The following is a 57671-nucleotide window of genomic DNA, read 5'->3' as shown; positions in this document are numbered from 1 at the left end:
TGTCGAGGAGGCCGGCGATCTCCAGGCACATGGGGGCGAGGGCGCCCACGGAGACCAGGAGCACGTCCGGGGTGTCGGTACCGGGCTCGCGCAGGACGTCCATGCCGCCGACCCTGCCGACGGCGGCCACGGCGGGGCCGACCGCGCCCTTCGAGAAGCGGACCACCGTCGGGGCGTCGTCGACCTCGACGGCCTCGCGGAGCTGGGCGCGGACCTGGTCGGCGTCGCGCGGGGCGGCGAGCCTGAGGCCGGGGACGACCTGGAGGATCGACATGTCCCACATGCCGTTGTGGGAGGCGCCGTCGGTGCCGGTGACGCCCGCCCGGTCCAGGACGAAGGTCACCCCGCACTTGTGCAGGGCCACGTCCATCAGCACCTGGTCGAAGGCGCGGTTGAGGAAGGTGGCGTACACGGCGAAGACAGGGTGCAGGCCGGCCGTGGCGAGGCCCGCCGCGGAGACGGCGCCGTGCTGCTCGGCGATGCCGACGTCGTAGATGCGGTCCGGGAAGGTGTCCGCGAACTTCTTCAGGCCGACCGGCTGGAGCATGGCCGCCGTGATGGCGACGATGTCCTCGCGCTCCTTGCCGAGCTCGACCATCTCGTCGCCGAAGACCGAGGTCCAGTCGGCGCCGGAGGCCTTGACCGGCAGGCCGGTGTCGGGGTGGATGGGGCCGATGCCGTGGAAGCGGTCGGCCTCGTCCTGGAGGGCGGGCTGGTAGCCGCGGCCCTTCTCGGTGAGGCAGTGCACGATCACCGGGCCGCCGAACCGTTTGGCCCGGGCCAGCGCCGACTCCAGGGCCTCCATGTCGTGGCCGTCGATCGGGCCGACGTACTTCAGGCCCAGGTCCTCGAACATGCCCTGCGGGGCGATGAAGTCCTTCAGCCCCTTCTTGGCGCCGTGCAGCGTGTCGTAGAGCGGCCGGCCGACGACCGGGGTGCGCTCCAGCAGGTCCTTGCCGCGGGCCAGGAACCGCTCGTACCCGTCCGTCGTACGCAGGGTCGCCAGGTGATTGGCGAGGCCGCCGATGGTCGGGGCGTACGAGCGCTCGTTGTCGTTGACGACGATGACGAGCGGGCGGTCCTTGGCGTCGGCGATGTTGTTCAGCGCCTCCCAGGCCATGCCGCCGGTCAGGGCGCCGTCACCGATCACGGCGACGACGTGGCTGTCGCGTTCGAGCAGCTGGTTGCCCTTGGCGATGCCGTCGGCCCAGCCGAGCACGGTGGAGGCGTGGCTGTTCTCGATGACGTCGTGCTCGGACTCGGCCTGCGAGGGGTAGCCGGACAGGCCGCCCTTCTGCTTCAGCTTCGAGAAGTCCTGCCGGCCGGTCAGCAGCTTGTGCACGTAGGACTGGTGGCCGGTGTCCCACAGCACCTTGTCCTTCGGGGAGTCGAAGACGCGGTGCAGGGCGATGGTGAGCTCGACCACGCCCAGGTTGGGACCGAGGTGTCCGCCGGTCTTGGAGACCGCTTCCACGAGGAAGCTCCGGATCTCCTCTGCCAGCTGGACCAGCTCCTCGGGGCTGAGCCGGTCCAGATCGCGCGGTCCCCTGATACGGGTCAGCAGCGGCACCCGTGCCTCCTTGCAGTAGAGCTGATCGAGCTGTTGCCGGGCTCGTCGAGTCTAATGTTCCGCCCGGGCGGAACGACTCCGGCCCTTGGGTCATGGGTCACGCGATCGGCTGTACCCATGATGAGCCCCACCTATGACACGACTGTGCCCGGTGCCTTTTCAGACACCGGGCACTTGACTTACCTGGGGGCGCGGGGAACTGCGCGATCAACCACGACGGCGGTGAAGCCGCCCGCGCACCGCACCCCCCACGGCGCTAGCCGCGCCCCGCCGCCTTCTGGCTCTTGCGGGAGACGGAGTCGATGACGACCGCACCCAGCAGAACACCACCGGTGATCATGTACTGGATCGACGTGTTCATGTTCAGCAGGTCGAGACCGGTCTGGATGGACTGGATGACCAGCATGCCCAGGAGGGCGGACCAGACGGTACCGCGGCCACCGAACAGCGACGTACCACCGATGACGGCCGCCGCGATGGCGAGCATCAGCGTGTTGCCGCCACCGGCGTTGAGCGTCGCGCTCGCCGTCTGGCCGGCGAAGAACATGCCGCCGATCGCCGCGAAACCGCCGGAGATCGCGAACACGGTGATCCGGACCATCGGCACGCTGATACCCGCACGGCGGGCCGCCTCGATGCCGCCGCCGACCGCGAAGACCTTGCGGCCGTACGTGGTACGGCGCAGTACGAAGTCGACGATGACGAGCGACGCGAGGAAGATCACCAGCGCGTTGGAGACACCGGCCGCGTTGTTCAGCACGGCCGCCGCGGCGAAGGACGCCACCGCGAGGAGGCCGACGCGGATCAGGATCTCGCTGGTGGGACGGAACGGCACGCCCGCCGCCCGGCGCCGGCGCTGCTCGTTCAGCTGGCCCACGGCCGAGAGCACGACACCGAGGCCGGCCAGCAGGTAGGCGCCGATGATGGCCTGGTCCATGAAGAAGGAGCTCTGGCCGAGGAGGTTCACCGGGCCGCTGTCGGCCGGGATGTTGATCGTGCCGCTGGAGCCCAGCAGCCACAGCATCAGACCGTTCCAGCCGAGGAAGCCGGCCAGGGTGACCACGAACGCGGGTACGCCGATCTTCGCGAAGAACCAGCCGTGCAGCGCACCGATGCCGATGCCCGTGATGATCGTGAGGATCAGGGCCAGCCATTGGTTCATGCCGTGGTTGACCACGAAGACGGCGAACACCGTGGAGGCCAGACCGCTCACCGAGCCGACGGACAGGTCGATCTCGCCGAGCAGCAGCACGAACACCAGGCCGATGGCGAGCATGCCGGTGGCCGCGAGGAAGTAGCTGATGTTGGAGAGGTTGTCCGCGCTGAGGAACAGGCTGTTCTTCACCTGGAAGATGGTCCAGATGATGATCAGGCCGACGACCACCGGCAGCGAGCCCAGCTCGCCGCCCTTCACCCGGCGCGAGAACTCCGTGAGGTAGCCCTTGAAGCCCTCTTCACGGACCAGCAGCCGCGGGTCGACGACGGTGACCGGCGCGGCCGTCGGGTCGTCGGCGGGAGCGACCGTGGTCGGGGTCCCGGCCGCCTCGGTCTTGTCGAGCTGGGGCGACTCGTCGCCCTGCACGGTCTTGTTCGACGTCTCGCTCACTTTGCCGCCTCCGTGGTGCGTCGCTCGGAACGACGGGTCACGGCGTTGTCCGTGGCACCCGTGATCGCGGCGATGATCTCTTCCTGGCTGGTGCTCTTCACGGGGAAGAAACCGTTGTTCTTGCCCAGACGCAGCACGGCGACGGTGTCCGCGACCGCCTTGACGTCGGCCATGTTGTGGCTGATGAGGATGACGGCGAGGTTGCGCTCGCGCAGCCGCTCGACCAGGTCGAGGACCTGCGCGGTCTGCTCGACACCGAGGGCTGCGGTGGGCTCGTCGAGGATGACGACCTTGGGGTCGCCGATCAGGGCGCGGGCGATGGCCACGACCTGACGCTGGCCGCCGGAGAGGCTGGCGATCGGGATGCGCACGCTCGGGATGCGGATGGAGAGCGTGCTCAGCAGCTCGCGCGCCTGCTTCTCCATCGTCACCTCGTCGATGACGCCGCGGTGCAGCAGCTCACGGCCGAGGAAGAGGTTCCCCACCACGTCGAGGTTGTCGCAGAGCGCGAGGTCCTGGTAGACCGTCGCGACACCCAGCCCCTGGGCGTCGTGCGGCTTGTTGATGCTGACGGAGTTGCCCTCCCACTCGATGACGCCCTCATCGATGGGATGCACACCCGCGATCGTCTTGACCAGGGTCGACTTTCCTGCGCCGTTGTCGCCCACCAGGGCGACCACTTCTCCGGCGTGGACCTCCAGATCGACGTCGGTGAGTGCCTGGACCGCACCGAATCGCTTGGAGACTCCGCGCAACGCCAGCACGGGCGTAGCGGACACGTGAACCATCTCCTTCGCCGCCTGACCGGCGGGGATGCCGCGCTTGGTGATCAGGCGCGGAGGGTCGTGCGGTACCTCGGACTGTCGTCGGGGTACGCACGCGGTTTACAAGATGAACATGCGCGAATCCGCTGCGCTTGGCAACGGGTCCGTCCGACGCCCGCTCCGGCAGCGGGGTATGAAGGCCGGAGCGGGCGTCGGAGGGGTTTCGCGAGACCGCCGGACGGCCGGGGCACCTTGCGGAAGGGCCGGCGCGTCGGGCGGCCGGGGCCCGGGTGTCGTACTGCGACCACCCAGGCGCTGACGGCCGGAGCCTCACGGCTCCAGAGCGGGACTACTGGAGACCGGCGGCCTTGCAGGCCTTGGCGAACTCGCTGGTGCAGATGTCCGAGACGGTGTACAGACCGTCCTTGATCACCGTGTCCTTGATGTTGGCCTTGGTGACCGACACCGGGGTCAGCAGCTGCGAGGGCACCTTGTCGCCGGAACCGCTGGTCTGCGTGCCGGTGGCGAGCGAGGAGATGCTCTTGCCCTGCAGCAGGTCCACGGCGATGGTGGCGGCGGCGTCGGCCTCCGGCTTGAACGCCTTGTAGACGGTGGAGGACTGGGTGCCCGCGACGATGCGCTGGATGCCCGCGAGCTCCGCGTCCTGACCGGTCAGCGGGATGCCGCTGATGCCGGAGCCCTTGAGGGTGGTGGCGATGCCACCGGCCATGCCGTCGTTGGCGGAGTAGACGCCCGCGATGTTCTTGGCACCGAGCTGGGTGATGGCCGCCTTCATCTTCTGCGCGGCGACGGTGTCCTTCCACAGGCCGGACTGCTCGTAGGCGATGTCGACCTTGCCGTCGAGGGCCTTGTGCGCGCCCTGCTTGAACTGGCCGGCGTTCGGGTCGGCGTCGTCACCGTTGATCATGACGACCTTGGACTTGGTGGTCGCCTTGGAGCCGAGGGCGTCGAGCAGGGCCTGGCCCTGGAGCTCGCCGACCTTGACGTTGTCGAAGGAGACGTAGGCCGAGACCTTGCCCTGGGCGAGGCGGTCGTACGCGACGACCTTGACGCCCTTGGCCACGGCGGCGTCGATGGAGGACTTGATGGCCGCAGAGTCCTGGGCCGAGATCACGATGACCTTGACGCCCTTGGTCACCATGGTGCTGACCTGCTGGGCCTGCTTGGCAGCGTCACCGGCGGCGTTCGCGTAGTCGACCGTGCAGTCGGCACACAGCGACTTGACCTGCGCCTCGAAGTACGGGTGGTCGAACTTCTCGTAGCGCGCGGTCACGCTGTCGGGGAGCAGCAGGCCGATGGTCTTGCCACCGGAGGAGCTGCTGCTGCTCGAGTCGCTCTTCTTGTCGTCGCCGGCCTTGCCACAGGCGGCGACGGACAGCGCCATGGAAACCGCGGCGGTGCCGATCACGACTCTACGCATCGTTGCGTTCATTTGGGGGTGCCTCCCTGACAGGGCCGCAACGCTGCGGCCGAGGTGGCTCGAAGTCAACTCGGCCGCAAGTTCGACGTCAAGAAGTAAATACTTAACGAGATGGCAACGGCGCCATGCGTTCTCTAAGTGAAGACAGGTGCAACGGCGGGTACAGAACCGTCCAAAAGGGTCGAGTCGCCCATCTCGCTGAGTGCGAGAGCGAGCGCTCCGAGCACCTCGGCGCGGCCGCCGAGGGCCCCTGGAAGCACCGAGAGCTGGCGCGCCGCGCTGGGGATCGCATAGCGCCCCACGGACTCCCTGATGGGCCCCAGGACCAGCTCTCCGGCCTCGGCGAGGTCGCCGCCGAGGACCACCCGGCTCGGGTTCAGCAGGTTGCAGAGGTTGGCCACTCCGCTGCCGATGTGACGGCCGACGTCGCCGATCACGCGACGGCAGCCCGGGTCGCCGTCCCGGGCCAGCCGTACGACGCCCTCCATGGTCAGGTCGGGGCCGTGGCCGGGCTGGAGCAGTGGCAGCACGTAGCGGGCCGCCGCGAAGGTCTCCAGGCAGCCGCGGTTGCCGCAGCGGCAGACCGGGCCGGACTCGTCGAGTGTAATATGTCCTATTTCGCCGGCCGTGCCGCCGGGGCCCCGGTAGATCTTCCCGTTGATCACCAGACCGGCGCCGACACCGCTCGCGACCTTGATGTACGCGAGATCGCGGACGCCCTTGCCGCTGCCCCAGACCAGCTCGCCGAGGGCACCGAGGTTGGCGTCGTTGTCGACGTGCACGGGGACGCCGAGGCGGAGCCGGAGCTCCTCGGCGGGTCTCGCGCCGATCCAGCCGGGCAGGATGGCGCTGGAGCCGAGGGTGCCGGACTCGACGTCGATCGGGCCGGGGACGCCGACGCCCACGCCGGCGATCTTCGAGCGGTCCACGCCGGTCGCCGCGATCAGGCGGTTGACCAGCTCTTCCGCCCTGTCGAAGCCCTGGCTGGACGAGGCGTCCACGTCAAGGGGCTCGGACTCCTCGGCCAGCACCTGGTGGGCGAGGTTCCCGATCGCGACGCGCAGGTGGGTGTGGCCGAAGTCGACGCCGATGACGATGCCGGCGTCACCGCTCAGACTCACGCTGCGGGCCCTGCGGCCGCCCGCCGACGTGGGCGTGACCTCGACGGTTCCGCCGTCCTTGAGCTCGCGCACGATGTTGGAGACCGTCGCAGCCGACAGGCCGGTCGTGCGCGCGATCTCCGCCTGCGTGAGCGATCCGGCCAGACGTACGGCCCGTACGACACGTTCCAGGTTGGCTCGGTGCAGCGACGACTGCGACCCCGGAGTCTCCATCGACCCATCCACTCCCGCCATCGGAGGCGGCCACGGTGCCGCCAACGTGACCCAGGTCACCTCACTGAGACCGGGTCACTTACAAGTTATGAACTCCAAGCTCTGCTGAACGGGTTACCGCCGTCAAGTCCTTGACAGAAATCGTTGGCGGTTCGGGGGTCGCCTGAGGGACATGCGATGGACATGTCTAGGCCACTGGTCAGCAGGTTGGAGGGGGCGTGTGGAGTGTGGGGCGCGGCGCCGTCGTGGCTGGTCGCGCAGTTCGCCGCGCCCCTTGGGGCGCGGTCGTGGGCGCCCGATACAAGGGCGCCCTCTTTCGGGTTGCGAACGTTCGGGTTACTTCAGGGCGCCCGCCGTCAGACCCGCCACCACCTGGCGCTGGAAGATGATGTACGCCGCCAGGACCGGGAGCATCGCCATCACCAGGCCGGCGAAGAGGCCGGACCAGTCGCCCTTGTAGCCCTGGCTGACCGCCAGCTGGACCAGGCCCTGGGTGAGGACGTGTTTGTCCGGGTCCGTGTTGAGGACCGTCGGGAGCATGTACTGGTTCCACTGGCCGAGGAAGTTGAAGATCCCGACGCTGATCAGGCCGGGCTTGGCCATCGGCAGCATGATCTGGAAGAACGTGCGGGTGTGCGAGGCGCCGTCGACGAAGGCCGCCTCGGCCACGGACGTGGGCAGCGTGCGGAAGAACGCCGTGAGGAAGAAGACCGTGAACGGCAGCGAGTACGCGATGTAGACCAGGATCAGGCCGTGGATCGTGTTCAGCAGGCCCAGGTTGTTGACGACATAGAAGAGCGGGACCAGCGCGAGCATGATCGGGAAGCTCATGCCGCCGATGAAGAGGTAGTAGATGAAGCGGTTGCCCGGGAAGTCGAAGCGGGCCAGGACGTAGGCGGCCATCGAGCCGAGGACCAGGGTGCCGATGAGCGAGCCGCCGACCACCAGGACGGTGTTCAGGAAGTAGTCGCTCATGTTGGCGTCGGTCCAGGCCCGCGCCCAGTTCTCGAAGTGGAGCCGGTCGGGGAGCGCCCAGGGCGAGGTGAAGATGGACCGGTCGTCCTTGAAGGACGTCATCACCGCCCACAGCAGCGGTGTGACCACCATGACGGCCCAGATGACCAGGATGCCGTGCGAGAAGGCGTTGAGGACCCCGCCCTCGCGCTTCGGCCGGGGCTGCTTCGCCGCGGGGGGCTCGGCCTTGGTGACAGTGACGTCGGTCTCGGTCGTCGTCATCGCTTCAGTACTCCAGCCGCTCGCGACGGCCCAGCCGCATCACGACCGCCGCGAAGGCGAGCGTGACGACCAGCAGGGCGACGCCGATGGTGGTGGCGTAGGCGGCCTGACCGTCCCGGAACGCCTTCTGGTACACGTACAGGACCATGACGGTCGTCGAGTAGTCGGGGCCGCCCGGTCCCGTCGTCATGATCTGTACGACTGCGAACGACTCGGCGCCGAGCGCGAGGATGCCCATGTACACCCAGCCGGACTGCACGGTGTCCCACAGCAGCGGCAGGGTGAGGCGGAAGAAGGTGGTGGCGCGGCCGGCGCCGTCGAGCAGGGCGGCCTCGTAGAGATCCGCGGGGATGGACGCCATGCCCGCCGAGAAGAGGACCACGAAGAAACCGACCGTGGACCAGACCAGTACGGCCATCACGCACCACAGGGCGAGGCTCGGGTCGCCCAGCCAGAGCGGCTGGATATTGTCCAGACCAATTCCGCGGAGCAGTGAATTGATCGCACCGCTGTCGGGGTTGTAGGCGAAGGCGAACAGCAGCGAGACGATCGCGATCGACAGCACCTGCGGGAAGAAGTAGACGATCTTGTAGAAGGAAGAGCCCCGGACCCCGGAGATGACCGGGCCGCCCTTCCTTCTCCGGCCGCCCACATTGATCATGAAGGCGAAGAACAGCGCCAGGCTGATCGTCACCAGCGGCAGCACGATCGCGAACATCAAGCTGTGCTGCAAGGACTTCCAGAAGACGTCGTCGTGCAGCATCCTCCGGTAATTGTCCAGGCCGACCATCTTGAATTCGGGGCTCAGGCCGGTCCAGTCCGTGAACGAGTAGTAGATGGACTGGATGAACGGCCACACCACGAAGAGCGCGTACAGTCCGAGGGGCAACGCGAGAAACCCCACGATGAACCGGTACTTGCCGTGCTGCATCGCCACTCCGGTGCCGAGACGGTTTCTGGTTACTGGTGCTTGTAGTGCTTGATCGAGGTGTCCTTGGCGGCCTCGTCGGCGAAGCCCTGGATCTTCTTGACAGCCTCCGCCGGGGTGAGCCGGCCGGCCATCATCTCGCCGAGGCCGGCGACCCCGATCTTCTCCTTCTGGAGCTGCACGTACCAGTCCTGGAGCCGCGGGTTGACCACGTTCGACCCGGCCAGCTTGAGCGCCGCCACACCGGAGGTGAGGCCCGGGGTGAGGCTGATGCCGTCGGTGCCGCCGTTGTACGCCGTCAGCGACTTCACCTTCGTCGTGAAGTTCTTCGAGGACGCCTCGCTGAGCATGATGCGCAGCTGCTCCATGCCGCCCTGGGCGTTCGCCGCCTTGGCCGGGACGACGAAGGGCTCGCCGCCCGAGGCCCAGATGGTGCCGAACGGCATCTTGTCGTTCTTGTCGATGCCGGTGGGCGCGGAGACGGCGAGGTTGAAGTCGGAGGGGATGACGTTCGCCGACTCGTTCTCCACCCAGGAGCCGTTCGGGATGAACAGCGCCTTGCCCTGCGCCCAGGCGGTCTGCGACTGGATGTGGTCGAGGCCGGGGGTGCCCTTGAGGATGTAGCCCTTCTTGTAGAGCTCGTAGTAGGCCTCGAAACACGCCTTGACGGCCGGGTGCTTCCAGGCGTTGGGCTCCAGGTTGTCGATCGCGTCCAGGACCTCGACGCCGCCGACCTTGCCGATCATCGGGTAGAGCGAGAAGGGGATGTAGTACGGGTACTTGCCGGCGTACGTCCAGCCGGCCATGCCCTTCTTCTTGGCCTTCTCGCAGACGGCGATCATCTGGTCCCAGGTCTGCGGGTACTCCGCGTCGAGCGAGTCCAGGGCCTTCTGCGAGTACCAGACGCCGTAGACCGTGTAGGCGTAGTACATGATCCAGACCGGGTCGCCGTCGAACTGGCCCATCTCGACGATGCCGGGGCGCAGCGTGTCGCGGACCTTCTTGTTCGGGTCGTCGTACGACGGGGCGTCGAGGAGCGGGGTGAGGTCGGCCAGCTGGTTCTTGCCGACGAGCACACCCATGTCCATCTGCTCGGCGCCGGAGTTGTCGATGAGGTCCGGCGGGGTGCCCTGGTTGAAGCGCGGCTGGAGGGTGGACTGGATCTTCTGGGTGGCGGAGAACTTGACCTTGGCCTTCGGGAAGTCCTTCTCGTAGATCTTCACCGCGTCCTCGGCGTACTCCTTGCCGAAACCGCCGTCGAAGAGGACGAATTCCATCTGCGCGGTGTCGTTGACACCCAGCGGGTTCTTGGCCGTCTTCTTGCCGGCCTTGTCCTTGGACTGGCCGCCGCCACCACTGCTGGCGCAGGCGGAGAGGAATCCGACGGTGGGGACCGAAATCAGGCCGAGTGCGGCCGAACGCTTGATCAGATCGCGACGGCCGACACCCTCGGAACCGTGGGCTGCTGCGGAATCGGAACCGGGGTTCGCTGCGGAAGTGGATCCCATGCTCAAGTCCTCGCCTTCTCCAGGACTCAGGCGGTGAACCGGATCCTCCCCGGCACCGCGGTCGGGTAGTGCTGGGTCGTGCAGGAAGTCATGCGGGAAACGCCGACAGGTATAGTCCACTTCCCGTCAGCGGGGCAAGATCGAATGCAAGGTTGGCCACGGGTCTTTTCCTAGTTGAGACCTGTCGGAAATATGAGCGATCTCTGTACGCCTTGCCGGAAAAAGAGCCGACATACACCCCTGAATGCCGCACCCAACACCCTTGACATCACGGGCCACTTGACCACCTACTGGTTCCTGCGCCACGCAGCTGACAACGTTGTCTCATGTGGCAGGGAGGGTACCCGTTGTGATGCAGCGGAGAACGCAGCGAAGAACAGGACACGGATCTGGTACGGCGGTCGTGATCGCGGCCGCCGTAGTCATGACCCTGGGCTCCCAGGGGGCCGCGGTCGCTCTGCCGGTCAAGGCACCGGCCGCCGCGACGCAGTTCGCATCCTCGTTCGAGTCTGGCGATCCGTCACCGGACTGGACCGACACCGTGGATACCGACCCGAGCGGCGCCCCGCGCGCCTCCGGGGTGGACGGCGGCTACAGCACCGGCATCCCCGGCAACGTCACCGACCACGTGACCGACGTACGGGCGAGCGGCGAGAACACCGGCGCGGGCGAGGTCAAGGAGAACCTCGTCGACGGGGAGTCGGGCACCAAGTGGCTCACCTTCGAGCCCACCGGCTGGGTCGAGTTCGACTTCGACAAGCCCATCAAGCTGGTGACCTACGCCCTCACCTCGGCGAACGACTACGGCGAGCGCGACCCCAAGGACTGGACCCTGCAGGGCTCGACGGACGGCAAGGACTGGAAGACCGTCGACACCCGGACCGACGAGGCCTTCACGGAGCGGTTCCAGACCAAGTCGTACGACCTCGCCGCGCCCGCCGAGTACCAGCACTTCCGGCTCGACGTCACGAAGAACAACGGCGCCCCGGACATCCTCCAGATCGCCGACCTGCAGTTCTCCACGGGCGGCAGCGGCGGTCCGGTGCCCCAGGACATGCTCTCGCTGGTCGACAAGGGCCCGAGCGGCTCGCCGACCGCGAAGGCACGGGCCGGGTTCACCGGAACGCACGCCCTGCGCTACGCCGGACGGCACACGGCGGCCGGCCGGGCGTACTCGTACAACAAGGTCTTCGACGTGAACGTGAAGGTCGGCCGCGACACACAGCTCGCGTACCGGATCTTCCCCTCGATGGCCGACGGCGACCTCGACTACGACGCCACCAACGTGGCGGTGGACCTGGCCTTCACGGACGGCACCTATCTGAGCGACCTCGGGGCCGTCGACCAGCACGGGTTCGCGCTCTCGCCGCGCGGACAGGGCACGTCGAAGGCGCTGTACGTCAACCAGTGGAACAACATCTCGTCGGTGATCGGTTCGGTCGCGGCCGGCAAGACGGTCGACCGGATCCTGGTGGGCTACGACTCCCCCGCCGGGCCGGCCAAGTTCCGCGGCTGGATCGACGACGTGTCCCTGAAGCCGGTGGCCCCCGGGAAGCCCAAGGCGCATCTGTCCGACTACGCGCTGACCACCCGCGGCACCAACTCCAGCGGCAGCTTCTCGCGCGGCAACAACTTCCCGGCGACGGCCCTGCCGCACGGCTTCAACTTCTGGACACCGGTGACCAACGCGTCCTCGGAGAGCTGGCTGTACGAGTACGCCCGTGCGAACAACGACGCCAACCTGCCGACGATCCAGGCATTCAGCGCGAGCCATGAGCCGAGCCCCTGGATGGGCGACCGGCAGACCTTCCAGCTGATGCCGTCCGCCGCCTCCGGCACCCCGGACACCGGCCGGGAGGCCCGCGAGCTGGCCTTCCGGCACGAGAACGAGACCGCGCGGCCGTACTACTACGGGGTCAGGTTCGAGAACGGCCTCAAGGCCGAGATAACGCCGACCGACCACGCGGCCGCGCTGCGCTTCACCTACCCGGGCGACGACGCGAGCGTCATCTTCGACAACGTGACCGAGCAGGCGGGCCTGACCCTCGACAAGGAGCACGGGATCGTCACCGGCTACTCGGATGTGAAGTCCGGGCTGTCGACGGGCGCGACCCGCCTCTTCGTCTACGGCGTCTTCGACAAGCCCGTGACGGGCGGCGACTCCAGCGGGGTCAAGGGCTACCTGCGCTTCGACGCCGGCTCCGACCACACCGTCACGCTCCGCCTGGCCACCTCCCTGATCAGCGTCGACCAGGCCAAGGACAACCTGCGTCAGGAGATCCCCGACGGCACCTCCTTCGACACGGTGAAGGCGCAGGCCCGGAAGGTCTGGGACAAGCTGCTCGGCAAGGTGGAGGTGGAGGGTGCCACGGCCGACCAGCTGACCACCCTCTACTCCAGCATGTACCGGCTGTACCTGTACCCCAACTCCGGTTTCGAGAAGGTCGGTTCCACGTACCAGTACGCCTCCCCGTTCTCGCCGATGACCAGCCAGGACACCCCGACGCACACCGGCGCGAAGATCGTGGACGGCAAGGTGTATGTCAACAACGGCTTCTGGGACACGTACCGCACGACCTGGCCCGCGTACTCCCTCCTGACACCCGGTCAGGCCGGTGAGATGGTCGACGGGTTCGTGCAGCAGTACAAGGACGGCGGCTGGACCTCGCGCTGGTCCTCCCCCGGGTACGCCGACCTGATGACCGGCACCTCCTCGGACGTGGCGTTCGCGGACGCCTACGTCAAGGGCGTGACGTTCGACGCGAAGGCGGCGTACGAGGCGGCCCTGAAGAACGCGACCGTCGTACCGCCCTCCTCGGGCGTCGGCCGCAAGGGCATGTCCACCTCCCCCTTCCTCGGCTACACCAGCGACGACACCCGCGAGGGCCTGTCCTGGGCGATGGAGGGGTACGTCAACGACTACGGCATCGCCGAGATGGGCAAGGCGCTCTACAAGAAGACGGGCGAGAAGCGCTACAAGGAGGAGTCGGACTACTTCCTCAACCGCGCCCAGGACTACGTGGACCTCTTCGACTCCAAGGCCGGCTTCTTCCAGGGCAAGGACGCCCAGGGCGACTGGCGGGTGGACTCGTCGTCGTACGACCCGCGCGTGTGGGGCTACGACTACACCGAGACCAACGGCTGGGGTTACGCCTTCACCGCCCCGCAGGACAGCCGGGGCCTCGCCAACCTGTACGGCGGCCGGTCCGGCCTCGCCGACAAGCTGGACGAGTTCTTCGCGACGCCCGAGACGGCCTCTCCCGACTTCGTCGGCTCCTACGGCGGGGTCATCCACGAGATGACCGAGGCCCGGGACGTCCGGATGGGCATGTACGGCCACTCCAACCAGGTCGCCCACCACGTCATCTACATGTACGACGCGGCCGGCGAGCCCTGGAAGGCGCAGGCCTACGTCCGTCAGGCACTCTCCCGCCTCTACCTCGGCAGCGAGATCGGCCAGGGCTACCACGGCGACGAGGACAACGGCGAGCAGTCGGCCTGGTACCTCTTCTCCGCCCTCGGCTTCTACCCGCTGGTGATGGGCAGCGGCGACTACACGATCGGCTCCCCGCTGTTCAAGAAGGCGACGGTCCACCTGGAGAACGGCCACGACCTGGTGATCAAGGCCCCGCAGAACAGCGCGAAGAACGTCTACGTGCAGAGTGTCCGCGTCAACGGCCGCACCTGGACGTCGACTTCACTCCCCCACTCCCTCATCTCCAAGGGCGGCGTCATCGACTTCACGATGGGCCCGAAGCCGTCGAACTGGGGCACCGGCAAGGACGCCGCCCCGGTCTCGATCACCAAGGACGACAAGGTCCCGACCCCGCGCGCGGACGTCCTGCAGGCCGACGGCTCCCTGTTCGACAACACCTCGGCGACCGAGGAGACGGTGACGTCGGTGGACCTGCCGGTGACCAGGTCGGCCAAGGGCATCCAGTACACCCTCACCTCACCGTCGGACCACACGAAGGCCCCGACGGGCTGGACCCTCCAGGCGTCGACGGACGGCACGAACTGGCAGACCGTGGACAAGCGTGCCGGTGAGTCCTTCGACTGGGACCTGCAGACACGGGCATTCACGATCCAGAAGCCCGGCGCGTACACGCACTACCGGCTCGTCCTGGACAGTGAATCGACCCTGGCGGAGGTGGAGTTGCTGGCCTGAGGCCGCGGCACGGAGAGGGGGGCGGGCCCGTTCGGGGCCGCCCCCCTCTGGTATTCAGCGGTCAGCCGGTGGCGAGGGTGAACACGTGCAGATCGCTGTTCTCGGGCAGCCGGACGCTCCTGACGGTCCTGCCGGCCGGCGCCGTGAACGGCTTGGTCGCGAAGACGTAGGTGGCCACCGGGTCCTTGTCCGCGCCGGCCACGTTCCGGTACGCGGTTCTCGCCACGATCCCGTTGCCGTACTGGACGGTGCCGCCTCCGCCGCCGATGGTCCAGTCGGTGAAGGAGAGGTCGACGGTGCCGGTGGTGCCGTCGGTGTAGATGACGGTCGCCTGGGCGGACTGGTTGCCGTTGGTGGCGCTGCCGAGGAAGGACAGCGCGGTGGCGGGGGTGGGGAGTTCGATGGTCTGGGCGGTGGCCGTCGCGTTGTCGGGGCGGCCTGCCGGGGCGTTCGGCCAGGTGTAGGCGAGGCCGTCCACCGTGCCCTCGGTGCCCGCGGTGAGGCCCGCCGCCGCGAGGGCCTGGCGGGAGTAGCTCCAGCCGCCGCCGTCGAAGTCGGCCTCGTCGTGGTCGCCGGAGTCGTCCGAGATGCCGGTGTTGGAGTAGGACGCGAGGAGGGTGCCGGGTGCGGCGACGGTGAGGGCGACGGGCTGGACGTAGGAGGAGTCGGCCGAGGTGACGGTGACCTTCGCGTCGTAGTAGCCCTGCGGGGTGCCCACCGTGGTGGCGAGGGTGATCTGCCGGGAACCACCGGTGATCGTTCCCTCCGCGGGGGTGGCCGTGACGCCGTCCGGTGTCTCGACGCGGAAGCGCACCTCGGGGCCGCTGCCGCCGGACAGGGACAGGGCGCGGACGGTGAGCGTCGTACTGTCGCCGGGGGCGATCGTCGCCGTCGTCGGACCGACCCCGATCTGGTACGGCTGCTCGCCCTCCCGGAAGGACGGGGGCGGGGTGCTGGTACCCCAGGTGCGGTTCGGGGTCGCGGCGAGGGTGTAGTCGAGGCGGCCGCCGTCGCGGACGACGGAGCTGTCGAGCCAAGGGCGGTCGCTGGTGCGGCCGTCGACTTTCAGGGACTGGATGTACGGGGCGTCGGCGGCCGCTCCCGGCGCGTGGATCGAGATGTCGTTTCCGTTCGGACGGTCGATCTCCACGCGCTCGAACAGGGGTGAGGCGAGGACGAGTTCGGCGCGGGACGGGACCTGCGGGTACATGCCGAGCGCCGAGAAGACGTACCAGGAGGACATCGCGCCCAGGTCGTCGTTGCCGGGGATGCCGCCGGGCTGTGTCGACCAGAGCTGTGTCATCGCCGCGCGGACGGTCTCCTGTGTCTTGTAGGGCGCGCCGGCGTAGTCGTACAGGTAGGGCACGTTGAGCGAGGGCTCGTTGTCCAGCTCGGACTTGTCGCCGCCGCTGCCGGTGAAGGCCCAGCTGCCGTCGCTGTTGTGGAAGAAGGTGTCAAGGCGGGCGAGAGCCTTGTCGGTGCCGCCCATCGCGGCGAAGAGCCCGGCCGGGTTGTGCTGGACCATCCAGGTGTACTGGGCGGCGGTGCCCTCCACGAACCCGTTGCCGGTGCTTGGGGTGAAGCCGGTGACCCAGCTGCCGTCGGCCTTGCGGTTGGCGATGTAGCCGCCGGTCGCGTCGGCGGCGACGTCGAAGTTGTTCTGCCACCACTGGGAACGGTCGGCGAAGGCGGCCGCGGTCTCCTTCTTCCCCGCCGCCGCGGCGAGTTGGGAGAGGGAGAAGTCGGCCGTGGACATCTCCAGGGTCTCGGCGGCGCCGCCCCAGGCGTTCGACACGGACGGCATGTAGTGGTTGGTCACGTACTTGTCGAGGGAGGGCCGTTGGCCGACCGACAGGACCGGCTTTCCGGCCGCGGACAGGTCCTGTGCCGTCGGGACCGTCGCCGCCTTCACCAGCGAGTCCAGCGCGCCCTTCAGGTCGAAGTCGGTGCCGCCGAAGGCACGGATGCCGGCGAGGGCGGTCGGTGACGGGTCGCCGTTCATGACGTGGGTGCCGCTCGCGCCGTGCAGCCAGCGGTCCCAGACCCCGCCGTTCTGCCGGGCGAGTTCGTAGAGCGACTGGGCGATGTCCGAGCCGGTCCGCGGGTCCAGGAGGGTGAGCAGCTGGACCTGGTCGCGGTAGACGTCCCAGCCGGAGAAGGTGCCGTACTGCGCCCGGTGGCCGCGCGCGACCCGGTGTACCTTGCCGTCGCTGCCCCGGTAGCGGCCGTCGGCGTCGCTGATGACGTTCGGGTGGAAGAGCGAGTGGTAGAGCGCGGTGTAGAAGGTGGTGCGGTCGGTGTCCGTGCCGCCGCCGACGCGGATGGCGTCGAGGCGGTCCCGCCAGGCGCGGTGGGCCGCGTCGCGGACGGCGTCGAAGGAGCGCCGCGGCGGGTTCTCCGCCCGCAGGTTCGCCTCGGCGGCGTCCTGACTGACGTACGAGATACCGACCTTGACGTTCACCGGGCCCGAGCCGGGCGCGAACTGGACGTATCCACCGGCCCCCTTGCCGGTGACGGGCCGCCCGCCGTTCGCCGAGAAGCCGCCGGTGCCACCGGACGCGGTGGTCGAACCCGGGCTCAGCCTGTCGTCCTGCCAGGTGCCGGTGGCGGTGAAGGCACGGTCGAAGTGCGCGGTGAAGTAGACGGTGTAGTAGGAGCGTTGGCCCTCGGGGTCGAGGTAGCCGCAGAAGTCGCCGGAGGTGACCGAGCCGGAAACGGTGCGCGTGTCCGGGTCGATGGTCACCGTCGAATCGGCCGACCCCACCTCGGAGTTGGCGGTGCGGATCAGCAGGGAGGCCGGTTTGCCGGCCGGGTAGGTGAAGCGGGCCGAGCCGGTGCGGGTGGTCGCGGTGAGGTCGGCGGTGACGCCGGAGGCGAGGCCCACCTGGTAGTGGCCGGGCTCGGCGGTCTCGTCGGCGTGGCTGAAGTCCGAGGCGTAGACGGCGTCCTTGGTGTCGCTCGCAGGGGATGAGGTGACCTCGCCCGCGTACGGGAAGAACGGGATGTCGCCGCTGCCGCCCGCGCAGCCGGTGCCGGACATGTGGGTCAGGCTGAAGCCGCGGATGCGGGTGGCGTCGTACTGGTAGCCGCCCGGTGCCGCCGTTCTCGTCGCGTCGCCTCTGGTGTTCTCCGGACTCCAGGAGAGCATGCCGAACGGCACGACGGCGCCCGGGAAGGTGTTGCCGCCGTTCCTGCTGCCGATCAGCGGATCGACGTACGCCGTGGGGTCCTTGACCAGTTCGGGTGGTGCGCTCGCGGTGGCCGCGAGGGCGGGGGTGGCGCCGCCGGCCGCGAGTACCGCGGCCAGCAGCAGGGACATGGGTCGGAAACGCATGACGCGGCCCTTCCTCCTCCGGACGGGTCGCGCACCACAGGTCGCACAAGCCGCAGGGACAGTAACGTGCGCCACCGCTACCACGGAAGACCGCGCATGCCTCGGACGGCACGGCCCCGGTTCACCCGGTCGGGCGATCCGAAGTGGGTTGACATCGTTGTCGGTTGGGGCGGTAGAGTCATGTACAGACCATGAGACAACGTTGTCGCCCGTCACGGCGTCGACACAAGCCGCACAGCAGACACGCGAGAACCACCACGAGCAACTCCCACCCGGACAGGCCCACCCACCCCCCTCGCCTGCCCGGCTCGCGGACCCGGTGCGCACCGACACCGGGTCCGCCCAGAGCGGAGCGCGTACGTCAACCGACCTGACAGGGCAGGCCGGTTGCGCTGTCCCCGCCGTCGCCCTGGACGACGTATCCGAACGTCGTGCTCTGTCCGGGACTGAGCGAGCCGTTCCAGTCGGCGTTGTGGACCATCACGTCCTGTCCGCTGTAGGTGGCGTTGCCGTTCCAGAGGCCGGCCACCGACTGGCCCCCGGGGAGCGTCCAGTCGACCATCCAGCCGAGCATCGGGACGTCACCGCTGTTGGTGACGGTGACCTCGGACTGGTAGCCGCCGGGCCAGCTGTTGGTCGTGGTCCGGGTGGCGGTGCAGGTGCCGGGCGGGGGCTGGCTCGGGTTGCCCGGGTCGTGGATGCCGGTGACCTCGCCGTTGCCGCCGTCGAAGACGACGTCCGAGCAGGAGTAGAAGGTCTCCGTGCTGTCCGAGCGCTGCCAGACCATGTAGATGATGTGCCGCCCGGTCTTGTTCGCCGGAAGCTGCCCGGTCCAGGAGTAGTTGGCCTCGACCGTGCCCGGGGTGCCGTCGAGCGGCGGGTGGTCGACGGTCAGGAACGGCTGGTCCTCGATGTCGTCCCAGGTGAGCGGCCGGGTCGGGTCGTAGCCGTCCTTGGTGATGTAGACGTAGAACCAACCGGGGTGCGCCGCCCACGCGTTGTAGGAGAAGTCGACGGTCGCGCCGGAGGTGAGGTGGGTGACCGGCCAGTCGTCGCGCGGCAGGTCGAAACCGGTGAAGTTGGGGTTGCCGCCACTGCACAGCGAGCCGTCCGGCACGAAGCCGCGGGTGCGGCCGGCGCCGTCCGAGCGCAGCACCGAGAACCAGTTGTAGAACGGCGTGGTCCCGCTGACCTGCTGGGCCGCCTTGCAGGCCGGGTTGACGGGCTTGATCTCCCCGGTGTCGGTGAGCGCGTCCTGCCAGCACAGCAAGGTACGGCTGCCGGGCTTCATGGGGGTGCCGTGCGCCTGGGCCGGGGCTCCGGCGGCCAGGATCAGGGCGAGGGCGGGGACGGTGGTCAGGAGGGCGAGCAGGGTGAGGAAGAGGGCCCGGCCCCTGGTGGGGAGGGGTAATCGGGGGAGGCGGTACGGAGAGCGTGTTCTTGTCATAGGCATGACATATTCACCTCTGTGTGGGATGAACGGTCGCGCGCGGGTCATGGCGACGAACGCGGGGTGGAAGCGGGCCCGACGCGCCGACGGGTTCCGGTCCGCCGGTGCGCATGGGAGCGCTCCCACCCCACTCTCCTGTGAAGCTAGCGCGGACGGGGGCGGCTGTAAACGCCCGACGGCACTCAGTTCGAGTGACAGTGCGCCGCCAGCCAGGGCCCAGACGGGCGCCGGTGGCCATACTCCGCTCATGGAAACGGTGCCCGGCTCGCACGGACCTCAGGCCGACACGGAGAACTGGATGCGCCCGCCCGCCCACGGCTGGACCGCCAGCCAGGTCAGGGATCTCGTACTGCCATTCGACTGGGAACTCACGGACGGAGTGGTTACGGCCGTCGGAGAAACCCCTGTCTGGCACAACCACGTAAGAGGTGGACTGCGGACGGCCTTGAAGTCCGTGGCCGAAGCCGGACGATACGACGTCGTGACCAGCCAGTGCGTCTTGGTCGACGACCGCAACGCCCCTGCGCCCGACGTGATCGTCTTCGACCCGCACACACTGGATTACTTCGACCTCACATGCGTCCCGGTGGAGAGGCTGGCGCTGGTCATCGAGGTCGTCTCGCCCTGCTCCCGCCAGCACGACCGGGTGCGCAAGCCGGCGCTCTTCGCAACCGCCAAGGTCCCGTGCTACTGGCGCGTCGAGCTCGACCGGGACAACAAGCTGACGGTGCACGAGCACTGGCTCAACGCGGACACTCGGTCGTACATCCCCGCCCCCCTGCACCCGGTCCACCAGGGCAAGCTCGTCACCGAGCTGCCGTTTCCCGTCCAGATCGACCTCGACGCCCTCGTCGGATTCTGATCACGCCCATACGATCGGGACATGATCGCAGCCGCCGTCACGGTCGCCCTGGCGTTCCTCGGATACATCGCCACCTACCTCAACGGCCTGCGGCTGGCCCAGCGGCAGGAGCGGCTCGCCCGGGTAAATCGGCAACTCAGTGAGTTCTACGGGCCGTTGTTCGCGCTGACGGAGGCCAACAGCCGTACCTTCGCCGCGTTCGTGGCACGGCACGCCCGGCCCGGGGGCACCTCGCCCTTCAGCGACACGACTCCGCCCAGCGAGGAGGAACTGGCCGACTGGCAGCTCTGGGTGACGACCGTGTTCCTGCCTGTCCTGCGGGAGATGCGCGGGCTGGTGGTCGGGCGGGCCGATCTGCTCCGGGAACCGGAGATGCCGTCGCTGCTGCTGGAGCTGTGCGCACACACGGCGGGATACGAGATCACTGTGGCGCGCTGGGCGCAGGGCGACTTCTCGGACCATCTGTCGCTCGTGCCGTTCCCCAGCGAGGAACTGGCCGCATACGCCCGCCGGGGCTTCGGCGAACTGAAGCGGGAGCAGGCGCGGCTGCTGGGCAGTCAGCGGCCATAGCGGGCCCACAGGCTTGACTCATTTTTGGCCAACCGTGCTATGTGGTGACTGGCGTTCGGTCATGTTCACTTGACGCGGCCATGGGGTTGGTTCTTGACGGTTTCTGAGTCATCGGCCTTCCGATACCGACCGTCGCGCTGTCAGGGCGCTGCGATGGAGGAAGAACTCATGAGAAGACAGATACGCGGCGTACTGGCCGCGTTCACCGGAGCCATGCTGCTCACGTTGGGAATCACCGCGGGCGGGGGACAGTCCGCGCAAGCCGATGACAACGGTGTCGGACTCAAGCCCGTCCTCGGGTGGAGCAGTTGGAGCTTCGTCCGCCGCAATCCGACCGCACAGACCATCGAGGCGCAGGCGAAGGCGCTCAAGGACAGCGGACTGGCGAAAAACGGGTTCGTCTACGCCAACGTCGACGACTTCTGGTACCAGTGCCCGGGCAGCCAGGGGCCGGACGTCGACCAGTACGGCCGCTGGGTCACCGACCCCGCCAAGTTCCCGCCGCGCGGCGCCGAGAACGGCATCCAGGTCGTGGCCGATTATGTCCACTCCCTCGGCCTGAAGTTCGGGCTCTACGTCACTCCGGGCATCTCCCAGCAGGCGGTCGCGCAGAACACCGCGATCCAGGGAACCGCGTACCACGCCCGGGACATCGCCACCACGACGTCGGAGAACAACTACAACTGCGGCGGCATGGTGGGCATCGACTACACCAAGCCCGGCGCGCAGTCCTTCATCGACTCCTGGGCCGGTCAGTTCGCCGGCTGGGGCATCGACTATCTGAAGATCGACGGCGTCGGCACCCCCGACCAGCAGGACGTGCAGGCCTGGTCGGACGCTCTGAAGCACACCGGGCGGCCCATCCATCTGGAACTGTCCAACAACCTGGACATCAACAACGCGGCCACCTGGTCCAAGCTGTCCAACGGCTGGCGCACCGGCGGTGACGTCGAGTGCTACTGCGGGCCGGACGGCAGCAGTTACCCGCTCACCACCTGGGCCTCGGTCGCCTCGCGGTTCGACCAGGTCGCCGCGTGGGCGCCGTACGGCGGTCCCGGCGGGTACAACGACTACGACTCCCTGGAGATCGGCAACGGCGACGACAACGGGCTGACGCCCGACGAGCGCAGGACGCAGATGAGCCTGTGGTCGCTGGCCGCCTCCCCGCTGATCCTCGGCACCGACCTCACCCACCTCGACCCCGCCGACCTCGCCCTGCTGAAGAACACCGACGTGCTCGCGGTCGACCAGGACGGCATCGACGCCCAGCGGATCTCCTCGGACACCGACTCCCAGGTGTTCGCCAAGACCGAGCCCGACGGGGACGCCGTGGTCGGCCTGTTCAACACCGGTTCGGCGCCCCGGGAGGTGGCCACCACCGCGGCCGCGCTGGGCCTGCCCAAGGCGCGCGACTACGCCCTGCGGGACCTGTGGAACCACGGGCTGACCGAGTCCGCGGGCCGGATCGCCGCGAACGTCCCGCCGCACGGGGTGGTCCTGTACCGGGTGCACGGCACCCGCCACCCGGTGGCCGACGCGGCGCCGGACGTCTCCCTGGCGCTGAACTGGGCCCCCGCCCCGAGCGACAGCACCACGCGTACCGTGACCGCGGTCCTGTCCGACAACGGCTCGCGGCCGGTCACCGACGCCGCCCTGACACTCACCGGGCCGTCCGGCACGAAGATCACCACGCATCAGGCGACGCGGGCCCGGACGATCCGCGGCGGCCGTGCGCTGAAGGCCACCTACTCCGTCTCCATCCCGCCCTCGGCGAAGCTCTTCGCCTCCAGCGACTTCCGGGGGACGGCGGCCTACCGCTTCCGGTCGGCCGGGAAGACGCACCTCACCGCCGGTGACACGATCACCGTGAACCATCAAGTGACCGCCCCGTACCGGACGTTCGCGTCCACCACGGCGAGCTTCAGCGAGTCCGGCACCCAGCTCGGTATCCGGGCCCAGGGCGCCGACCTCTACAACGGCACCAACGAGTACGGCACGGTCTATCTGCCCGGAGCCGAGCACGACGGTTCCGTGACCACGGTGAAGCTCGACTCCCAGTCGGACACGGACGTCTGGGCGAAGGCCGGGATCATGGTCCGCAACGACATCACCCAGCCCAACACCTCGCCCGGCTATCTGGCGCTGGTCGCCACCCCCGCCAACGGCTACCTCCTCGACTGGGACAGCGACGGCAACGGAACACTGGACTCCCAGGACTCCACCGGCACCGCCACCTACCCGTCGTGGCTGAAGCTGGTCCGCGACGGCACCACCTACAGCGGCTACTACTCCACCGACGACGCCACCTGGAACCTGGTCGGCACCGTCACCGTCCCGACCGCCGCGGCCACCCAGGACGTCGGCCTCACCCAGACCTCGCACGCCTCGGGCACCACCGGCGAGGCCGACTTCGACACCTTCACGACCACTCCCTAGCAATCCCGGTGTCCGCCCGCACGGTGCTCGGTCAGACGGGTGCCGTGCGGGCGACGGTCGCCGTTCCGGCCGGCGGGAGATCGGTGACCGGGAGTTCGAGGGTGAACTCCGTACGGCCCGGGGTGCTCTGCACGTCGATGCGGCCGCCGTGGGCCGTGGTGATGGCCGAGGCGATCGCCAGGCCCAGGCCCGAGCCGCCCTCCAGGACACCGGCGCGGGTGCGGGAGGTGTCGGCCCGGGTGAAGCGTTCGAAGACGGTCGGCAGGAGGGCGGGCGGGATGCCGGGTCCGTCGTCCCGGACCCGGATCACGCAGGTGGTGCGGGTGGACTCGACGGTCGCGGTCACCGTCGTACCCGCGGGGGTGTGCACCCGTGCGTTGGCCATCAGGTTGGCCACCACCTGGTGCAGGCGGGCCTCGTCGCCCAGCACCAGCGCCGGGGCGTCGTCGAGATCGAGTTCCAGCTGCCAGACATGACCGGCCCCGGCCGCCCGCGCGTCCCACACCGCCTCCGCGACCAGCGCGGCCATGTCCACCTCGGCGGACTGCAGCGGGCGGCCCTCGTCGAGGCGGGCCAGGAGCAGCAGGTCCTCCACCAGGCTGCGCATCCGGGCCGACTCGGCGTTGACCCGGCGCCAGGCCAGGCCCGGCTCGATGCGGTCCGTGCCACGGTTCATCAGCTCGGCGTACCCGGCGATCGAGGCGAGGGGGGTGCGCAGTTCGTGGCTGGCGTCGGCGAGGAAGCGGCGCATCCGCTCCTCGCTCCGGCGCACCTGTTCCTCGCTGCGCTGGCGCTCCGCCAGGGACGCCTCGACGTGGTCGATCATCCGGTTGAGCGCGGCGCCGACCTGGCCGGCCTCGCTGCCGGGGTCGGTGTCCTGTTCGGGCACCCGGGTCAGACCGGTCACCTGGCCCCGGCCGAGCGGCGCGTGGGAGACCTCGACGGCGGTGGCGGCGACCCGGCCGAGAGGGCGCAGCTGCCGTCGTATCACCACCGCGCAGACGCAGCCGGCGGCCGTGAGGCCGACCGCGGCGACGGCGATCTCGACCTCGACCAGGCCGCTGATGGTGTCCAGTACGTCGTCCATGGGGAGGCCGGCCAGGACCCGGACACCGCTCGCGTTCAGGGCGGTGACCCGGTAGGTGCCGAGGCCGGGGACCTGGCGGGTGTGGGTGGAACCGTCCTGTGCGAGGCCCTTGAGGGCGCCGGTCTGGGCTGTGTCGAGGGAGCGCGGGGGTGCGTCCTGGCTGACGACGGCCGCGTTGAGGATGTTGCCCTTGGCGTCCAGGCGGGCGGCGAGCATGCCGGCCGGGTGGCCGCTCTCGTTGAGGAAGGTCAGGTCGCGGGTGAGTTCCGGGTGCAGGGCGGCGCCGCCGACGCCGCGCTCCGCCGCGTCGCTCACCTGGTTGTCCAGATTGCCCATCAGATAGGCGCGTTGGGCGAACACCGTGGTCAGGGCCATCGCGGCGCACACGCAGACCAGGACGGCGGTGATGAAGACGAGCAGTCGCGTGCGCAGCGACCGGCTCCGCAGCCGGGCGGTCATCTGCCGTCCTCCACGGGCCGTACGACGTAGCCCATGCCGCGCACGGTGTGGATCATCGGCGCCCGCCCCCGGTCGATCTTGCGGCGCAGGCTGGAGATGTAGACCTCGACGAGGTTGCCGCCGCCGTCGAAGGAGGTGCTCCAGACGTGGTCGAGGATCTGGGCCTTGCTGAGCACCTGGCGCGGATGGTCCAGGAGCAGGCTGAGCAGGTCGAACTCCTTGGCGGTGAGCCTGATCGGGGTGTCGGCCCGCTGCACCTCGCGGGACTCGCGGCTCAGCACCAGGTCGCCGAGGACGCGTACCGAGTCGTCGGCGGGGGGCTGTTCGGTGCCGGCCCGGCGCAGCAGTCCGCGCAGCCGCAGCACGACCTCCTCCAGGGAGAAGGGCTTGGTGACGTAGTCGTCGGCCCCGGCCTCCAGGCCGTCGATGCGGTGTTCGATGGCGTCGCGGGCGGTGAGCATCAGGACGGGCAGCCTCGGCATCTCGTAGCGGAGTCTGCGCAGCACCTGGAGGCCGTCGAGGTCGGGCAGCATCCCGTCGAGCACCACCGCGTGCGGGGCGCAGCCGCGGGCCAGCCGCAGGGCGGTCTGTCCGTCGAGCGCGGGGTAGGGGCGCCAGCCCGCGTCGGCGACGGCGGCGGCGAGCAACTCGGTGAGACCGGGCTCGTCGTCGACGATCAGGACGCGGACTCGGCCGGTTCGGGCCCCTGCGGTGGCAGACATGTAGCAAGTCTGTGCCGGTCTCCTGGGGGAATGCTGTGTTCCCGCTGAGCCGAAGCCGTGGGACAGGACGGGCGCGGGGGCCGGAATGCGGACGCGAGGACCGGGGGCGACCGGCCGCGGCCGGGTCCGCCAGGCGGGGCGTTTGCGCCAACTCTCTTGACCGAAGCGGGCATTGGCACGCTCCGGCCACCGTGTTCCCTTGAGCCGCCGCCGACCCGGCGCCCACTCTGATCTCTGGCTTCCGCTTACCGGGCGGAAGCGTTTCCACGTTCAGGGGAGGACGTCCACCCATGCGAAGACTCCACGCCCTGTGGGCCGTGGCAGGAGCGGCCGGACTGCTCGCGGGGGCTGTCACGCCCGCGACAGCCGCTCCGGGGTCCCCGGTCACCACACCCGTCACATCCCTCACGGGTCCGAGCACCACCGCCCCACCGCAGACCGTCACCCTCATCACCGGCGACACCGTGACCCTCACCGTCGGACCGGACGGCAAGAACGCCGTCGACGTCCGGCGCGGCAAGGGCCGTGAGGCCGCCACCTTCCTGTCGAGCGAGAAGGACGGCGAGATCAGCGTCCTGCCGGCGGACGCCATCCCGCTGATCAAGGCGGGCCGTCTCGACCCTGCTCTGTTCAACGTCTCCCAGCTGGTCGAACAGGGGTACACGGACGCGAAGACCGGCAGCACGCCGGTCATCGCGACGTACGGCAAGGGCGCCGAGACCCCCGAGGGCGCACGCCGGACGCTGGCACTGCCCGGGATCGACGGCGCGGCGCTCAGCGCGCGGAAGTCGACCGCGTTCTGGTCGGACATCGCCCCGCCGCTGGGCACCGCGCCGACCGCGAAGGCCGCGAGGCAGCTCGGTGACGGCATCGACAAGATCTGGCTGGATGCCAGGGTGAAGGCGTCCCTCGACGTGAGCGTGCCGCAGATCGGCGCGCCCGAGGTGTGGCAGGCGGGCTACGACGGCACGGGCGTCAAGGTCGCGGTCCTGGACACCGGCGTGGACCTCGGGCACCCGGACCTGGCCGGGAAGATCGCCGGCTCGGAGAGCTTCGTACCGGACGAGACCGTGCAGGACGGCTTCGGTCACGGCACCCATGTGGCGTCCACGATCGTCGGCTCGGGTGCGGCCTCGGGCGGCCGGTACAAGGGGGTCGCGCCGGGCGCCCAGCTGCTGGTCGGCAAGGTGCTGGACAACACGGGCAGTGGCCAGTCCTCCTGGATCATCGCGGGCATGGAGTGGGCGGCGCACTCCGGCGCGAAGATCGTCTCGATGTCCTTGGGCGGTACGGCGTACGGCCCCTCGGACGTGCTCAGCCAGACCGTCGACGAGCTGTCCGCGGACACCGGCACCCTCTTCGTGATCGCGGCGGGCAATGCGGGGCCGGGCGAGCAGACCGTGGGCACCCCGGGCATCGCCGACTCCGCGCTGACGGTGGGCGCGGTCGACAAGTCGGACAAGCTGGCCTCGTTCTCCAGCCGGGGTCCGCGCATCGGCGACTACGCGGTCAAGCCGGAGATCACCGCGCCGGGCGTGAACATCACGGCGGCCCGCGCCGCGGGCACCAGCATGCCTGGTGGTACGCCGGTCAACGACTACTACACAACGGCGAGCGGTACGTCGATGGCCACCCCGCATGTCGCGGGCACGGCGGCGCTGGTCGCCGAGGCGCATCCGGACTGGACGGGCGAGCAGATCAAGGAGGCCCTCGCCAGTACCGCGAAGACGAATCCCGACGACTCCGTGTTCGAGCAGGGCGACGGCCGCGTCGACGCGGTACGGGCCGTCGAGCAGGACGTCTTCGCGACCCCGACACTGAGCTTCGGCAGGTTCGAGGACGGTGACACCGAGGTCGTCAGCAAGGACATCACGTACACCAACACCACTGACAGTGCGGTGGAGTTGAAACTCTCGTCGTCGCTCGCCGACCTCACTCTGGGCGCGGACACCCTGACCGTGCCCGCGCACGGCACCGCCTCGGTTCCGGTCGGCGTCGACCCCGCGCAGGAAGCCCAGGGCCGGTACTCGGGCCATGTCACGGCGACCGCCGACGGCATCCAGGTCACCACGGGCGTCGGCTTCGAGAAGGCGCCGAAGACGTACAACCTCAAGGTCTCCCTCGTGGACCGCGAGGGGAACCCGTCCACCGGAGCGTCGATCTACACGCTCCAGGAGCTGAACGGCGCCTACCCCGACGAGTACGGCTTCATCGGCACCGGCTGGACCTGGCAGGTACCGGCCGGCACCTACTCCATCGCGACCTGGATCCCGGACCGGGACGCGGGCGGCCTGGCCGTCGGCACCTCGGTCGTCGGCAACCCCGAGATCAAGGTCGACGGGGACACCGCGGTCGTCCTCGACGCCCGCAAGGCGGTGGAGATCAAACCGAAGACCAAGCAGGACTCCGAGTTCCGGGGCTTCAGCACCAGCTGGCACCGCGCGGGGCCGGGCAGCGCCTGGGGGCTCACCTACAGCCAGGGCTTCTGGACCACGCACGTCTATGTGGCGCCGACCCAGCAGGTCACCGTGGGCACCCTGGACTTCTACGCCAAGTTCCGCCTGTACGCGAAGGAGCTGACGGCGAGCGTCACCAGCCCGGAGAAGACCGCGCTGTCCTCGCTCTACTACTCGCAGACGTACAACGACTTCCCGTTGAAGATCAGCGGTGATCACAAGGTCCAGGCGGTGGACGCGGGCGGCGGTACCGAGGCCGACTTCGCGGGGCTCGACGTCAAGGGCAAGGTGGCGGTCGTCGGGCTCGGCGCCACGGAGCGGGCACAGACGGCCCTGGACAACGCGACCAAGGCCGGGGCGGGTTACCTCATCGCGTACCGCAAGACACCCGGATTCTGGATCGAGGCCGTGGACCGCGCGACCAGCGTCCCGCTGATGATCGCCACCGGCGAGGAGGGCGCCGAGCTGGCCGGCCTGCTGAAGACCGGCAAGAAGGTCACCCTGAAGCTGAGCGGTACGCCGGTCAGCCCGTACGTCTACAACCTGCTCGCCGCGCAGAGCGGCGCCATCACCGCGGACCAGACCTACACCCTGGACAAGTCCGACACGGTGCAGCGGAAAGCCCGTTACTACGGGGCCACGGCCGGCGAGATGGGCGCGGACACCCTGTACACCTTCCGCCCCTGGCAGCTCTTCGGCGTCGAGACGAGTGTGCCCACGCAGTTGGGCACGGAGCGCGACGAGTACTACTACGTCGACCCGGACACCCGTACCTGGCACGTCGTCTATCCGAAGTGGGACACGCTCAAGGGCGAGTGGAGCCCGCTGCACACCTTCACCGAGCCGGGAACCGAGCCCGCCGAGGACTGGCTGCGCCAGGTCGTCCGGCCGGGAAGCAGCGAGGAGTACGGGCTCTCCGTGCGCGACGGAGACAAACTCACCCTCCGGGTCCCGGAATTGACCGACTCCACACCGGGCCACTACGGAGTCGTCGACGGCACCGACAACACCGCGAAGGGCAAGCTCTACGCGGACGGGCAGCTGGTCGGCGACTCGACGCTCGGCGGGTACGGCACCTTCGACGTGGCGGCGGACCGGGCCGCGTACCGCTTCGAACTGGACGTGCAGCGCCGGGCGGAGTGGGCCAGGTACTCGACGAGCACGCACACCGAGTGGACCTTCTCCTCGGCGCACACCGATACGAAGACGGCGCTGCCGCTGCTCACGGTCGGTATCGCCCCGAAGCGTCTCGACCTCCTCAATCGGGCCGACAGCGGGCGTGAGGTGGAGGTCCGGCTGCCGGTCGCGAACCAGCTGGGGAGTGTGAAGGCGAGCAGTCTGAAGGCCTGGGTCTCCTACGACGACGGCACCTCATGGAAGGAAGAGGAAGTCAAGGGCGGCAAGGTGCGGTTCAAGCCCGCGAAGGGTGCCGAGACGGTGTCACTGCGGGTGCTGGCCACCGACCGCGACGGCAACCGGATCGACCAGACCGTGCTGCGGGCCTTCGGCCTGAAGTGAACGACGGCCCGAGCCACTGTAAGGATTCTTAACAAAGCACCTCTACCGTGGCGAGCCATGGTGAACACGGCACAAGATCCTGCAAGACAGACCCCTGCCGCGAGCCCCTGGGCCGCGGTGGGGGTCTCCGCCTTCGAGGAGATGGTGTACCGGTCGATTCTGCATCAGCCCGACGCCGGCGCGGCCGGCTGGGCGCTGATGACCAGGGCGACCCCGGCCCAGCTGCGCGAGGCCTGCAACCGGCTGCTCACCCTTGGTCTGCTCCAACCGCCGGACTCCATGGGCGGGTTACGAGCTGTCGACCCGCGGGTGGCGATCCGTGCACTGATCCGGCGGCGCGAGACGGAGTCCGAACTGCTCGCCGCCACCGCCGAGGAGATGGCCACGGCGTACGAGGCCGGACTGCTGCGCGAGGAGCCGACCCGGCTGATCGAGGTCGCCTCCGGCGAGGGTGCGATCGCGGCCCGTCTGGAGGAGATGTACGCCCGCGCCGAGCACGAGGTGTGCCTTTTCGACACTCCGCCGTACCTCGCCCCGCCCGCACCGCAGGTGGACCTCCAGGCCGATCTGCTCAAGCGCGGGATCGTCTCACGCGGCGTCTACGCGGCGAGCGGCCTGGAGGATCCGAACACGCTGTCCCGCGCCTGGAAGATGGTCGAACTCGGCGAGCAGGCAAGGGTGTTGCCGTCCGTGCCGCTCAAGCTGCTGGTGGTCGACGGACGCCGGGCGATGCTCCCGCTGACCTCGTCCGCGGCGGGCGGCTACTGCGCCGTCGTCGTATGGCACTCGGCGGTCACCGAGGCGCTGCAGAAGCTCTTCGAGCTGGCCTGGCAGCAGGCGACTCCGCTCGGCCGGCCCGAAGGGAACGGCGAACTCTCCGAGGACGAGCAGACGTTGACACGGCTGCTGGCGGCCGGGATGAAGGACGAGGCGGTGGCCCGTCATCTGGGGGTGAGTCTGCGAACGCTGCGGCGGCGGGTGAGCGACCTGCAGGAACGGCTCGGGGCTGCGAGCCGTTTCCAGCTCGGGCTGCGGGCCGCTCAGCGCGGCTGGCTGTAGCGGAGTGGCGGAACAGTGCGGGGCCGCGCTCCCTCCACCAGGAGCGCGGCCCCGACTGCCGTACCGGATCGGCTACTTGCGGATCAGGCTGCGCAGCACGTACTGCATGATGCCGCCGTTGCGGTAGTAGTCGGCCTCACCGGGGGTGTCGATCCGGACGACCGCGTCGAACTCGACGCCCGTGTCGGTGATGACCTTGACCGTGCGCGGGGTGGTGCCGTTGTTGAGCTCCTCGACACCGGTGAAGGAGAAGGTCTCCTCGCCGGTCAGGCCGAGGGACTCGGCGGTGGCGCCCTCCGGGAACTGGAGCGGCAGCACGCCCATGCCGATCAGGTTCGAGCGGTGGATGCGCTCGTACGACTCGGCGATGACGGCCTTGACGCCGAGCAGCGCGGTGCCCTTGGCGGCCCAGTCGCGGGACGAGCCGGAGCCGTACTCCTTGCCGGCCAGGACGACCAGCGGGATGCCCTGCTCGATGTAGTTGCGGGAGGCGTCGTAGATGAACGCCACCGGCGCGTCGGCCTGGGTGAAGTCGCGGGTGTAGCCGCCCTCGGTGCCCGGCGCGATCTGGTTGCGCAGGCGGATGTTGGCGAACGTGCCGCGGATCATGACCTCGTGGTTGCCTCGGCGGGAGCCGTAGGAGTTGAAGTCACGACGCTCCACACCGTGCTCGGTGAGGTACTTGCCGGCCGGGGTGTCGGCCTTGATGGCGCCGGCGGGCGAGATGTGGTCGGTGGTGACCGAGTCGCCGAGCTTGGCGAGGACGCGGGCGCCGGCGATGTCGGTGACCGGCGACGGCTCGTGCTGCATGCCCTCGAAGTACGGGGGCTTGCGGACGTAGGTCGACTGCGGGTCCCAGTCGAAGGTGTTGCCGGTCGGGATCGGCAGCGACTGCCACTGGGCGTCACCGGCGAAGACGTCGGCGTAGGACTTGTTGAACATGTCCTCGCCGATCGCGTTGGCGACGACCTCGTTGACCTCGGCCTCGGTCGGCCAGATGTCGGCCAGGTAGACCGGCTTGCCGTCCTGGTCGGTGCCGAGGGCGTCCTTGGTGATGTCCACCTTCATGGAGCCCGCGAGCGCGTACGCGACGACCAGCGGCGGGGAGGCCAGGTAGTTCATCTTGACGTCGGGGTTGATCCGGCCCTCGAAGTTCCGGTTGCCGGAAAGGACCGAGGTGACCGCGAGGTCGTGGTCGTTGACCGCCTTGGAGACCTCCTCCGGCAGCGGGCCGGAGTTGCCGATGCAGGTGGTGCAGCCGTAACCGACCAGGTTGAAGCCGACCTTGTCGAGGTACGGGGTCAGGCCCGCCTTCTCGAAGTAGTCGGTGACGACCTTGGAACCCGGGGCGAGGGTGGTCTTGACCCAGGGCTTGCGGGTCAGGCCCTTCTCGACCGCCTTCTTGGCCACCAGGGCGGCGGCGACCATGACGTACGGGTTCGAGGTGTTGGTGCACGAGGTGATGGCCGCGACGGTGACCGCGCCGTGGTCGATCTCGTACGAGGTGCCGTCGGGGGCGGTGACGGTGACCGGGTTGGTCGGCACGCCGTTGGCGGTGGCCGGGGAGTCGGAGGCGGGGAAGGACTCCTTGCCCGCCTCGTCGTCGTCGGCGACGTAGTTGCGGACGTCGCTCTTGAACTGCTCGGCGGCGTTCGCGAGGACGATACGGTCCTGCGGGCGCTTCGGGCCGGCGATGGAGGGGACGACCGTGGCGAGGTCCAGCTCCAGCTTCTCGGAGAAGTCGGGCTCGGCCTTCGGGTCCAGCCAGAGGCCCTGCTCCTTGGCGTACGCCTCGACGAGCGCGACCTGCTGGGCGTCACGGCCGGTCAGGCGCAGGTAGTTCAGGGTCTCGTCGTCGATCGGGAAGATCGCGGCGGTGGAGCCGAACTCCGGCGACATGTTGCCGATGGTGGCGCGGTTGGCGAGGGAGGTGGCGGCCACGCCCTCGCCGTAGAACTCGACGAACTTGCCGACGACGCCGTGCTTGCGCAGCATCTCGGTGATGGTGAGGACGAGGTCCGTGGCGGTCGTGCCCGGCTTCAGCTCACCGGTCAGCTTGAAGCCGACGACGCGCGGGATGAGCATGGAGACCGGCTGGCCGAGCATGGCGGCCTCGGCCTCGATGCCGCCGACGCCCCAGCCGAGGACGCCGAGGCCGTTGACCATGGTGGTGTGCGAGTCGGTGCCGACGAGGGTGTCGGGGTAGGCCTGCCCGTTGCGCACCATCACGGTGCGGGCCAGGTGCTCGATGTTCACCTGGTGGACGATGCCGGTGCCCGGGGGTACGACCTTGAACTCGTCGAAGGCGGTCTGGCCCCAGCGCAGGAACTGGTAGCGCTCCTTGTTGCGGCCGTACTCCAGCTCGACGTTCTGCTTGAAGGCGTCGTTGGTGCCGAACTTGTCGGCGATGACGGAGTGGTCGATGACCAGCTCGGCCGGGGCCAGCGGGTTGATCTTCGCCGGGTCGCCGCCGAGCTCCTTGACGGCCTCACGCATGGTGGCGAGGTCCACGACACAGGGAACGCCGGTGAAGTCCTGCATGATCACGCGGGCCGGCGTGAACTGGATCTCCTGGCTGGGCTGGGCCTGCGAGTCCCACCCGCCGACGGCGCGGATGTGGTCGGCGGTGATGTTCGCGCCGTCCTCCGTGCGGAGCAGGTTCTCCAGCAGCACCTTCAGGCTGTACGGAAGGCGAGCCGAGCCTTCCACCTTGTCCAGCCGGAAGATCTCGTACGACTCGTCGCCCACCTGCAGCGTGCTGCGGGCGTCGAAGCTGTTCGCCGACACGACAGTCTCCTTCATTGATGTGCGCGTACCACCGTCATCGTGCCGCCACGCCGACTTGGCCGATCCAGTAAGGTCAGGCTAAGTTAGGCATGCCTTACCAGGGTGGCGGCTACGGTGCGCCTAGGCAGATATCTCGATGTCGAGATAACTCTAGTACACGGGCGCGGGTTGGTCATGCCCGGACCCGCTGTGTTGTGCGCCGCCGCGCCGCCTTCACCCGCCGCGGGCCCACGGCTGCCCTGGTCGGCCGGGCCGGCCGTCTAGTGCCGTCGCCTCCCGAAGCCACCGGATCTCCTGCGCCAGGAGCGCGTTCCGCTCCGTGTCGTCGGCCGCCCGGAGCCGGCGGACCGAGGCCGCGAGCCCGAGGCGGCGCAGCGTGACGGCGCGTGCGGCCGGGGCAGACGCGGCGGGACGCGCCGCGAGCGCCACCCGCAGCAGACCGAGGGCGCGGTCGGCGTCCCGGGCGGGGACGGCGGCACCGCGGCGCACGAGGGCGGCGCCGAGTTCGTCGACGGCGGTGATCCAGTCGGCGAGCGACCACGCGGCCGGGCCGCATCCCACGGGTGTGGGCGGCAGGGCCACGGCCCGGCCGAGCGCCTCGCACGCGGCCGCCACGTGCTCGCCCGGAGCACCCGGAGCACCCGGAGCACCCGGAGGCAACGCCAGGTGCACGGCCGCGGCACCGAGCAGGGCCCCGGCCCGCTGTGCCGGGAGCGCGAGCCGGTCCCAGAGGAGTACGGCCTCCTGCGCGGCGCGCAGCGCGCGGTCCAGGTTCTCCTGGCGCTCGCCGGTCGTCCGCCGGACCAGCGTGGCGGCCTGCGAGGTGAGGACGGCGGCCCGGACCGCTCCGCCGCATCCGGTCGCGAGCGCGTCGCCGTACGCGGTCAGCGCCGCCTCGACGGAGTCCCGTTCCGCGTGACCGGGGTGCACCTCGCCGAGCAGGCCGTGGGCGAGGCCTATGCGCCAGTTGGCGTAGGCCCGCTGCTCGGCGGAGGCGTCGTGCGCCGCCTGAGCCACCGCGGTGAGGAAGGACAATGCCGCTTCGGCCAGTTCGGCGTCCCGCGTACGGTCGGCCCAGGTCAGCAGAGCGATGCTCTCGCGCAGCGGTCCGGTACTGGGATGCCGTTCGTCCAGCTCCACTTCGGGATCGCCCACGGGAGCCGTGCCGCGGCGCGGTGGCGGTCCGGGAAGTGCGGTGAGTGCGGCCACCGTGGTGCACAGGCCGTCGACGACGGACTCCCACTCGGCGGGACGCGCCACCGGATCGAGCACGAGCAGACGCCGGTGCCCGGCGGCGAGCGCCCGCCAGTGGGCGTCGACGGTGGTCGGGGGTGCGGCGGAGCCCACTGGTGGCGGGCCTGCCGGTAGCGGGCCCGCCGGCAGCCGACCCTCCGTTGGCCGAGGCCGTACGGCCGGGGAACTCCCCTGCGGTTCCCCGGCCGCGTCCCGCGCCCCTGCCGGCTCCCCCGGCTCCCCGCGTGGCCCGACCCCGTTCAGGTCGGTCCGCACCCCGTGGCGGAGGAGGGCGAGGAAGGCCTGCCAGAGCGCCTGGCTCTCCGCGGGAGGCAGCCCGCGGAGCCGTCCCAGGGCCGTCTCCCGGCGGCGGCCTTCCTCCTCGGCGAGGATCGAGGCGATCGCTTCGAGCGCGGCCGCGGCGCGCTCCGGGCCCACGCGGGCCGCCAGCCGGAGCACCGCCGCACGGACGAACGCCTCGTGGGCCTCCCGCGGCCGGCCGGCCGCGTCGAGCCGCTCCGCCCTGGCCTGCAGCCGGTCCGCGACGGAGGGCCGGAGCAGGCCGGGCAGGCCCGGCACGAGCGCGAGCAGATGGCGCGCCGACGCCGCCGTACGGCAGTGCTCAAGGAGGACTGTCTCGGACGACGCCCCGCTTCCGTCCCTCTCGCCGGAATCTCGTGCGTCCACCCCCTGTCGCCTCCGTCCCACGGCTGCTGCCCGGTCCGCGTCAGACCGAGCTCAGCAGCACCACCAGCAGGGCCACGGACAGGATCAGCACGGTGACCGTCAGCGCGCCGACGATGCCCCACGTCCGGTCGGCGGGCCGTCCGCCGACCGGCTCGGCCCGCCCGTCGTCCACATCTGCGGGTCCTCCGGCGCCTCCCGGGCTTCGAGGGCCGCCGCGGCCGAGTGGGCCCTGGCCCCCAGGGTCAGGGCTCCCCGGCCGGCCCGGTCCAGCGTGGTACCCGCCAGCCGCAGGAGCCCCGCCGCGGTTCTCCGGTACGGGAACGACCGCGGGCCCGCCGCCCGGTCCGACCGGTACGCGCCGCTCGGCCGACGGTCGGGGGCGGCCCGAAAGGGCCGCCTGGATACTCCTCTGCGAGTGGTAGGTGTCCTGGGTGACGCAGCGCAGCGGCGCTCCGGCCGCCGGCACCTCGATCGCGTCGGCGGGGCGCACCCCGAAGGTGTCGGAGTCGGCGTCGTAGAAGTCCCTGACGACGTCCGCGCACAGGCCGTGCACGAGGTGGAAGAGTTCCCGCGTGGCCTCGTCGGTCCGCGGCCTGTCCCGGCGGACGACGCCTTCCATCAGGGGCGTCCGGCGCGAGCGGTTGCGGACGTACTCGACGTCCTGGCCGACGTCGGCTCCCGTCAGGTAGACCACGCGGTACAGCAGCCACAGGGAGTGCCCGTTCCGGTCCCGGTACTCGCGCAAGTAGGCGCTGTCGTCGGAGACTTCGCCGCCCGCCACGCTCGCGAGGAGCCCGTGCGTCCGGGTCTCGGCGAGGAACCTGGGGGCGACCACCACCTGGAAGTCGTGGCTGGCGGTACGGGTGATGACGAAGGGCCAGGCGTCCGGCCGGTCCGAACCGGCCGGCGGCCCGTCCGTTCCGTAGGTCATGAGGCCTCCTTCAGCACGAGCGATCCCGGGTGCACGGCCTCGAACTCGGCCAGTACCGCGTCGAACACCTCGGCCATGCGCGCCAGCGCCTCGTCCTCCGAACGCGCCTGGAGCATCTGCCCGCGGACCTGGGCGATCTCCCGCTCGACCTGCTGCCTGCGCTCGGTGATCCGGGTCCTCCCGTACTCCTCCGCGGCTCCGAGGACGTCCTGCTGGATCGTCCGCAGCAGGGGCGAGCGGGCGGGCCGGGCGCCCAGGACAGTGCGTAGCAGGGACAGTTTGCTGTCCCACCCGTCCATCCGTGCGAGCCGCTGCCTGTGCTGCTCAAGGAGCGGACCCACGGTCTCGGCCCGGTGCGCCGAGGCCCGCAGCTCGTCGCGGACCAGGTCCACCAGGACGGCCATGAACGGTATCTCCACGTTGTACGGCCGCGGATACGTGCCGGGCTTGACCTGCTTGACCATGGTCCGGGACGCGGGGTCCAGGACCGCGTACCCCTGGCCGAGCGCGCTCACCGGAATGAACCGGAAGGTCCCCACCGACTTCCGGTTGAGGCGGTCGAGGTAGAAGTCGGCGAAGTCCGGATGCTCCAGCAGACCGTCGAGCACGCTGCGCAGCGTGTGACCGGCCGCCTGCAGCAGATCCCACTTGGTGACCACCACGTGCACCGCGGCGTCGCTCTGCTGGATCTCGTTGAAGATCGCGATGAGTTCGTCGGTGAGACCCGGCTCGCCGTCGAGCTGGCGGAGCACCTTCTCGCCGTCCAGCAGGAGCAGCAGGAACTTGGAGGCCCTGACCCGGTCCCAGACCGCCTGGCCCGCCTCGCTCTCCCAGGCGTCCGCGATCTGCATGAACGCGCCCGAATAGTCGAGGTAGGAGAGGGCGAACGGGCTGAAGACCTCGCCCTCCTCGGTACGGAGCGAACACGTGAACGTCCATTCCGTGGTGTTCGCCTGCATGTTGGGGTCGGGCCACTCGTCGGGAGCTCCGGAGGTCACCTCGCGGAAGATGTTGTTCAGTCTGATCTTGTCGGCGCCGGGGACGTTCACGAAGAACCCCGTGTCCGACCGCTGGATGGCCAGCCGGCGGAACAGGCTGGCCAGGTAGAGGGTCTTGCCCGAGCCGGACGGCCCGAGCACGGTGACAGGAATCGTGTCCATGCAGTGCCTCGTTCGGTGACGCGGAACAGCGTCGCGGGGGCGCGTGGCCCCCGCGACACACCCCCCGTGCGGAGCGGTACGGCGACCGTAAGCGGCGGATCGTCCGGAACCCATCCCAACCATCTGGGATATCCCTACAGTTGCGGATATGCCTCGACCTGCTTCTGAGCCCTCGTCAGAGCCCGCCGCGGGCCGTTCCGGTTCGTTACGTGCCCGTTCCGGCGACCTGGTGGACGCCTTCGAGCGCCGCTCCCGCCGGCTGCTCGCCACCGCGCCCGCCTCCGGCGCCGCCCTGGAGGTGCTGGGCGCCGCCGCCCGGTGTCTGCTCCGGCAGGTGCCGGCGGACGTGTGGTGCGGGGTGCTGCTCGATCCGGCGACGCTGCTGGACACGGGCGGCCGCCACGAACAGGGGTTTCCCGAGCGCGTGATGCCCCGGCTCTTCGAGATCGAACATGCCGAGCAGGCGGGCGTCGACAACATCCGGGCGCTGTCCCGCCGTACCGAGCCGGCCAGTCTGCTGAGCGTGTCCACGGGCCGGCGGCTGGAGGACAGCGTCTACTACCGGGACATCCTGCACCCCGAGGGCCTCGCCGACGAACTGCGCGTGGCACTGCGGGACCGGGGGCACTGCTGGGGCCTGCTGGTGCTCTGCCGGGCCCGGGGCGCAACGCCGTTCTCGCCCGCCGACGTGGCGCTCGCCGCCCGGCTCAGCACCCCGGCGGGGCGGGCGCTGCGCCAGGCGTTCCTGCTGGGCGGCACGGACCTGGGCGACACCCCGGACGCGCCGGGCCTCGTCATCCTCGACCGAAGCGGCCGGATCCAGCAGGCCACGCCGACGGCGCGGCACTGGCTCGGCCAGATCCAGGAGAGCCGTCCGGCCGACGAGGAGACGGGTCCGCTCGCCCTGCAGGCCGTGGCGGCCAGGGTCCGCACCACCGCGCCCGAGAGCACCGGGGAGTCACCGGCCCCGGTCCACTCGACCCGCTCCCGGGTACGGACCCACAGCGGCCACTGGGTCACCCTGCACGCCACGCACATGTCGGCCCCGGGTGGCGGTGAAGGGACCGGGGAGGACACCGGGGCCGGGCACACGTACGTCTCGGTCGGTCTCAGCCAGCCCGGCGAACTCGCCGCGATCGTGCTCGACGCGTACGGTCTGTCGGCGCGCGAACGCCAGATCGCCCAGCGGGTGCTCGTGGGCCGGTCCACCACCGAGATCGTGGACGAGTTGGCGATCACCGAGGACACCGTCCAGGACCATCTCAAGAAGATCTTCCGCAAGGCGGACGTGCACAGCCGCCGCGAACTCATGGAAGAGGTCTTCTTCCACCACTATCTGCCCGGCCTCGTCCAGCCTCCGCTGACCACGGACGGCAGGAGACGTCCACGGGGCCGCGCCGCCGGGAATGAGGCCTCCGGGCCGGGCTGAGGGGTTCGTCTCAGGGGCTCTCGATCGAGCCGTAGGCGGTGAGGTCGGCCAGGAGGCGGGCGACCGGGGCGGCGGCCTCCTCCGGGGAGCAGTCGGCGGCGGTGGCGAGGGGGCACCAGGTCGTGTTCGGTGCGCGGTTCACGCAGCGCCTCCAGGAGGATGCGGGCCGCCCGGTTGACGCGGGCAGCGGTGAAGGTGGTGTCGTCGATCACCTGTGCGCCGCCGTCCGGCTCCGGTCGGAGGTGCGGGGAACCCGGAAGGCGGATCGTCGGCGTGTCGGAAACCGGGTCAGAGCGTGTCAAGTCGGGCCTTTCGCCAGATGAAGTCGAAGTGCGTACCGGTCAGGCCGTTGCCCACCCCCGGACGGACGCCCGCGGCACCCTCGTTGACCAGGCAGTTCAGGCCCCGGTCCACCCGGCCGGCGGACAGCACACCGGTGCTGATGGCGACCTCGGTGACCGCGCCCCGGTACTCCGGCCCGCTCGTCGCACGGATGCCGCCGGCAAAGGGGCCGAAGCCGCCGACGAACCGGTCGTCCTCGATCTCCACGGACAGCGGACAGGATTTCCGCATCTCCTCCGCCATTTCGGCGGCGCCCCTGAATCGACCGGCGCGGGCGCCCGTCAATTCGCGGTTTTCGGCGACGAGCAGGGAACCTATCCGCAACGTCCGGAAAAAGTGAGGTCGGTGTCGACGCGGCCGGCCAGATCGGTCGGCGATATGGCCATCTCGAAATAGTTTCCGATGGTGGAGTGCTTGTCCAGGAGAAGTTGGGAGATGATCCGGCGGTTCGCCGCGATACAGCCCGGGATGTCGATCTCGGCGAACCTTTCAAGACCGCATCCGGTGACCTGTGGATCGACGGAGAAGGAGGCCAGTGGAATCCCCAGCACATTGGACCGGAAAAAGAGGTCGCGCAGGGCCCGCCGGGACGGCAGCCGGCCGTGGTCCAGCGGTACCGCGACCGCTCGTGACGGCGCCGGTTCGCGGCCGTCCGGCACCTCGTCGAACGTCGACGCCGGCACCCCGTGTGTCGTCAGCCAGCCCGCGAGACCGGGCTCGCCGGCCGGAATCGGAATCCTCAGGGCGCGCCCTACATGTCACCGTCGCTCGCCACGCCTTCCGCCACCCAAATCCTTCGAGACATATGCGGCCCCCACTGTGTGCGGTGAGAGTGCGGGAATTCCGGGCACCGCCGCCGGCGCGCCTTCGAGCAGAGCAGCGGCGACGGCTTTCGGCACAACGGACCGTGAATCAGATTCCGCTGTGGATGATCACGAGGAACGGCTTGGGGTTCTCACCCTCGGGCGTCATGACGGTCGTTCCCCGATCGGCGTCGAGGGAGCCGAGCGGGGTGATCTCCGGGGCTTCCAGAGTTCCGACGAACAGGGCGGCCTCAATGGCTTCCTGGGGAATTTCGCATACCTCCGACTTGAGCCTGATGACACGTACCGGCACTGAGCAACGGGCACCACTCCAGCGTACGGAGGAAAGGCACCCGGACAACGGCCGGCGGAATTCCCGGCCAAACGTCGGGAGCCGTCTTGACACGCCTTCACGCCACCCTTGGGCGGTTCGGAACAATGGTCGACGGGCCGAACGCCGGGGCTCGTTGACGTGGCATCACCCGAACGGACCCCCCGACGGGCGCCATCTCATATCTGAGATAACCTCGGCCTCATGGCAGACGACTACCTCGTACGCATCGGCAAGCTCATCCGTGACGCCCGGCAACACCGCGGCTGGACACAGACTCAGCTCGCGGAGGCGCTCGGCACCAGTCAGAGCGCTGTCAACCGCATCGAGCGCGGCAACCAAAACATCAGCCTTGAGATGATCGCTCGAATCGGTGAGGCCCTGGACAGCGAGATCGTCTCACTGGGCTACGCGGGCCCGATGCATCTGCGAGTGGTCGGCGGCCGCCGGCTGTCCGGCGCCATCGACGTGAAGACCAGCAAGAACGCGTGCGTGGCCCTGCTGTGCGCCTCGCTGCTCAACAAGGGGCGGACGGTCCTGCGCCGGGTGGCCCGGATCGAGGAGGTGTACCGCCTGCTGGAGGTGCTCAACTCCATCGGCGTGCGCACCCGCTGGATCAACGACGGCGTCGACCTGGAGCTGGTGCCGCCCGCCGACCTCGACATGGCGTCGATCGACGCCGAGGCCGCCGTACGCACCCGCTCGATCATCATGTTCTTCGGCCCGCTGCTGCACCGCATGGACCAGTTCAAGCTGCCGTACGCCGGCGGCTGCGACCTGGGCACGCGGACCATCGAGCCGCACATGATCGCGCTGCGCCGGTTCGGCCTGGACATCGCGGCGACCGAGGGGCAGTACCACGCGCAGGTCGACCGCGCGATCCGCCCCGGCCGCCCGATCGTCCTGACCGAGCGCGGTGACACGGTGACCGAGAACGCGCTGCTGGCCGCCGCCCGGCACGACGGCGTCACCGTCATCCGCAACGCCTCCTCCAACTACATGGTCCAGGACCTCTGCTTCTTCCTGGAGGCGCTCGGCGTCAAGGTCGAGGGCATCGGCACCACGACGCTGACCGTGCACGGCGTCCCGAACATCGACGTGGACGTGGACTACTCCCCCTCCGAGGACCCGGTGGAGGCGATGAGCCTGCTGGCCGCCGCGGTCGTCACGGAGTCGGAGCTGACGGTCCGCCGCGTCCCCATCGAGTTCCTGGAGATCGAACTCGCCGTCCTGGAGGAGATGGGCCTCGACCACGACCGCAGCCCCGAGTACAGCGCGGACAACGGCCGTACCCGCCTGATCGACCTCACGGTCCGCCCCTCCAAGCTGGAGGCGCCGATCGACAAGATCCACCCAATGCCCTTCCCCGGCCTGAACATCGACAACGTGCCGTTCTTCGCCGCCATCGCGGCGGTCGCGCAGGGCAAGACCCTGATCCACGACTGGGTCTACGACAACCGCGCCATCTACCTGACCGACCTGAACCGCCTCGGCGGCCGCCTCCAGCTCCTCGACCCGCACCGGGTCCTGGTGGAGGGCCCGACCCGCTGGCGCGCCGCCGAGATGATGTGCCCGCCGGCCCTGCGCCCCGCCGTCGTCGTCCTGCTGGCCATGATGGCGGCCGAGGGCACGTCCGTCCTGCGCAACGTGTATGTCATCAACCGCGGTTACGAGGACCTCGCCGAACGCCTCAACTCGGTCGGGGCGCAGATCGAGATCTTCCGGGACATCTGAGTCCCCCCGCGAAAGGCCGCCGCCCCGCCCCTGCCGACCCGCACGACCGCGGGACGGGAGGGGACGTGGCGGCGCCTCCGGGACTTTTCCGGGAGTTTTCAGGGACTTTGGGACCGCGTTCGAGGAGCAGGCGCGGGAAGCAACTCCCGTTCGTGAGCCGTCGCTGACATGCCCGTATTCGGCGTTGCGGCGGGCGTCGGCCTCGGGCATCAGCCAGACGCCGGAGCAAACCCCTGGATCAGGCCGAACCCGCACACTATCCCCATGGACGCAACCGGCTGGGTGGCTGCCTCCAGTGATCCGCTTTAGCATGGATTGCGTATAAACGGCTGCCCTGATGGGACTGCCGGACTGTCAGTCCCATCAATGCCCAGTTCGAGAGCCCGCCCTGGCAGGCAGGGACGGTCAGCAGGAAGAGGTCGGCGCTCGGGGCGGCCGTCGTGTACGGGGATCGCTCTCTCGACCCTCCAGTCCGCGTCATCTGTTCGGGCGCTCGCCCGGGTCCACATCGTCGATGTCCAGGGAGCGACAGTGCGTATCGGAAATCTCTCCGGCCGACTGACCCTGTTCACCGAGCAGGGTGCGGTGGATGTCGAGAAGGCCAGCGGCGGCAGGTTCGGACCCGAGCCGCAGGCGGCGTACCAGGTGTGGGAGGACTTCCTGGACTGGGGCAAGGACGCCGAGCCGAGCGGCGCGTCCGCGTTCGATCCCGCCGATCTCGAGTCGCCGGCCCCGGCGCCGCCCCAGCTGTTCGGCGTCGGCGTGAACTACCGCGAGCACGCCGAAGAGACCAAGCTGGACACCCCGGACAAGTTCCCGCCGGTGTTCACCAAGTTCCGCACATCGATCAGCGGACCGGTCACCACGGTGACACTGCCCGAGGGCGGGCACACCGACTGGGAGGTGGAGTTGGTCGTGGTGATCGGCCGACGCGCCGAGCGGGTGTCCGTCGCCGACGCCTGGTCCTACGTGGCCGGGTTGACCGTGGGCCAGGACATCTCCGAACGGATCCGGCAGATCGAGGGCCCCGCGCCGCAGTTCAGCCTGGGAAAGTCGCTCCCCGGGTTCGCGCCGATCGGCCCGTGGGTGGTCACCGTGGACGAGTTCGAGAACCCGGACGACCTCGAGCTCGGCTGCGCCATCGACGGTGAGACCGTGCAGCACTCCCGCACCAGCAACCTGATCTTCTCGGTTCCCCAGCTGATCGAGGGTCTTTCCGCGACCCTGGCACTGCTGCCCGGTGACGTGATCTTCACCGGCACCCCGGCCGGCGTCGGCATCGGCCGCAACCCGCCGCGGTGGCTGCAGCCGGGCGAGGAGCTGGTCAGCTACATCACCGGCATCGGCGAGCTTCGCCAGCGTTTCGTGAGCGCCTGATCAGCGAGCGGCGATCCGCTATCGGCCGTCATCCCGAAAGGGGCAGGGCCCATGGCATACTCGGATTACAAATACTTCCGGTTCGCCTTTGATTCCGGGGTGGCATTTGTCACCCTGGACTACCCGCCGATAAATCTCCTTGACGAATTCCTTTCACCGGAGTTCGACAGGCTCGGCAGGGAACTCGAGGCGGATGAGAGCGTCCGGGTCGTGGTCCTGCAGAGTGCGATTCCCGAGTTCTTCATGGCGCACTCCGGCCTGGGTCGGGTCGGAGCGGTTCCGTCCACCGTTTCCCATACGCCCAGCTTTCGTCTCACGCAGGTGATCGGCGAACGGTTCAGGAACATGCCCAAGGTGAGCATCGCAAAGATCGAGGGCCGGGCCAGGGGCGGAGGCAGTGAGATCGCGCTGGCCATGGACATGCGTTTCGCAGCCCTCGGCAAGGCGATCTTCGGCCACCCGGAAGTGGCGATGGGCCTCGTTCCGGGCGGCGGTTCCACGCAGAGACTGCCACTGCTCATGGGCAGGGGGCGCGCCTTGGAGGTGCTCCTGGGGTGTGACGACATCCCGGCTGACGTGGCCGAACTCTACGGCTACATCAATCGGGCACTGCCGCCGGACGAGCTGACGCCTTTTGTCGAGAGGCTGGCTCGCCGCATCGCGACCTTTCCTCCGCATGCCATTGCACACGCCAAGGCGGCCGTGGACGCCGGAGTATACGGTTCGCTTCCTGAGGGGCTTCTGGTGGAGGCCCACGAGTCCGATCTGAGTGTTGCCAGCGACGTGACGAAGGCGCGCATCAGGGAAGCGATGAAGGCCGGCGCCGAAAAATTCGAAGGCGAGTTGGACATGGACTTCCTGACGCATCTCTCCGGCCCGCCGTCGGCCTGAACAACAAGGGAATCCCGCCCTGGTCCGCCACGGACACCGCAATGCCCCGCCGGGCCATTGGAGGCCGTCGCATGAGAAAGCTCTTCACCCCCGAGCCCGGCCGCATCGGACGTCCGGACGGGCCGGTGCAGCCCGATGCGGTCGGCGTCGAACACCTCGGTGGCTCACCGGCCGGCCTCGCCCGCGATCTCACCGACCTGCTGGGCTCCGAGCAAGTCCTGCACCGGCTCTCGGACCTGGTGCGCTATGCCTCCGACGCGAGCCCCTACCGGCTTCTTCCACAGGTCGTCGTGCAACCTCGCGATGCGGACGACGTCGCCGCCGTGTTCGACTACTGCCGCCGGACCGGGCGCCACGCCACCTTCCGGTCCGGAGGCACCAGCCTCAACGGCCAGTCGCAGTCCGACGACATCCTGATCGATGTCCGGCGCCACTGGGCCGGAATGACCGTGGAAAACGGCGGCGCCCGCCTGCGGACAGGCCCGGGCACGATTCTGTCTCACGCAAACGCCGTCCTGGCACGGTATCGGCGCCGGCTCGGTCCCGATCCCGCCAGCGCCGATGTCGCCACCATGGGCGGGGTGGTCGCCAACAACGCAGGGGGCATGCGGTGCTCGCTGCCCAGGAACGCGTACCACTGCGTGGCCGGGATCACCTTCGTGCTCCCCTCCGGAACCACGATGGACACCGAGTCCCCCGACGCCGAATCCGCGTTCCGCGAAGCCGAGCCGGAATTGGCCGACGGTCTCCTGGCCCTGCGTGCCGAAATACTCGCCGACGCGGAACTCGTCGAGCGGATCAGGCACAAGTACACCATCCGCAACACCACCGGATACGCCCTCAACGCCTTTCTCGACGCAGCGACGCCGCTGGAGATCTTCCGTCGGTTGCTCGTCGGTTCGGAAGGAACACTGGCCTTCATGGCCGAGGTCGTGATCGACACTCTCCCCGACCCCGGGCTGACCACGGTGACGTGGATCGCCACCGAATCCATCGATGCGGCGGCACGTCTGGTACCCGCGCTGGTCGGCCTGGGCGCGGAGGCGGTGGAGCTGATGATGGCGCCCGCGTTGACCGTGGCGGCGCAGGCATACCCGGGCGCCCCCGCCTACTGGCGCACGCTCGATCCCAAGGCGGCTGCGCTCCTCGTGGAGTTCCGCGGCGAAGCCGACGCACTCGACGACGCCGAGCGGCGTGTCCGAGAGGTCGTCGCGGACACCACTCTGCTGGATTCGATCGAATTCACCCGGGACGAGGAACTCATCGAGTGCAACTGGCGGATACGCGAGGGCCTGCTGGGCATCGTCGGTCACCTGCGACCGGAAGGAAGCGCCGTCATCAACGAAGACGTGTGCTTCCCTCCCGCACGTATCGCCGAGGGTGCCCACGACCTGCAACAGCTGCTCAGCAAGCACGGGTTCCTCCCCGGGGTCGCCGGCCACGCCGCCTACGGCAACCTGCACTTCACGTTGACTCCCGTATTCACCGAGGAAGCCGACAAGGAGCGCTACGGGGCGTTCATGTCCGACCTGGTCGACTTGGTCATCGGAAAGTACGACGGCTCACTCAAGGCCGAACACGGCACCGGGCGCAACATGGCGCCCTTCGTCGAACAGGAGTGGGGCGCCAAGGCAACCGACATCATGTGGCGGCTGAAGCGTCTCGCCGATCCACACGGAATCCTCGGACCGGACGTCATCCTGACGGCCGACGAGGAGATCCACCTCAAGGGTTTCAAATCAACACCCACGATCGAAAAAGCGGCGAACCTGTGCATCGAGTGCGGGTTCTGCGAGGCCGTGTGCCCCAGTCGCAATGTGACGACGACCCCTCGGCAGCGCATCGCCCTTCGCCGGGAGATGGCCCGGCAGCCCGAGGATTCTCCCGTGCTTGCACAGCTGCAGGCCGAGTACGAATACGACGGCATAGAGACGTGCGCCGCTGACGGAACCTGTGCCATCCCGTGCCCTGTGCAGATCAACACGGGGGATCTGATGAAGGGATTCCGACGTGCCGAGTCCACCGCTTCCCGTGAGCGCGCCGGGCTGGCGGCGGCCGAGCACTGGGACAAGATCGAAAGACTCGCGCGCGCAGGGATGTCGGCGGTCGACGGCGTCCAGTCCCACATGGGCGTGAAAGTCCTCACGGAGCTGACCAACGCGGCACGATTCGTCGCCAGCAGCGATCTCGTCCCCTCGGTACCGGGTCCCATGCCCCGCCCGGCACCCGTCGGCCTCCCGCACACCGAGCGGAGATCCGCGCGTGCGGTGTACTTCCCGACCTGTATCAACCGCATCTTCGGACGGGACCCCGACAAGCCGAGATCGCCGTCGCTCCCGGAGGCGTTCGTCACGCTCTCCGCCCGCGCCGGCATGCCCGTGTGGATACCCGATGACGTGCGCGGGCTGTGCTGCTCGACGCCCTGGGCGAGCAAAGGTCTCACCGACGGGCACCTGTGGATGGCGGAGGCGATCTGCGACGCCCTGTGGAGGTGGAGCGGTCACGGCTCGCTTCCGGTCGTGATCGATGCCGCGTCCTGCACCCACGGGCTGCTCGACGATGTCGCCGAGCACGTCGACGACGCGCGGCGCGCTCACATGGAGGCCATGAGCATCCAGGACTCGATCACCTGGTGCCGGGCCCTGCTCCCGCGTCTCACGGTGAAGCAGAAGCTCAAGACGGTCGCAGTGCATCCGACGTGTTCCACGACGCACCTCAAACTCAACCGCGACCTCAACGCCATCGCGTCTTTCCTGGCCGACACGGCCATGGTGCCCGTCGGCACCACCTGTTGCGGTACCGCGGGAGACCGCGGCCTGCTCCACCCGGAGTTGGTGGTCTCCGCGACACGGGACGAGAAGGCCGGACTCGACGCCTCTCCGGCCCAGGCGTACCTCTCGGCGAACCGCACGTGCGAAATGGGTCTGCGACACGCCACCGGGCGGCCGTACGAGTCCTTCGTCTTCCTCCTGGAAGAACTCACCCGACCGTCCTGATCGGTGACGTTCACTGGTTCGCAAGGAGTGACTCGCGATGAGCGTGGTGCCCACGGTGCGCGGCCCGGTGGATTCCTCACGGTTGGGCAGGGTGCTCATGCACGAGCACGTCTTCGTACTCAGCGAGGAGTTGCGACTCAACTACCCGCAGCGGTGGGACGAGGAAGAGCGCGTGGCGGATGCGGTCGCCAAGCTGCGTGCTCTCAAGTCCCGGGGGATCGACACGATCCTGGACCCCACCGTGCTCGGGCTCGGCCGCGACCTCCCACGCGTGGCCCGGGTCAACGAGGAGGTCGACCTCCACATCGTCCCCGCCACCGGCTACTACACCTACACCGAGCTGCCGTTCTTCTTCCAGTACAACGGCCCCGGGCGGCGGATCGACGGTGCCGAGCCGCTGCTGGAGATGTTCCGCACCGACCTGGAGGAAGGCATCGGCGGAACCGGCATCCGCGCGGCCTTCCTCAAGTGCGCCATCGACCAGCCAGGGCTGACCCCCGACGTGGAGCGCGTCCTGAGGGCCGTTGCCGCCACCCACCGGATCACCGGCGCGCCGATCACCGTGCACACCAGTGTGGCGAACCGGTCGGGTCTGGTGGCGCAGAAGCTTCTCGCCGAGGAGGGCGTGGACCTGACCAAGGTGGTGATCGGGCACGTCGGCGACACCACTGACCTGGACTACCTCACCACACTCGCCGACGCCGGTTCGCTCCTGGGCATGGACCGGTTCGGCCTGGATGACGCCCTGCCCTTCGAGCAGCGAGTGGCGACGGTGGTCGCGCTGGTGGCCCGCGGATACACCGACCGCCTGGTGCTCTCCCACGACGCCGCCTGCCACCTGGACTGGGTGCCCGAGGACCGTGTCCGGGCCGCCAACCCGCGCTGGGTCTTCACGCACATCAGTGACGACGTGCTGCCGGCACTGCGCGCACGCGGGATCACCGAGGAACAGCTCGACACCATGCTGATCCACAACCCCCGCCGCTACTTCGAACGCTGACGACTCACAACGTGGTGATTCGACCGAGGACTCCCGGTCGGGGCAGAGCTGCGGGTCACCAGGTGGGGACGAACCCGCCGTCGATCCGCAGGTCGCTGCCGATGATGTTGGCGGACCGGTCACCGGCCAGGAACACGACCAGGTCGGCGATCTCCGACGGCCGGGAGAAACGCCCGCTGACGGTGGCGGCCGCGGCCTGTGCGATGACGTCCGCGGGTTCCAGTCCCGCGGCGGCCGAGACGGTGTCGGCCACGCCGCCGCCGGCGAGCCACAGATCCGTCTCGACCGGCCCGGGGCTCACGCTGTTGACACGCACGCCCCGGGGGCCGAACTCCTTCGACAGCGCCTTGGAGAAGTTGACCAGCGCCGCCTTGGACGCGCTGTAGTCGACCACGTTCGGGTCCGGCAGTTCGGCGTTGACCGAGCCGATGTTCACGATGGAGCCGCGGCCGGTCTCCAGCATGACCGGCAGCACCGCCCTGGTCACCGCGATCGTGGTGAAGAGGTTGAGTTCGAACGTCTGCCGCCACTCGGCGTCGCTCACGCTCAGGAAGCCTCCCGGTCGCGCCGGGGCCGATCCCACGTTGTTGACCAGCACGTCGATGCGCGGGCCGGCCGCGGCCACCAGACGCTCCGCGCTGTCCGGCGCGGTCAGGTCCAGCTGGACCCAGCGGGCGCCGCCCGCCTTCACGAGGACGTCGAGTCCGGGCGACGTGGTCCGCGCCGCCGCGACCACATCGGCTCCGGCAGCCACCAGCGCCTCCGCGACCGCGAGGCCGATGCCCTTGCTCGCGCCGGTGACCACGGCGGTCCTGCGCTGCAGTTCTCCTGCCATCGCCTTGCTCCTCATCGCTGGGGGTGTGCCGGCTCACTCCAGTTTCCTACGGGGAGCTGTCTGGCGTGGCGTCCTTGAGGCCTGTGGCGCAGGGCGAAGTCGGCCCGGGCCGTCAGACCCGTCTGCAGCAGCGCCTGGTGCACCATCGGGTGCAGGCCGGGCGCCGAGACCACGATGCTGAGGTACCCCTCGGGCAGACCGGCGGCGGCGTACTCACCGCTTCCGTCGGTCACGCTGCGCACGAGCTGGCGTCCCCGTGCGTCGATGACGGTCACCGCGGCGCCGCGGACCGGGCGCCCTTCCCCGTCCTGGACCCGGCCGGTGAGCACCGGCACCTGCTCCCCGAAGCGGTGCGTGTGCACCGGGAGCGCCGTCGGCCTGGGCGTCTCCAGCGCCGGGTCCTCGACCGGCGGCTCCTCGACGGGCTCGCTCTCCCCGTCGCCGTCGCCCGCCTCGCCGGCCCGCACGGCCGACGCCCCGCCCCTGCGTCTGTGCAGCCAGAAGTCGAGCCCCAGCAGGGCGACCCCGCCCGCGAACCAGGCACACAGCACCAGGACCGGCTCGAGCACTCCGGCGCCGTCGAAGTAGAAGACGCCGCGCAGCGCGTCGAGGCCGTTGGCCAGCGGCATGACCGCACGGACGTGCTGGAAGAACATCGGCAGCATCGGCGCGGGCACGGCGCCGCCGCTGGTCGGGATGCTCATCACGATGAACAGCCCCATGGCGACGGCCGGGAAGAACTGCCGGGTGAACGGGGCGAGTCCCGAGGCGGCCGTCGCCACCGCCGTGGTGAGCAGGAAGGACACCGCCATGGCCGCGGGCTTGTCGGGCAGGTAGCCCAGCCACAGGCCGACGTAGAAGCCGATGACGCTGTAGCCGGCGGCCACCCCGGCGACGGTGAGGAGCTTTCTGCGCCGGCCGAAGGTCACCGCACGCAGCAGCGTGGTCGCCAGCACATAGGCCGGGATGCTCCAGGCCAGCGAGAAGTACAACAAGGTGGTGCCCAGCTCGTCCTCGGGTTCGGTGGGCGCCACATCGGTGACGGTCAGCTGCCGATGGCTCTCGGCGGCGACCTGGGTGAACACCGTGGTCAGGGTCTGTTCGAGGGAGGCGCCGTTGGCCTTCGCCACGTACAGCACCGCGTGCCGCCGGTCCTGGCGGAATCCGGCCGCCGTGTCCCGGTCGAGCACCGACTGACGTGCCGCCCGGGCGTCGGCGACCGCGGTGACGTCGAACCCGCCGGGCAGCCTGCCGCTCAGCGCGCTGTCGACCCGCCGGGCCACCGCGGGACCGCCCACCGCGACCTTCACATGGTGTGGCTGCGGTGCGTGCAGAGCGGGTGCGAAGAAGAACAGCATGCCCAGAAACAGGGACACCGGGAACCACAGGGCTTCGGCCAGGGTCACGGCCACGGACCGGCCCTTGGATCGTTCTGTCCGTTCCGCCACGGGCACTCCAACTCGCCGGGGACGACCGGAGCGGGTCCCGTCCGGCGTATGACCGAGAGCGGTCATCCTCCTAGATTATTGCAGTACTGCATTTTTGCAGTACTGTAGCAATTATCCGGCCGCCTGCCCCCAGGGGGCCGACGAGCACATGGAGAACGACGAGCACATGGAGAACGGCCGCCCCGACGGGCTGCGTGAGCGCAAGAAGCGGGCGACGCACCGAGCGCTGCAGAGCTCCGCGGTGGCTCTCTTCCGCCGCCATGGCCCGGAAGCCGTCACGGTCGAGAGCATCTGCGCCGACGCCGGCGTCTCCCCTCGCACCTTCTTCAACTACTTCGCCACCAAGGACGAGGCCGCCTTCATGCTGGAGGAGGGGACACCGGCGCTGATCGAGGAGCGGATCACCGCCCGTCCCCCGGAGGAGACCCCGCTGGAGGCGGTCAGGGCCGTGTTCGTGGCGCGGCTGAGCGAGCTCGCCACCGGCAGGATCTGGCTGGAACGTGTCCTGCTGGTGCGCGAGCGTCCGGAGCTGCTGCCACGGATCGTTCTGACGAACCGCGCCGTGGAGGACGCCGTGACCAGGGCGGTTGCGGCGCGCACCGGCCTGCCGGAGTGCCACCTCTACGTACGGACGACCTCGGCCGCGGTCTTCGCGGCACTCCAGGCCGCCATCAGCTGCTGGCAGCCGGACTCCGGCCCGGAGGTGGTCACGCTCGTCCGCGAGGCCGTGGAGATGCTGAGCCGGGGGCTGCCCGCTCCGCCACGGACCGGCTGAACCGACGGACGTGCGAAGTACCGGGTCCGGGCGGCCGCGCTCGGCGGTCACGTGACCCGGGCGCGGTTGCCGGACGGCTGATGGAGCATGAAGGTGGAGGCCCGGCGGAGGCCGGGGAGCACTTCGAAGGGCCGCCGAGGGTGCCGCCGGGGCGGCCCGGTGCGTGGACCGGCGCAGGAAGGAGTTGCTCCGTGCCCCACGATCACGTCGGACTTCGTCATTCGCCCGATCCTCCGCGTCGACGGCGGCGCGGGCCTCGGCCGAAGCACTGTCTGAGAGGCCACCATGCGTCTGGAATACGCCCCCGAGACGATGAGCAGCACGGATTTCTACCGGTTCCTGACATCGGTCGTCGTTCCGCGGCCGATCGCCTGGGTCTCCACGGTCACGCCCGACGGGCGTACCGAGAACCTGGCCCCGCACTCCTTCTTCAGCATCGCCAGCACCGATCCCCCGATCGTCCAGTTCACCTCGATCGGCCGGAAGGACTCCCTGCGGAACGTCGAGGACACCGGTGAGTTCGTCGTCAACTTCTCGTCCGAACCGCTCCTGCAGCTGATCAACGCGACCGCCACCGACTTCCCGCGTTCGGTGAGCGAGTTCGACACCGCGGGCATCGAGCGCGAGGCCAGCAAGTGTGTGCGTCCGCCCAGAGTCGCCGCCTCCCACGCGGTTCTGGAGTGCCGTTCACACACCACGCTGCGCATGGGCAACTCCACTCTGGTCTTCGGGCGGGTGCTGCATGCCGCCGTCGACGAGGACTACCTGGTCGACGGCCGGCCCAGCAGCGCGTTGTTGCGTCCGCTCACCAAACTCGGCGGCGACGAATGGGGCGCCCTGGGCGAGGTCGTGCACCTGAACCGCATCCCCTACGAGGAGCCCGGCACGCCCTGACCGGGCCGGGTGCCGGAGTGTCCGGAAGCGGGGTCGCGCACGACGGGCCCGACCGGCCGCGACGTCACTGCTCGCCCGTGGGACCCGCCGCTCCGCCCAGCCCTGCGCGCATGGCGAGCAGCCCGGCCTGTACCCGGCTCTCGCAGTGCAGTTTCTCCATGATCCGCGAGACATGGGCCTTCACGGTCGGCACGCGCAGCCCCAGCCGCCGGCCGATCTGGGCGTTGCTCAGCCCGTCCGCCACCGCCGCCAGCACCTCCCGCTCGCGTGGCGTGAGCGAGCGCAGCCGGGGCGGCACGGCCGGCGGTGGCTCGGCGGCCGCCCGGGCCACCAGGTGGTTCACCGCCTCGGGGGCGAGGGCGTGGCGGCCGGCCGCGGTGTTCCGTACCGCGTCGAGGACCTCGCCCGGCTGGGCGTCCTTGAGCAGGAAGCCATGGGCCCCGGCCCGAAGCGCCGGCAGCAGATAGGTCTCGGCGTCGAACGTGGTCAGCATCAGAATCCGCGGCGGCGTGGGCAGCGCGGACAGTTCCCCGGCCGCGCCCACCCCGTCCAGGCCGGGCATCTGCACGTCCAGCAGCACCACGTCGGGGGTCACCCGGGCGCATGCCTCGACCGCGGCCCGCCCGTCGTCGGCCTCGGCGACCACCACGATGTCCGGGGCGGTCTGCAGCAGCAGGCGCAACCCGGTGCGGACCAGGGCCTCGTCGTCCGCGAGCAGGACCCGGATCACCGAGCCTCCACGGTGGGCTCCGCCCGCGACGTCGCCTGCTCCCGGTCCGGCGCGGGCGGTGCGACGGGCAGCCGGAGCCGGACCCGGAACACGCCGTCCCGGTGCTCGGTCTCCAGGGTGCCGTCGAGGAGCGCGGCCCGCTCCCGCAGTCCGCGCAGGCCCAGGCCCGCACCCTCGCGGGCCGCCTCGCCGGGCAGGCCGGTCACCGGGTTGGTCACCTCGCACTCCAGGTTCTCTCCGTCCACCCGCAGCCCCAGCGTGGCGCGCGCGCCGTGGGCGTGTTTGCGGACGTTGGTCAGCGCCTCCTGCACGGCACGGTAGACCGTGTGCTCCACCGCCGGTGGCAACGGCCGTGCCCCGGACCGGAGTTCAGGCACCGTCACGGACCACGGCGCCCGGTCCACGGGCACGCCCGCCGCCGCCGAGTCGGCCAGCAGCTGCGGCAGGTCCCGCAGTGCCGGGCCGGGCCGGAAGGAACTCTCGACGGTCTCCGGGTCGCGCAGCACATCGAGGATCCGGCGCAGCTGGGCCAGCGCGCGCCTGCCGGTGACTCTGATCAGCTCGCCGGTCTCGCGGGCGCGCTCCGACTCCTGCGGGTCGACGCTCAGCGCGCCCGCGTGCAGCGTGATCAGGCTGACCTCGTGAGCCACCACGTCGTGCATCTCCCGCGCCAGCGCGGCCCGTTCCTCCGCACGGACCCGGCGGGCGATCAGCAGCGCCTCCCGCTCGGCCTGCTCGGCGCGCTCGGCCAGCTCCGCCAGCCTGGTGTGCCGGTACCGGAGAACCGTGCCGCGCCAGGCGGGCGCGCCCACCAGCAGGGCCGCCGCCATGACGCCTGTCGCCGGGGCGCCCGTGGTGAACTGGCTGAGCACCGCGGTGGCGTAGACGCCGTACCGCAGGGGGCTCGTGGGCCGCCGCCTGGCCAGCGAGTACATCGCGAACGGCAGGGCCGGCTGAACGGTCAGCAGGCTCGCGCCGGCGACCACGGCCGCCACCAGAGTGGGCCGGTCGCGCCGCCAGGCCAGCAGGAGTCCGGTGGTGCACGCCAGGACGGCGGAGACGGCGAACGGCAGCGGCAGCAGGGACCGCGGTGCGGCGGTCGGCAGGAGTCCCCCACTGGCGATCAGCGCCGCCAGCACCCAGGCGAGCGGCTCGGAGGGCCACTGGATCCGGGCAGGACGAGCCGCCACCGAGGTCGGCGCAGTGGTCGGCCCAGAGGCCGGCGCAGAGGAAGAGGAAACGGACACGCGTGCCACCGTACGAGACCCTTCGCATGATCATTCCGGAATCCACGGTTCCACCGGCGCTCAACGGACAGTCCGAGACCGAGCGGCTCAGGGCTTGGCGCTCTCGCTGCTCCTGCCTTTGTCCTGGGCGGCCTTCTCCTCGGCGGACGGCAGGGCCTTGGTGACGGCGACCTTCCCGTCCCGGTAGCAGATCTGAAAAGTCTGCTTCTTCTCCAGAGACACGTGCTTCTGCAGGTAGTAGTCACAGGTCGTGCCGGCCGGCGGCTCGGGCTTGTCCTGCGGCTGGAGACCGCCGGGCTCGCCGAGCCGGTCGCGTACGGCGTCCCGGTTCTCGCCCACGTGAACGCCCTTGAACTGGGCCGCGGTGATCGTGTGCGAGGTGATGTCGCTCGCGACATGCCTGATGCCCAGCCAGAGACCGACTCCGGCGAGCACGGCGACTCCCAGGATCGCGAGCAGAATCTTTCCGGCGACGCGCATGGCGGAACTCCTTGGCAATGAGGGGATGTCGACGTCCCTTGACGTCGCCCCAGCAGTCTGTTCCGGCACTCCGCGCCGATCGTCGCCCCCGACGCCGAACCCGACCCCCGACTTTCGTATCCCCTCACGTCCTCCGTGTGGCGCGTCTCCGGGATGAATGGCAGATCATGCGACGAGTCTCGCGGGGCGTTCGCATCGGCGCGCGCGACGGCTCCGCCCGCCGAGGACGCCGTCGTCGGCCTGTCGCCCTTGCCGTCCGCGGAACCGGAGATCAGGATCTACGAGACCGCCGGAGACGGCGGGCGTCGCCGGTCCCCCGACGGCCTACCGCCACGGCACGAAAGGCACAGCATGATGACGAGCGACGACACCGTCGCGCTCGACGACCCGGTCGGCGAGTCGCTGCGCGGTCACCACGCGGCCCTCGCCCGCCGACTCGGCCGGGCCGCCACCTACCTTCCGGGCGTCGCGACCTTCTCGGCGGTGTCCGCCGACCCTGACGCGACGGACTGGGCCGACCTCGCCCAGCTGCTCGGTGGAGGCGAGTTCGCCGACATGTTCAGCTGCCCGGCGATCCCGCCGCCGGACTGGGCGCCGGTCTTCGTCCTCGAAGGCCGGCAGATGATCTGGCCTGCCGGCATGCACCCAGCGCAGGTTCGGACCGCGACCGACACCGACGTGGTCGAACTCGGTGCGGCCGATGTGCCCGCCATCCTCGAACTCGTCGAGCGGACCCAGCCAGGGCCGTTCTGGCCGCGCACCCACGAACTCGGCACCTACCTCGGCATCCGCGTCGACGGCAAGCTGGTGGCCATGGCGGGCGAGCGGCTGCGGCCCCCGGGATGGACCGAGATCAGCGCCGTCTGCACGGCACCCGAGGCCCGCGGGCAAGGCCACGCCGGCCGCCTCCTGAGCACGCTCGTCGCACGCATCCTGGCGCGCGACGAGCGCCCCTGCCTCCACGTGGCCGAGGCGAACACCGGCGCGCTCGCACTCTACGAACGGCTCGGCTTCGAGACCCGCAAGCACGTGACCTTCCGCGGCTTCCGCACTCCCTGAGAGCTCCGACGCCGGTGGGCCCTGCCGATCCGGTGGGGGATCAGGCTCAGGTCGGAGGCGCACGGAACGGGCTGTCGTCCGCGGCCGGGGTGGGTGCGGATGTGCTGTCGCTGCCACCCGCGTCGCCCGGTCTGGGAGCAGGGCCCGACGCCTGCCCGCGTTCGGCGGCGCGGACGATGTTGCGGGCCATGCCGCCGAAGACGACCGCGTGAAAGGGCGACACGCTCCACCAGTAGAGCTGGCCGAGCAGTCCGTGCGGGTGGAACAGGGCGCGCTGCCGGTAGCGGGCGCCGCCGGCCCCCTCCTCGTCGACGTACATCTCCAGCCAGGCCAGGCCGGGCAGCCGCATCTCGGCGCGCAGCCGCAGCAGCCGCCCGCGTTCGATCTCCTCCACCCGCCAGAAGTCGAGCGAATCGCCGACCCGCAGCCGCCGCGCGTCACGTCGCCCCCGGCGCAGGCCCACCCCGCCGGCCAGGCGGTCGAGCCAGCCGCGTACCGCCCAGGCCAGCGGGAAGGAGTACCAGCCGTTCTCGCCGCCGATGCCCTCGACCACCTCCCACAGTGCGCCGGGAGCCACCTCGGCGTGGCGTTCGCGCACGTCGGTGTAGAGGCTGCCGCCGGCCCACTCCGGGTCGGTGGGCAGCGGGTCGCTGGGGGCACCCGGCACGGCGGCGGAGGACCAGCGGGTGACGACCTGGGCGTCCCGCACGCGCTGCAGCGCGAGGGAGACGGCGCGGTCGAAGCCGACCGGGTGGCCCGGCGGGCTGGGCACGTACCGTCCGATGTCCTGTTCCCGGCACACCACCTCGTGGCGCAGCGACTCCGTCAGCGGGCGGGCGATGGCGGCCGGCACGGGGGTCACCAGTCCGACCCAGTGACTGGACAGGCCGGGCGTGAGCACCGGCACGGGCACGATGAGCCGCCGGGGCAGCCCGGCGACGGCGGCGTACCGCTGCATCATCTCCAGGTAGGTGAGCACCTCGGGGCCGCCGATGTCGAAGGCGCGGCTGACGTCGGGCGGCAGGCCGGCGCACCCCACCAGGACGCGCAGCACGTCCCGTACGGCGATCGGCTGGATGCGGGTGTGCACCCAGCGCGGCGTGACCATCACCGGCAGCCGCTCGGTCAGGTAGCGCAGCATCTCGAAGCCGGCCGAGCCGGAACCGATGATGACGGCGGCCCGCAGTACGGCCGTCGGCACGCCCGAGCCGAGGAGGATACGGCCCACTTCGGCGCGGGAGCGCAGGTGCGGCGAGAGTTCCCGCTCGGGCACGTCGGAGGGGGTCAGGCCGCCCAGGTAGACCAGTCGGCCGACGCCGGCTGTGCGGGCCTGCTCGCCGAAGACCCGGGCCGCCTGCCGGTCGGTGCGCTCGAAGTCGCGGCCGGTGCCGAGCGCGTGCACCAGGTAGTAGGCGACGTCGACGCCCGCCAGCGCCGCCGCCACCGAGTCCGCGTCGGTGACATCGCCCTGCACGACCTCCACCCGTCCGGCCCACGGCTGGTCACGCAGCTTCCGGGGCGTGCGCGCCAGGCAGCGCACCCGGTATCCGGCGTCCAGCAGCTCCGGCACCAGCCGCCCGCCGATGTAGCCGCTGGCACCGGTCACCAGGCAGGTCCTCGGACCCGGGGCAGCGGTTCCGTTCGCGTTCGCCGTCGTCCCGGCCGTCTCGTCCGCCACGCGAACCGCCTCAGTCGTCGTCCGTGCGCCCTCGCGCCCCGCGCCCCCGGTACCTCTACGGTGCCGCCCGCGCGTCCGGGTACGCCGGGCGACTGCGGCATCCGGGTGACGTAGCGCTGTCGTACGGACGCCGCCGCACCCGGCATCGAGCGGGTGCGGCGGCCGGTGGTCGGTTGGCCGTGGCCGGTGGTCGGCGGGTGGAGCCGGGGGTCACCGGTCCTTCGGGGGTGCGGTGCTGGCGCGGACGACGAGTTCGGGGTCGAAGAGGAGTTCGCCGACGGGGACGTCGCGGTTGCCGAGGAGGGCGAGGACGCTG

41 protein-coding genes (1 of these 41 running past the window's edge) are annotated in these 57671 nt (G+C 69.9%); 15 read left to right on the top strand and 26 right to left on the bottom strand.

The genetic code is table 11. The annotated features are described in order from the left end of the window. From dxs to ngcE, 8 genes are all read right to left on the bottom strand, one after another. A protein-coding gene (dxs, locus tag ABT137_RS44160) for a 1-deoxy-D-xylulose-5-phosphate synthase (protein WP_351718124.1) crosses the window boundary here: on the bottom strand, positions 1 to 1570 show its 5' portion. Its footprint begins 347 nt before the window's first position; the window shows 1570 of its 1917 coding nt (coding positions 1-1570); it begins with the start codon at positions 1568 to 1570; its stop codon lies off the left edge, out of view. A 256-nt stretch (positions 1571 to 1826) separates the two neighbouring features. Then, entirely contained in the window at positions 1827 to 3152 is a 1326-nt protein-coding gene (locus tag ABT137_RS44155; RefSeq protein WP_351718145.1) for a sugar ABC transporter permease, read from the bottom strand. Between the two features lie 20 nt (positions 3153 to 3172). Then, complete coding sequence (locus ABT137_RS44150; RefSeq protein WP_093498532.1) at positions 3173 to 3964, bottom strand: ATP-binding cassette domain-containing protein; 792 nt, start codon at positions 3962 to 3964, stop codon at positions 3173 to 3175. A 325-nt stretch (positions 3965 to 4289) separates the two neighbouring features. After that, complete coding sequence (locus ABT137_RS44145; RefSeq protein ID WP_351718121.1) at positions 4290 to 5381, bottom strand: sugar ABC transporter substrate-binding protein; 1092 nt, start codon at positions 5379 to 5381, stop codon at positions 4290 to 4292. A gap of 134 nt (positions 5382 to 5515) precedes the next feature. Continuing rightward, on the bottom strand, positions 5516 to 6715 hold the full coding sequence (locus ABT137_RS44140) for an ROK family transcriptional regulator (RefSeq protein WP_293993554.1): 1200 nt from the start codon (positions 6713 to 6715) through the stop codon (positions 5516 to 5518). A gap of 336 nt (positions 6716 to 7051) precedes the next feature. Then, on the bottom strand, positions 7052 to 7951 hold the full coding sequence (locus ABT137_RS44135; protein WP_351718119.1) for a carbohydrate ABC transporter permease: 900 nt from the start codon (positions 7949 to 7951) through the stop codon (positions 7052 to 7054). Positions 7952 to 7955: 4 nt separating this feature from the next. Then, positions 7956 to 8882 (bottom strand): carbohydrate ABC transporter permease, encoded by a 927-nt coding sequence (locus ABT137_RS44130; protein WP_351718117.1) that lies wholly within the window; start codon positions 8880 to 8882, stop codon positions 7956 to 7958. Positions 8883 to 8911: 29 nt separating this feature from the next. After that, the gene (gene ngcE / locus ABT137_RS44125) at positions 8912 to 10387 is read right to left on the bottom strand and encodes an N-acetylglucosamine/diacetylchitobiose ABC transporter substrate-binding protein (RefSeq protein ID WP_351718115.1); all 1476 of its coding nucleotides are present in this window, start codon (positions 10385 to 10387) and stop codon (positions 8912 to 8914) included. Between the two features lie 424 nt (positions 10388 to 10811). On the opposite strand from ngcE, the gene ABT137_RS44120 reads away from it, so the two are divergent. Further along, positions 10812 to 14555, top strand: a complete 3744-nt coding sequence (locus tag ABT137_RS44120) for a GH92 family glycosyl hydrolase (RefSeq protein ID WP_351718143.1) — start codon at positions 10812 to 10814, stop codon at positions 14553 to 14555. A 61-nt stretch (positions 14556 to 14616) separates the two neighbouring features. On the opposite strand, the gene ABT137_RS44115 is transcribed toward ABT137_RS44120, so the two are convergent. Continuing rightward, the gene (locus tag ABT137_RS44115; protein WP_351718113.1) at positions 14617 to 17889 is read right to left on the bottom strand and encodes a GH92 family glycosyl hydrolase; all 3273 of its coding nucleotides are present in this window, start codon (positions 17887 to 17889) and stop codon (positions 14617 to 14619) included. Positions 17890 to 18250: 361 nt separating this feature from the next. Then, on the bottom strand, positions 18251 to 19342 hold the full coding sequence (locus tag ABT137_RS44110; RefSeq protein ID WP_351718111.1) for a lytic polysaccharide monooxygenase auxiliary activity family 9 protein: 1092 nt from the start codon (positions 19340 to 19342) through the stop codon (positions 18251 to 18253). 244 nt (positions 19343 to 19586) lie between these two features. Between ABT137_RS44110 and ABT137_RS44105 the strand changes: the two genes are divergently transcribed. The 3 genes from ABT137_RS44105 (at position 19587) to ABT137_RS44095 (ending at position 23207) form a co-directional block, all read left to right on the top strand. Next, positions 19587 to 20201, top strand: coding sequence for a Uma2 family endonuclease (locus ABT137_RS44105; protein WP_351718109.1), 615 nt, complete (start codon positions 19587 to 19589; stop codon positions 20199 to 20201). Positions 20202 to 20222: 21 nt separating this feature from the next. Continuing rightward, on the top strand, positions 20223 to 20771 hold the full coding sequence (locus ABT137_RS44100; RefSeq protein WP_351718108.1) for a hypothetical protein: 549 nt from the start codon (positions 20223 to 20225) through the stop codon (positions 20769 to 20771). Positions 20772 to 20939: 168 nt separating this feature from the next. Then, positions 20940 to 23207 (top strand): NEW3 domain-containing protein, encoded by a 2268-nt coding sequence (locus tag ABT137_RS44095; RefSeq protein WP_351718106.1) that lies wholly within the window; start codon positions 20940 to 20942, stop codon positions 23205 to 23207. A 31-nt stretch (positions 23208 to 23238) separates the two neighbouring features. Here ABT137_RS44095 and ABT137_RS44090 read toward each other — a convergent pair whose 3' ends face one another. Together ABT137_RS44090 and ABT137_RS44085 are read right to left on the bottom strand one after the other, a co-directional pair. After that, complete coding sequence (locus ABT137_RS44090) at positions 23239 to 24753, bottom strand: HAMP domain-containing sensor histidine kinase (RefSeq protein WP_351718104.1); 1515 nt, start codon at positions 24751 to 24753, stop codon at positions 23239 to 23241. After that, a complete protein-coding gene (locus tag ABT137_RS44085) occupies positions 24750 to 25475 on the bottom strand; it encodes a response regulator transcription factor (protein WP_351718102.1) in 726 nt (241 codons plus the stop codon). Before ABT137_RS44085 ends, ABT137_RS44090 begins: the two co-directional genes overlap by 4 nt. A 290-nt stretch (positions 25476 to 25765) precedes the next feature. On the opposite strand from ABT137_RS44085, the gene ABT137_RS44080 reads away from it, so the two are divergent. Beyond that, positions 25766 to 29449: a S8 family peptidase gene (locus tag ABT137_RS44080; RefSeq protein WP_351718100.1), complete on the top strand. Its 3684-nt coding sequence runs from the start codon at positions 25766 to 25768 to the stop codon at positions 29447 to 29449. A 117-nt stretch (positions 29450 to 29566) separates the two neighbouring features. Next, positions 29567 to 30508 carry a response regulator transcription factor gene (locus ABT137_RS44075; protein WP_351718098.1) on the top strand — a complete coding sequence of 314 codons (942 nt, stop codon included), beginning with the start codon at positions 29567 to 29569 and terminating at the stop codon, positions 30506 to 30508. A 72-nt stretch (positions 30509 to 30580) separates the two neighbouring features. On the opposite strand, the gene acnA is transcribed toward ABT137_RS44075, so the two are convergent. The 4 genes from acnA to ABT137_RS44055 form a co-directional block, all read right to left on the bottom strand. Continuing rightward, positions 30581 to 33295, bottom strand: coding sequence for an aconitate hydratase AcnA (gene acnA / locus ABT137_RS44070; RefSeq protein WP_351718096.1), 2715 nt, complete (start codon positions 33293 to 33295; stop codon positions 30581 to 30583). 213 nt (positions 33296 to 33508) lie between these two features. After that, positions 33509 to 35215: a hypothetical protein gene (locus ABT137_RS44065; protein ID WP_351718094.1), complete on the bottom strand. Its 1707-nt coding sequence runs from the start codon at positions 35213 to 35215 to the stop codon at positions 33509 to 33511. 40 nt (positions 35216 to 35255) lie between these two features. Beyond that, positions 35256 to 36146, bottom strand: a complete 891-nt coding sequence (locus ABT137_RS44060; protein ID WP_351718092.1) for a hypothetical protein — start codon at positions 36144 to 36146, stop codon at positions 35256 to 35258. Next, positions 36143 to 37306, bottom strand: a complete 1164-nt coding sequence (locus ABT137_RS44055) for a hypothetical protein (protein WP_351718090.1) — start codon at positions 37304 to 37306, stop codon at positions 36143 to 36145. Before ABT137_RS44055 ends, ABT137_RS44060 begins: the two co-directional genes overlap by 4 nt. A 229-nt stretch (positions 37307 to 37535) precedes the next feature. On the opposite strand from ABT137_RS44055, the gene ABT137_RS44050 reads away from it, so the two are divergent. After that, positions 37536 to 38735, top strand: coding sequence for a LuxR C-terminal-related transcriptional regulator (locus ABT137_RS44050; protein ID WP_351718088.1), 1200 nt, complete (start codon positions 37536 to 37538; stop codon positions 38733 to 38735). 10 nt (positions 38736 to 38745) lie between these two features. Here ABT137_RS44050 and ABT137_RS44045 read toward each other — a convergent pair whose 3' ends face one another. The 4 genes from ABT137_RS44045 to ABT137_RS44030 form a co-directional block, all read right to left on the bottom strand. Then, positions 38746 to 38877 carry a hypothetical protein gene (locus tag ABT137_RS44045; protein WP_351718087.1) on the bottom strand — a complete coding sequence of 44 codons (132 nt, stop codon included), beginning with the start codon at positions 38875 to 38877 and terminating at the stop codon, positions 38746 to 38748. Positions 38878 to 39023: 146 nt separating this feature from the next. Beyond that, positions 39024 to 39401 carry a CgnE/CgnB domain-containing protein gene (locus ABT137_RS44040; RefSeq protein ID WP_502984671.1) on the bottom strand — a complete coding sequence of 126 codons (378 nt, stop codon included), beginning with the start codon at positions 39399 to 39401 and terminating at the stop codon, positions 39024 to 39026. After that, on the bottom strand, positions 39392 to 39775 hold the full coding sequence (locus tag ABT137_RS44035; RefSeq protein WP_502984672.1) for a CgnE/CgnB domain-containing protein: 384 nt from the start codon (positions 39773 to 39775) through the stop codon (positions 39392 to 39394). The genes ABT137_RS44040 and ABT137_RS44035 overlap by 10 nt, the downstream gene beginning before the upstream one ends. A 214-nt stretch (positions 39776 to 39989) precedes the next feature. Next, positions 39990 to 40193, bottom strand: coding sequence for a hypothetical protein (locus tag ABT137_RS44030; RefSeq protein ID WP_351718082.1), 204 nt, complete (start codon positions 40191 to 40193; stop codon positions 39990 to 39992). A 222-nt stretch (positions 40194 to 40415) separates the two neighbouring features. Between ABT137_RS44030 and ABT137_RS44025 the strand changes: the two genes are divergently transcribed. From ABT137_RS44025 to ABT137_RS44005, 5 genes are all read left to right on the top strand, one after another. Further along, on the top strand, positions 40416 to 41945 hold the full coding sequence (locus ABT137_RS44025) for a helix-turn-helix domain-containing protein (RefSeq protein ID WP_351718080.1): 1530 nt from the start codon (positions 40416 to 40418) through the stop codon (positions 41943 to 41945). Positions 41946 to 42476: 531 nt separating this feature from the next. Then, complete coding sequence (locus tag ABT137_RS44020; RefSeq protein WP_351718078.1) at positions 42477 to 43322, top strand: fumarylacetoacetate hydrolase family protein; 846 nt, start codon at positions 42477 to 42479, stop codon at positions 43320 to 43322. A 51-nt stretch (positions 43323 to 43373) separates the two neighbouring features. Next, a complete protein-coding gene (locus tag ABT137_RS44015; protein ID WP_351718077.1) occupies positions 43374 to 44213 on the top strand; it encodes an enoyl-CoA hydratase/isomerase family protein in 840 nt (279 codons plus the stop codon). 71 nt (positions 44214 to 44284) lie between these two features. Continuing rightward, positions 44285 to 47209 carry an FAD-binding and (Fe-S)-binding domain-containing protein gene (locus tag ABT137_RS44010; protein WP_351718075.1) on the top strand — a complete coding sequence of 975 codons (2925 nt, stop codon included), beginning with the start codon at positions 44285 to 44287 and terminating at the stop codon, positions 47207 to 47209. 37 nt (positions 47210 to 47246) lie between these two features. Beyond that, positions 47247 to 48209: a phosphotriesterase family protein gene (locus tag ABT137_RS44005; RefSeq protein ID WP_351718074.1), complete on the top strand. Its 963-nt coding sequence runs from the start codon at positions 47247 to 47249 to the stop codon at positions 48207 to 48209. 55 nt (positions 48210 to 48264) lie between these two features. Here ABT137_RS44005 and ABT137_RS44000 read toward each other — a convergent pair whose 3' ends face one another. Beyond that, positions 48265 to 49044, bottom strand: a complete 780-nt coding sequence (locus ABT137_RS44000; RefSeq protein ID WP_351718073.1) for an SDR family NAD(P)-dependent oxidoreductase — start codon at positions 49042 to 49044, stop codon at positions 48265 to 48267. An 11-nt stretch (positions 49045 to 49055) separates the two neighbouring features. After that, positions 49056 to 50456, bottom strand: a complete 1401-nt coding sequence (locus ABT137_RS43995) for a carboxypeptidase regulatory-like domain-containing protein (protein WP_351718071.1) — start codon at positions 50454 to 50456, stop codon at positions 49056 to 49058. 184 nt (positions 50457 to 50640) lie between these two features. Between ABT137_RS43995 and ABT137_RS43990 the strand changes: the two genes are divergently transcribed. After that, a complete protein-coding gene (locus tag ABT137_RS43990) occupies positions 50641 to 51267 on the top strand; it encodes a TetR/AcrR family transcriptional regulator (RefSeq protein ID WP_351718070.1) in 627 nt (208 codons plus the stop codon). A 285-nt stretch (positions 51268 to 51552) separates the two neighbouring features. Beyond that, on the top strand, positions 51553 to 52161 hold the full coding sequence (locus ABT137_RS43985; RefSeq protein WP_351718068.1) for a flavin reductase family protein: 609 nt from the start codon (positions 51553 to 51555) through the stop codon (positions 52159 to 52161). 64 nt (positions 52162 to 52225) lie between these two features. Here ABT137_RS43985 and ABT137_RS43980 read toward each other — a convergent pair whose 3' ends face one another. From ABT137_RS43980 to ABT137_RS43970, 3 genes are all read right to left on the bottom strand, one after another. Beyond that, entirely contained in the window at positions 52226 to 52891 is a 666-nt protein-coding gene (locus tag ABT137_RS43980; RefSeq protein WP_351718066.1) for a response regulator, read from the bottom strand. Then, positions 52888 to 54081, bottom strand: coding sequence for a sensor histidine kinase (locus ABT137_RS43975; RefSeq protein ID WP_351718064.1), 1194 nt, complete (start codon positions 54079 to 54081; stop codon positions 52888 to 52890). The genes ABT137_RS43980 and ABT137_RS43975 overlap by 4 nt, the downstream gene beginning before the upstream one ends. Positions 54082 to 54225: 144 nt before the next feature. After that, positions 54226 to 54618, bottom strand: coding sequence for a hypothetical protein (locus tag ABT137_RS43970; protein ID WP_351718062.1), 393 nt, complete (start codon positions 54616 to 54618; stop codon positions 54226 to 54228). A 354-nt stretch (positions 54619 to 54972) separates the two neighbouring features. On the opposite strand from ABT137_RS43970, the gene ABT137_RS43965 reads away from it, so the two are divergent. Then, positions 54973 to 55677: a GNAT family N-acetyltransferase gene (locus ABT137_RS43965; RefSeq protein ID WP_351718060.1), complete on the top strand. Its 705-nt coding sequence runs from the start codon at positions 54973 to 54975 to the stop codon at positions 55675 to 55677. A gap of 46 nt (positions 55678 to 55723) precedes the next feature. On the opposite strand, the gene ABT137_RS43960 is transcribed toward ABT137_RS43965, so the two are convergent. Further along, the gene (locus ABT137_RS43960; RefSeq protein ID WP_351718141.1) at positions 55724 to 57286 is read right to left on the bottom strand and encodes an SDR family oxidoreductase; all 1563 of its coding nucleotides are present in this window, start codon (positions 57284 to 57286) and stop codon (positions 55724 to 55726) included. Positions 57287 to 57671: the final 385 nt, after the last annotated feature.

The organism is Streptomyces sp. NPDC001980 (genome assembly GCF_040296885.1).
GTDB lineage: Bacteria > Actinomycetota > Actinomycetes > Streptomycetales > Streptomycetaceae > Streptomyces.
The sequence above is the reverse complement of the archived record's forward strand: the minus strand, read 5'-3'. Positions and strand labels throughout refer to the sequence as shown.

Excerpts from the sequence above, each read along its gene's own strand:
- ABT137_RS44015 (WP_351718077.1), top strand. The coding sequence starts at position 43,374 with ATGGCATACTCGGATTACAAATACTTCCGGTTCGCCTTTGATTCCGGG.
- ABT137_RS44000 (WP_351718073.1), bottom strand. The coding sequence starts at position 49,044 with ATGGCAGGAGAACTGCAGCGCAGGACCGCCGTGGTCACCGGCGCGAGC.
- ngcE (WP_351718115.1), bottom strand. The coding sequence starts at position 10,387 with ATGGGATCCACTTCCGCAGCGAACCCCGGTTCCGATTCCGCAGCAGCC.
- ABT137_RS44025 (WP_351718080.1), top strand. The coding sequence starts at position 40,416 with ATGGCAGACGACTACCTCGTACGCATCGGCAAGCTCATCCGTGACGCC.
- ABT137_RS44055 (WP_351718090.1), bottom strand. The coding sequence starts at position 37,306 with ATGGACACGATTCCTGTCACCGTGCTCGGGCCGTCCGGCTCGGGCAAG.
- ABT137_RS43965 (WP_351718060.1), top strand. The coding sequence starts at position 54,973 with ATGACGAGCGACGACACCGTCGCGCTCGACGACCCGGTCGGCGAGTCG.
- ABT137_RS44105 (WP_351718109.1), top strand. The coding sequence starts at position 19,587 with ATGGAAACGGTGCCCGGCTCGCACGGACCTCAGGCCGACACGGAGAAC.
- ABT137_RS44095 (WP_351718106.1), top strand. The coding sequence starts at position 20,940 with ATGAGAAGACAGATACGCGGCGTACTGGCCGCGTTCACCGGAGCCATG.
- ABT137_RS43990 (WP_351718070.1), top strand. The coding sequence starts at position 50,641 with ATGGAGAACGACGAGCACATGGAGAACGGCCGCCCCGACGGGCTGCGT.
- ABT137_RS44060 (WP_351718092.1), bottom strand. The coding sequence starts at position 36,146 with ATGACCTACGGAACGGACGGGCCGCCGGCCGGTTCGGACCGGCCGGAC.
- ABT137_RS44085 (WP_351718102.1), bottom strand. The coding sequence starts at position 25,475 with ATGTCTGCCACCGCAGGGGCCCGAACCGGCCGAGTCCGCGTCCTGATC.
- ABT137_RS44080 (WP_351718100.1), top strand. The coding sequence starts at position 25,766 with ATGCGAAGACTCCACGCCCTGTGGGCCGTGGCAGGAGCGGCCGGACTG.
- ABT137_RS44120 (WP_351718143.1), top strand. The coding sequence starts at position 10,812 with ATGACCCTGGGCTCCCAGGGGGCCGCGGTCGCTCTGCCGGTCAAGGCA.
- ABT137_RS44130 (WP_351718117.1), bottom strand. The coding sequence starts at position 8,882 with ATGCAGCACGGCAAGTACCGGTTCATCGTGGGGTTTCTCGCGTTGCCC.
- ABT137_RS43985 (WP_351718068.1), top strand. The coding sequence starts at position 51,553 with ATGCGTCTGGAATACGCCCCCGAGACGATGAGCAGCACGGATTTCTAC.
- ABT137_RS43970 (WP_351718062.1), bottom strand. The coding sequence starts at position 54,618 with ATGCGCGTCGCCGGAAAGATTCTGCTCGCGATCCTGGGAGTCGCCGTG.
- ABT137_RS44100 (WP_351718108.1), top strand. The coding sequence starts at position 20,223 with ATGATCGCAGCCGCCGTCACGGTCGCCCTGGCGTTCCTCGGATACATC.
- ABT137_RS44005 (WP_351718074.1), top strand. The coding sequence starts at position 47,247 with ATGAGCGTGGTGCCCACGGTGCGCGGCCCGGTGGATTCCTCACGGTTG.
- ABT137_RS44115 (WP_351718113.1), bottom strand. The coding sequence starts at position 17,889 with ATGCGTTTCCGACCCATGTCCCTGCTGCTGGCCGCGGTACTCGCGGCC.
- ABT137_RS44110 (WP_351718111.1), bottom strand. The coding sequence starts at position 19,342 with ATGCCTATGACAAGAACACGCTCTCCGTACCGCCTCCCCCGATTACCC.
- ABT137_RS44135 (WP_351718119.1), bottom strand. The coding sequence starts at position 7,951 with ATGACGACGACCGAGACCGACGTCACTGTCACCAAGGCCGAGCCCCCC.
- ABT137_RS44010 (WP_351718075.1), top strand. The coding sequence starts at position 44,285 with ATGAGAAAGCTCTTCACCCCCGAGCCCGGCCGCATCGGACGTCCGGAC.
- ABT137_RS44150 (WP_093498532.1), bottom strand. The coding sequence starts at position 3,964 with ATGGTTCACGTGTCCGCTACGCCCGTGCTGGCGTTGCGCGGAGTCTCC.
- ABT137_RS44145 (WP_351718121.1), bottom strand. The coding sequence starts at position 5,381 with ATGCGTAGAGTCGTGATCGGCACCGCCGCGGTTTCCATGGCGCTGTCC.
- ABT137_RS44140 (WP_293993554.1), bottom strand. The coding sequence starts at position 6,715 with ATGGAGACTCCGGGGTCGCAGTCGTCGCTGCACCGAGCCAACCTGGAA.
- ABT137_RS44090 (WP_351718104.1), bottom strand. The coding sequence starts at position 24,753 with ATGACCGCCCGGCTGCGGAGCCGGTCGCTGCGCACGCGACTGCTCGTC.